This is a genomic window from Desulfobacterales bacterium, from assembly GCA_028704555.1.
Lineage (GTDB): Bacteria > Desulfobacterota > Desulfobacteria > Desulfobacterales > JAQWFD01 > JAQWFD01.
In genome coordinates this window covers 1-57,671 of record JAQWFD010000022.1, presented here as the reverse complement: position 1 = coordinate 57,671, position 57,671 = coordinate 1, and the positions used below count along the sequence as shown (strand labels likewise).

The window sequence follows — 57,671 nt, the reverse complement described above, 5'->3', positions numbered from 1 at the left end:
AAAGCCGCTGCCAAATTCACAGAAAACTTTTTCTGCAATATGGTAGCCCGGGAACAGCGGGGTTGCAGCGGGTCGAGATTGAAGGCTTGCCGGGGTCATGTTCGTTGTCAGGATCAGGGAAAACTTTTTCGGATGAAAAAATGAGATAACCTTACGGCCAATGGATGAATAATCGGTTTCCATAATATTGGTTTCAAAGCTGGCATAAGAACCTTGCGGCTGCGGTGTGACATGAACCGTAAAATAACAGTCGTTGTGAATCGCATTGAGTGAATAGCCGAACGGAGAGAAAAAATAGCTGTCGGTAACCATGTCGGGATAAAGCTGTTTTAGTATCGACGTTTTTTCAGTCTGGCAGCCGGAGGACACGGGTTGAGCTGAAAAAATGTTTTCCAGGCGGGGATCGATATCGCTCATCAGGAGTTGAAACGTCGAATCCCGGCCGTCGAGGTTGCGGGTCCGGCAAGAATGAAACAGGTGGATATGGTCACTGTCGGCCGGTCCGATCCGGTAGCGGCTGCCCGGAGAATAAAACTGTAAAAAGGCGGCATCGTCTTTAAAATCATAGGGCTGCTGATGAGGATACATCATATTTTTCCGTTCATAGAATAGAAAATCGATATTCCGGCGGTCGACGAATCGGAAAATTTCAGGCAGAGAAGCGGTCAGGGTGGTTCTCCCGCACGTAATCATCCGTATCCGGTTTTCCCAGACAAAAAGGCCGGATTCGGACAGCAGCCAGGCATCCATGCATGAATTTGAAATTTTGCTGAGAATATCGGCTCCGCTGGCCCTGACAACCCTGTTCCACCGCTGGTCCAGATTGCAGCGCAATCCCTCTTGAGGCTTGCGAAGAATGATCTCGAGTTTTTTTTCATGCCCTTCGAATAGATGTGTCATTTGGATGCGTCATCAGTGGTTATGATTTTTTCCGGTTTTCGAAAACAATCCGTATACGGCCGGTGCCGACGGCCGCAGGATGCTTAAATTAAAATTTTTTGTTATTCCAAATGCATAACCGATTCCCATCGCTGATACTCCGTGTCGACCGGCAGCCCTCTGGCTTCCAGGATGGAAATAATGCCTTTCTGGTTAAATCTCAGATACGGATTGATGTTTAATTCGTCATGCAGCGTTGAATACACATTCGCTGGATTATATGTGCGCAGAAAATGGTCAATAGCTGAATTGTCCGGTTCGAGTTGCTTTGCAAAGTGCATGGCATTTTTGACATAATCATGCCCGGCATATACCCGGGTGTCTTCCGGCAATGACATCAGTCGCTTGATGGAGTCATAAAATCCTTTCAGGTCGCCGGTAAAGCAGTTACCCACCGTGCCGTTGAACAGCGTGTCTCCGGTAATTAAAAAACTGTCGATATGGAAGCAGATCGAATCGTGCGTGTGCCCGGGGGTCGGATAGATGTGGACTGGATGTCCTTCCCATTCGATGGCCGGCAGTCTGACTATTTCTTCTGCCGGTATGAATCTGGCACCGGATGCCTTGAGAACGGCTGCATTGCCGGACGTGTGGTCCGTGTGGCTGTGCGTATTGGTGACATAGTTCAGTTCAAGGCCATGGTGCTTGATATAAGAAAGGATCGATTGAACAGCGCCGGCATCTATCGCCATAGCAAAACGTTGGTTATGAATGAGATAACCAAAATTGTCTGACGAATATCGAAATTGTCTGATCGCTATCATTTCTGGTTTTCCCCCCCGTGCGCTTGATTGATTGAAACCGCCTTAAAAATATCCTGCATGCCGGATGGATTGGTTGAAATTGAAATTCAGCGGTTTTCAGGCTGCCGATTTTGCATGTCAGGGAGTCGAAAGCGATACATATCCGGCAGTGTCAGGGGCTATTGTTTCTGTGCACCTGGCATAGGCCAGATGAATGCTGGAAAAAACAGTACCAGCTCCCATGGCTTGTTGTCAAGGAATGCTCAAGAGGCTCATCTTTTTGCGGATGGTGCGAGACCGGACCCCACAAGGCACCACAATGCTAACTAGTATAAAATAATAATATTTTTCTTGACAGGTATTTGAAAATATACTCTTATATCAAACTAGGTGGCACATAGTGGGGATTATGGACAATATGTTTCGAGGATGCTCCTTTCACACAATAGATGACAAAAGCCGTATTATCGTTCCGGCAAGATTCCGGGATGTATTGAAAGGTAACGGTTTTTCAAATTCCATCATGGTATCCAAAATGGATTTGTGTCTGGTTGCCTATTCGCTCGAGGAATGGAGCAACATTGAAAAGAGAATACTGTCCATGGCCGAAAAAAGTGATATGATGCGTCGTTTCAGAAGAGTGTTTCTGGGTGGCGCGGTTGAATGTACCTTTGATAAACAGGGTCGGATTCTGATTCCTCCGTTTTTAAAGACATATGCCCAGCTGGGAAAAGACGCCGTGCTTGTCGGCGTTCTGGATCATTTTGAGATCTGGTCCCGGGATAACTGGGATAAGGAAAATGAATTTCTGGAAGAAGATATGAGAAAGGAGGAGGTCAGAAACGAAATAACACAACTGGGACTTTGATTTTATGATATACCGACATGTTTCGGTGATGCCAAATGAGGTGGTCAATTACCTCAACTGCCGTCCGGGTAAAATTTATGTTGACTGCACGTTGGGCGGGGCCGGTCACGCCAGGAAAATATTGGAGCGCATTTCCCCTGACGGTATCCTGATCGGAATCGATCAGGACATGGATGCCATTGAAAATGCCGAAAAAATATTGAAGCCATACTCATCAAACATTCATCTGCTTCATGACAACTTTACAAGTCTTCCCCGTATTTTATCTCAACTTTTCATTGATGCCGTTGACGGTATTGTTCTCGATCTCGGTCTGTCGTTACACCACATAGAAGGAAGTGGAAGAGGATTCAGCTTCCGAAAAGATGAGCCTCTGGATATGCGTATGGATATTCAAACTGATGTGACGGCTGAAGACCTGGTGAACACCCTTGAAGAGGATGAGCTGAGCAACATATTTTTTCGTTACGGTGAAGAACGCTGGGCGAGGAGGATTGCCCGCCGGATTGTAAAAGAACGAATTACGGGACGGATCCGTACCAGCCGTCAGCTGACTCAGATCGTATGCGATTCGATTCCTGTAAAAGCGCAGATGACCCGGCGTATCCATCCGGCCACCCGGGTATTTATGGCGCTCAGAATTGCAGTGAACAGAGAGCTTGAGCGGATCGATGATTTCATGAGTCATGTGGCGGAACTGTTGAATCCTGAAGGCCGTCTCTGTGTGCTGACGTTTCACTCACTTGAAGACCGCATTGTCAAACACCGAATCAGGGACCTTGAAAAAGGCTGTACCTGTCCTCCTGATTTTCCGGTGTGCATGTGTGGCAATCGGCCACAGGTTCGCCGATTGACCCGAAAGCCATTGATACCCTCTGCGGCTGAAATCGCCGATAACCCCATGGCCAGAAGCGCAAAACTCAGAGTGATGGAAAAGCTGTAATCGGGCCATTGGAACTTGATGGGCAGTCTGGGAGCTGAACCTGTGAATCAAAAGAAAAAAATGTATAATCGAAATCCGAAACTGACCGCTGTATGGATGCTGATTATGGTTGTTTTTCTCGGGGAGTTGTTCTGTTACGCCTGGTGCCGGGTTCAGTGTATCCGGATCGGATATGAGATTACAAAAGAATCTCAGCAATGTGAGAAACTGATCAGGCGGCAGAAAAATTTGAAAATTGAGCTGGCGCGTTTAAAATCACCGAACCGGATTGCCCGGATTGCTTCGAAACAGCTCGGGTTGGTTATGCCTACCGCAGAGAATATGATTGTGATTCCATGAAGCCTGTTCAAAAAAAACAGTTGAAATCAAGAATCAATGTGGTGGCGCTGGTCTTTGCCGCTTTGTTTGCCGTTATTGGCGCCAGGGCCGGTTACCTGCAGATTTACAGGGCATCGTGGCTTTTGGGTGAGGCCGAACAGCAATATGAAAAGTCTGTGACGGCTTATGGAAAACGTGGTAGCATTTTTGACGCCAGACACAGAGAAATGGCTGTCACCATTGACGGCACATCGATCGGGGCATATCCCGGTAAAATCGGCCATGCGTCGGAAGCTGCCGCTGTGCTTTCCAAAACGTTACAGATTGGCAGAAAGTCGCTGGAACGGGAACTGTCATCGAAACGGGCGTTTGTATGGGTAAAACGGCAGGCGACGCCCAAGGAAGCCGCAAAGGTCGCGGAACTGAATCTTGAGGGTGTCGAGTTCGTTTCCGAACACAGCCGGTTTTATCCCAATACGATGCTTGCGGCACAGATATTGGGTTTTTCCGGCATCGATGGCCATGGCCTGGAAGGCATTGAATTCAGTTACGACAGTTACCTGAAAGGAGATGCCGGGAAAATTCCGGTGCTGGCCGATGCATTTGGGCATATATTTAATACTGAAAACCGGAATCAGGATGTGGGGGGCAGCAACCTGATTCTGACCATTGACCGCACGGTTCAGTTCATTGTCGAATCGGCTTTGAAGGATGCGGTGGATGAGTTTTCCGCAAAATCCGGAATGGCCATTGTCATGGTTCCGCAGACGGGGGCCGTTCTGGCGCTGGCAAATTATCCGTTTTTCAACCCGAATGCGTTTGGTAAATTCGAAAAGCAAACCTGGAGGAATCGAGCCATAACCGATCCGTTTGAACCCGGCTCCACCATGAAAATATTCAGTGCGGCTGCGGCGCTGGAGGGCGGCCAGTGCGCGTCGGGTACCATCTTTTTTTGTGAAAACGGCGCCTACCGGATTGGGACAAATGTGGTTCATGACACGCATGCTTACGGCTGGCTGTCACTGCAGCAGATCGTTAAATATTCGAGCAATATCGGTGCGATGAAAGTCGCCGAGAAAATTGGTCCTGAGGCGTTGTATGATAATTTGTTGAAATTTGGATTCGGGGCTAAAACCGGTATCGACTGTCCGGGAGAAACCTCCGGAAGCCTGATTCCGTTGAACCGATGGTCCAGAATCGACGCGGGCGCCATCGCTTTTGGCCAGGGGGTTTCGGTTTCGGCCATTCAGCTCATTACCGCCGCCTGTGCGATTGCCAACGACGGGGTACGGATGAAACCGTATATTGTTCAGGCGATAACCGATCCCAATGGCGCCTTGACCAAAAGCTTTAGTCCACAGGAGGCCCGGCGGGTGATCTCACCGGCAACTGCCCGAACGGTCCGGGGGATAATGAAAACTGTGGTTGACACGGAAGGAACCGGCAGGCAGGCGATTCTCGAAGGATATTCGGCGTGCGGTAAGACCGGAACCGCTCAGAAGGTCGATGAAACCGGAACGTATGCGAAAGGAAAATATGTGGCATCCTTTCTGGGGCTTGTGCCAGCCGAAGTTCCCCGGCTGGCCATTCTGGTGGTCATTGATGAACCCCGGGGCCAGCACTATGGGGGCGTTGTCGCCGGGCCGGTATTTAAACGGATTGCCCAGAAAACACTGGGATACATGAATATACCTCCTGAGACCGCAGCTGACAGGTTGACGGCCTTACTGGGAAACGAGGTGAACGGGTGAAACTCTCCAGGCTTGTCAGCGCACTGACGCCCAAAAGGCTGAACGGTACAACTGCTTTACACTTCTGTGATGGATTGAACTTCGGCGGGATTGACCCGGATCCGGATATCGGCTCAATTCATTACCGGGCCCAGGATGTCCAGCCGGGCGGGCTGTTTGTCGCTGTGCCGGGTTTCAAGGCGGACGGGCACGATTTTATTGATGATGCTTTGGCCAGGGGAGCCGTGGCGATTGTAGCAGAAAAGCCGGTTGAAAAAGATACGATCCTGATCGAGGTTGAACACTCCCGGCAGGCGTTGTCGGCGCTTGCGGCCGCGTTTTACGGCAATCCGTCGCAACGGCTGTGTATAATTGGTATAACGGGGACCAACGGAAAGACGACCACATCTTATCTGATTGAAAACATTCTGATGCAGGCCGGATTCAAGGCGGGCGTCATCGGAACGGTCAATTATCGCTATGGGGGCCGGAGCTTTGACAATCCCATGACAACCCCTGAGGCGGTCGATCTTCAACGCATTCTGGCTGAAATGGCAGGGGCCGGGGTGACGCATGTGGTCCTGGAAGTATCCTCGCATGCCATCGATCTGTACCGGATCGACCATTGCTGGATGGATATCGGGGTATTTACCAATCTGACCCATGACCATCATGATTATCACGGAAATATGGACAATTACTGGGCCTGCAAAAAACGGCTGTTTACGGAATATCTGACGGCCGGTCCCAAACGGGACAGCGCCGTGGCAGTCATCAACTGCAATGATGCCAGGGGCAGGGAACTTTCAGACATTCTGACCCTGTCGAAGCTGACCAGCGGACAGTCAGCGCACAATGAGATTTATCCGGAAGGGGTCAGCCACAGTTTGAGCGGGATGGAGGGAACGATCTTAACGCCTGCGGGGCGGTTTCAATTCCGATCGCCGCTGGTCGGGGAACACAATCTTGAAAACATCCTTTGCGCCGCTGCGGTCAGCACGGCGCTGCGCATTCCACCGGCCGTGATTAAAAGGGGCATTGAAACCGTCACCCTCGTTCCGGGACGCCTGGAGCCGGTTTCAAATCATTGCGGGAAATTCGTGTATGTGGACTATGCGCATACGCCCGATGCGCTGGAACATGTACTGACCTCGTTAACCGCCATAACCACCGGCAGGCTGATATGCGTATTTGGGTGCGGCGGGGACCGGGACAGATCCAAGCGGTCTGAGATGGGCGCCATTGCGGGCAGGCTGTGTGATCTTGCCGTGATCACCTCGGATAACCCGAGGACGGAAAATCCCCTGGATATTATAGATGAGGTCCGGGAAGGCGCCCGGAAGACAAGTCCCGGGGAGTATATGCCGTCAGAAATGGGACCCGGCATTCAGAAAAAAGGCTATGTGGTCGAACCCGACCGCAGACGCGCCATTGAAGGGGCGATACGGACGGCGGCCAAAGGCGATACCGTCCTGATTGCGGGTAAGGGGCATGAAACCTATCAGATCATTGGCACCACCCGGACTCACTTTAATGATGTGGAGGAAGCCGGACGGGTGTTGAGGGAAGAGGATGACTCACATTAAACTCATACCATGGACCGCGGAAGAGATCCTGAACGCATCAGGGGGCACGCTGCTGTGCGGAGATATCCGGCAGCGGTTTTCAGGCGTGAGCATTGATTCGCGCCGGATATCAGCCGATGATGTGTTCGTTGCCATCCGGGGAGAGGTTCATGACGGCCACCGGTTTATCCGGGATATTCTGACGCCGGGTGTCAGGAGGGGGATAGTGGTGAGCCGGCATGAGACCCTTGATCCGGGGCTGGACCGGCTGGAACAGGACCGGGTTGTCTGCATAGCAGTGGATGATACCACAAGGGCACTGGGAGATCTGGCGGCATTTAATCTCGAAAGGACAAGGGCTCCGGTCATTGCCATTACCGGTTCATGCGGCAAAACCACCACCAGGGAAATGGCGGTATCGGTGTTTTCCGGGCACGTGAATACCCTGTCAACCCAGGGCAATTATAACAATCTGATCGGACTTCCCCTGACGCTTCTCCGGCTCGCTTGTCAGCATGAGCTGGCGATTCTCGAGCTCGGTATGAACCATCCGGGAGAAATCCGCCGTCTGGCTCAAATTTGTCAGCCTGACATCGGCGTGATTATCAACATCGGGCCGGTGCATCTGGAAGGCCTCGGCTCCATCGAGGGCGTGATGCGGGCCAAGGGTGAGCTGCTGGAACATATCAAACCGGAAGGCACGGCCGTGTTCAATGCGGATGATCCGAACGTCATGCGTCTGGCGGCAGCTTTTAACGGTCAACGCCTCTGCTTTGGCATGTCACCGACGGCCGACATCCGGGCATCTTCGGTGAACCAGGACGCATCCTGCGTTTCGTTTGTCCTTGAGCTGCCAGGTGACCGTGTGCCCGTAACACTCGATACCCCGGGCCTGTTTATGGTGTCCAATGCGCTTGCCGCAGCCGCCGCCGGATATGCCCGGGGTCTGTCGGCCGGGGATATCAAAGCCGGACTTGAAGCGTTCAAACCGGTTCGCCAGAGAATGAACGTGTTTATGGCGAACCGACAGGTTCATGTGATCGATGATACCTATAATGCCAATCCCCGCTCCATGGAAGCGGCAATCCGGACACTCGAATCCCTGAAAGGAAAAGGCAGGGGCATTCTTGTGGCCGGTGACATGCGCGAACTCGGGGCGCAATCAGAAGCCCTTCACCGTAAAATCGGGGGGGTGGCAGCCGCATCCGGTATTTCAAGACTGTACGTGACTGGAGATTTTGCATATGCGGTAGCCGAAGGCGCTCAGCAGGCGCACATGGCTTCCGGCAGCATTTTTATCGGAAGCCGGGAAGCCATTGAGGCCGATCTGCAAAAATGGCTTGAGCCGGGGGACTGGGTGCTGATCAAAGGCTCCCGTTCAATAAAAATGGAAAAAATCGTTGATGGCCTGCGGGGCATGAATTCCAATGCGGGCAGGGCATCCTGAAAAAATAACACATTGATGCTGTGATATAAATAATTATGCTGTACCATTTGCTGTATCCGCTCCATACAACCGTATCTGCTTTAAATGTATTCAAATACATTACTTTTCGGACCATTTATGCCGGTCTGACGTCGTTTTTGGTCTGTGTGCTTCTGGGACCCTGGGTCATTCGGAAACTGACGCAGTTGCAGATTGGACAATATGTCAGAGATGACGGGCCTCAGAGTCATTTGAAAAAAAACGGGACCCCAACCATGGGAGGCGTCCTGATCATCGGTTCCATTTGTATGTCAACGCTGCTGTGGACCAATCTGACGAATCGTTATATCTGGATCGTTCTGCTGATTACGGCCGGATACGGTTTGATCGGCTTTGCCGATGATTATCTGAAGGTGATCCGTAAACAAAGCAAGGGCCTGAGTGCCAGAAGCAAGCTTGTTCTGCAGACGGTTACGGCTCTGGTGGCCGGCGTGTTACTGTTCTCGTTTTTCGATCTCAATACACGGGTGACCGTTCCGTTTTTCAAGGGCCTGTCACCGGATTTGGGATGGGGGTATATTTTTTTTGCCGTGCTGGTGATTGTCGGCACCTCCAATGCCGTCAATTTAACCGACGGGCTCGATGGCCTGGCGATTGGTCCCGTGATCATAACGGCAGTCACGTATATGGTATTTGCCTATGTGGCGGGGCACGTCAGAATTGCGGATTATCTGCAGATCACCTATGTTGCCGGCAGCGGTGAACTGGCTGTATTCTGCGGGGCCATGGCCGGGGCCGGTCTGGGGTTTTTATGGTTTAACACCTACCCGGCGCAGATTTTTATGGGCGATGTCGGCTCCCTTTCGCTGGGAGGCGCGATCGGTACCGTGGCGGTCATCACGAAACAGGAGATTCTGCTGGTTCTGGTGGGGGGGCTGTTTGTTATCGAAGCGTTGTCGGTCATTTTTCAGGTAGGTTTTTTCAAGATGACAAACGGACGCCGGATTTTCAGAATGGCGCCCCTGCATCATCATTTTGAACTCAAAGGATGGCCGGAACCCAAGGTATGTGTGAGGTTCTGGATTATTTCGATCATTCTGGCGCTGATTTCCATCAGCACGTTAAAACTCAGATAGTTGGTGAAACTGGATATGAATATTCAAGGAAAGCATATTGTCATTGTCGGCCTGGGTAAATCCGGCATCTCAGCGGCCCGGTTTTTATCCCGCAGGCATGCCCGGGTCACCGTCACTGACATGGCCGGTGAAAAGGCGTTGAAAGAGAAACTGGAACAGCTCAAGGGCCTGGATATCCGGCAGGAGCTGGGCGGGCATCAGGTTAAAACGTTTGAGACCGCGGATTTGATTGTGCTCAGTCCCGGTGTGCCGCATACCATCGAGCCGGTCAACCGGGCCCGGAAAAAGGGGGTTCCGGTCATTGGCGAGATCGAGCTGGCGTCCCGGTTTATCGGAGAGCCCATTGTTGCTGTCACCGGAACCAACGGTAAAACCACCACAACGACCATGGTGGGCGAGATGCTCAGATGCTCGGGAAAGAAGGTATTTGTTGGGGGCAATATCGGAAACCCCCTGATCGGTTATGTCGACGGTGATGAAAAGGCGGATATCGTCGTTGTCGAACTGAGCAGTTTTCAGCTCGATACCATCGACACTTTCCGGCCCTCGGTGGCCGTTTTGCTCAATATTGCCGAAGACCACATGGACCGGTACCCGGATTTCGGCGGATATATCCGCTCAAAAGCCCGGATTTTTGAAAACCAGCATCCGGATGATCAGGCCGTATTAAACGGCTCAGATGCGTCAGTCCGCGCTATTGCCGGTTCCATCCGAAGCCGCCGTTTGTGGTTTAACGGCTGCCCGGAGTCCGAATATGGCGTTGTCATGGATGGCGGGCATATGCTGTTCCGGATGGGCCCGGAACGTACCTGCCGAATCAGGATCTCCTGTGCGGAACATCTGGGCAGACACAACCTGGAGAATGTGGCCGCCGCATCGCTGGCATCGCTGGCAGCCGGTGCCACACCGGAAGGGATTGAAACGGCGATGAGCCGGTTTGAAAGCCTTCCTCACCGGCTGGAGTCTGTCGCTGTCATCAACGGCGTGGAGTATGTGAACGATTCCAAGGCCACCAATGTGGCTGCCGTGGCAAAGGCGCTTGAATCATTGGAAAAGCCGGTGGTTCTCATTATGGGCGGACGAAACAAGGGTTCAGACTTTTCACTGCTTGAACCGTTGATCAAGGCCCGTGTCAAACAGCTGGTTGTCATGGGAGAAGCCCGGGAAGACATTTTAAACGCTATAGGAAAGGCCGTGCCATCACTGAGCGCCTCGTCCATGTCCGATGCACTGCGCCTCGCATCGGACTGTGCGTCTTCAGGAGATGCCGTGGTGCTGTCTCCAGCCTGTTCAAGCTTTGATATGTTTGACAGCTACGGTCATCGGGGAAACATTTTTCGAAAGGCAGTTGAAGCGCTTCGATGCAAAAGCCAATAGAACAGGATACTCCGGTTAACGCCGATTCGGCCGCCTCCGGCAGTCCATACGATGTGGCGCTGCTGTTTGCCGTGATGTTTCTTGTGGGCATTGGATTGGTGATGGTCTACAGTGCAAGCTCAGCGCTGGCATTGAAAAAATTCGGGACCGATTATTATTTTATTAAAAAGCAGGTTCTGTTTTCGGTTGCAGGTTTCATGATTTTGTTAGCCTGCCGGCATATTCCGTATCCGATGTATCGACTGCTGACCTATCCGATGCTGCTGGTTGCGATTATTGCGCTTCTGGCTGTTGAGCTGACCGGATTCGGATTAAGTGCCGGTGGGGCTGCCCGGTGGCTCCGGCTCGGCAGCTTTACGTTTCAGCCGTCCGAATTTGTTCGTCTGGCCCTGGTCGTTTTCCTGGCCTATTCACTCAGCAGGAAGACCGATGCCATACGGGAGTTTTCCATTGGATTTGTGCCGCATGTTCTGGTTCTGAGCCTGTTGAGCGTTCCGATACTGCTGCAGCCGGATTTTGGTTCAGTGGTCATTCTCGCGGTCATTACCTGGGTGATGATGTTTGTCGCGGGGGTCAGGATCAAATATCTATTGGTCTCTGTTGCGTGTCTGATACCCGTCGGGTATGCCTGTGCGATTCATGCACCGTACCGGCTCAGGCGACTGATGAGCTTTATTGATCCATGGAAGTATTCGACCGATGAGGGCTATCAGATCGTTCATTCCCTGATGGCGTTCGGCTCCGGGGGAGTCTGGGGAAAGGGCATCGGAAACGGGTATCAGAAACTGTTTTATCTTCCGGAGCCGCATACGGATTTCATTTTCTCCGTGATCGGTGAAGAAGTGGGCTTGCTGGGTATTTGCATCATTATGGCACTGTATCTGCTGATCATATTCAAGGGAATCAGCATTGCCAGAAATGCCCGGGATCTGTTCGGCTCGTTTATGGCCATCGGTCTTACCACAGCCATCGGTCTTCAGGTGTGCGTGAACATGGGGGTGGCCCTGGGCCTGTTGCCGACAAAGGGGTTGACGCTCCCGTTTCTCAGCTACGGGGGGACATCCCTGCTGATGAACATGGCATCGGTCGGGATATTGATGAATATCGGAGCAGCGAAAGCCAGATGAACAGACAGACATTGTGCGGCAATCGAGGGGTACGCGGGGATAAAGCCTCTCCGGAAGGTGGTTCGGCTATCGTCATCGCCGGCGGAGGGACCGGGGGGCATCTGTTCCCTGGCATTGCGATCGCTGAAGCGTTCCGTGAAAAAGATCCTGGAAACCGGGTCCTTTTTGTCAGTACCGGCCGGCCCCTTGAGGTATCTGCTCTGGCCGGAAAAAGGTTTGATCTCAGGCGGATTTCCGTCAAAGGACTCAAAGGCAAAGGGCGGCTGGATCAGTTTTTGTCAGCAATAAAAATACCCGGGGCGGTTCTGGAATCGATCCGGATATTGAAACAGTTTAAACCCGCCGTGGTCATCGGCGTCGGCGGGTATTCCTCCGGACCGGTCGCATTGGCGGCGTGGCTGCTTGGCATCCGGGTCGTGATTCATGAACAGAATATCATTGCCGGAATGACCAACCGGATTCTGGCCCGGCTGGCATACCGGATATGTCTCTCGTTTGATTCAATCCCGCGGGGGATAAATCCGGAAAAGGCGGTGATAACCGGAAATCCGGTGAGAAAAGAGTTCCTGGAAACGTCCGGTCGGATCCGGGAGCCGGCGGCTGAAAAACCTTTTACCGTCCTGATTATCGGCGGCAGTCAGGGTGCCCACCGCATCAATATGACGCTTCTGGACGCACTGGAACATATTGAGAAAAAAGACCGGTTTTTTCTGATTCACCAGACCGGGGAACTGGATGAAGACGTTGTCCGGAAGCGGTATTCAGCCCTGGGGATGAAGGGGGATGTGAGAGCTTTTTTCGGTGATATGGCCAGTCAATACCGGAAAGCGGATCTGGTCATATGCCGGGCCGGAGCGACCACTGTGGCCGAAATTACAGCCATTGGAAAGCCGGCGGTATTCATTCCGTTTCCCTATGCGGCCGACAATCATCAGGAACTCAATGCCCGCAGCCTGGCTGACCGGGGTGCGGCAGAACTGATTTTGGAAACGGAGCTAACGGGTGAACTCCTTGCCGGCAGAATCCGGTATTTTGTCTCTGACCCGAAGGCGCTGATACGGATGGCATCCCGCGTCCAGACCTTCGCAAGGCCTGATGCCGCCCGGGACATTCTTGCTCTGAGCTTCAGCCAGAAGAGGCTTCCAGCCGCTTGAAAATGAGCGGGACGCGGTAATCACATGACCAAAACTAACATTTTAAACAATGAACTGACAATCTATGTACCTTAACAACTATCATATACACTTTGTGGGAATCGGCGGCATTGGCATGAGCGGAATTGCCGAACTTCTTCTGACGCTGGGATATACGGTATCCGGATCTGATCTGAAGGCCTCGGACATTACCCGGCGGCTCGAACGTCTGGGCGGAACCCTCTGGACCGGTCATTTGGCAGAACAGATCCGCGGGGCGGATGTGGTGGTCGTCTCGTCCGCCATATCTCCTGATAATTGTGAAGTCGTTGCGGCCAGGGAATCTTCGATCCCGGTGATCCCCAGAGCGGAAATGCTCTCCGAACTGATGCGCCTGATGAAATTCAGCGTGGCTATTGCCGGCGCACATGGTAAAACCACCACAACGTCCATCATTGCCGCTGTATTGGATAAAGGGGGCCTGGAGCCTACCGTGATCAATGGGGGAATGCTCAAAAGTATCGGGACCAATGCGCTGCTCGGCAAGGGGAATTTTGTTGTAGCGGAAGCCGATGAAAGCGACGGATCTTTTTTAAAGATGTCCCCCACGATTGCCGTCGTTACGAACATAGACAGGGAACATCTGGATTATTACAAGGATCTGAACGCTATCAAGGAAACGTTTCTCAATTTTATTCAAAGGGTTCCGTTTTACGGACTGGCGGTTCTGTGTCTGGATAACGAGCCCATTCAGGATTTGATACCCAGAATAAAAAAACGGTTTACCACATACGGATTGAGTCCTCAGGCTGACTTTCAGGCAAAGAAAATTCGGTTTGAAGGGCTGAAAAGCCATTTCAGCGTTTTTCACTCGGGTGAACCGCTCGGGGATATTACCTTGAATCTGCCCGGGATTCATAATGTATCCAATTCCATGGCCAGTATTGCAGTCGGCCGGGAACTGGGCATTTCTTTTGATGTCATCAAGGGGGCGCTGGAAACGCTTCAGGGGGTTGGGCGCCGATTGGAAATAAAAGGCCAGGTCGACGGGATTACCGTAGTCGATGATTATGGCCATCATCCCACGGAGATTAAAACAACCCTTTGCGCAGCCAAGGAATGCTGGCCGGACCGGAGGAAAGTGGTCGTATTTCAGCCTCACCGGTATACGCGGACCCGCGCGTTGTTTGATGAATTTGTCAGGTCCTTTTATCAGACTGACATATTGATTGTACTGCCCATTTATCCGGCCAGCGAACCGCCCTTGCCGGGAGTTGACAGTCATAAGTTAAGCAATGCCATTCGTTTACATGGGCATAAAGATGTCAGGGATTCAGAAAATTTTGATTCCGCCGTGTCCTTGGTCAGGGGAATCGTTGAAGCGGGCGATATTGTGCTGACTCTGGGTGCGGGAGATGTCTGGAAAGTCGGGGAAGCCTTGCTGGCACAGTTACGTGTCGATGAATAGGACAGCAAAGCAGTGGCTTGAAAGCCGGTTTGGCAGTCTCGTTCGGTTTAACGAGCCCATGGCGCGGCATACCTCGCTTCAGATTGGAGGTCCGGCGGAAGCCTTTTTACTGCCGGAACGATTCGAAGATGTCTCCGCGCTGATTGTATGGGCCGGGGATCATCGGATTCCATGTACCATTGTCGGGGGCGGGACCAATATTCTCGTGACCGATGCGGGGATTCCCGGGATTGTCATCGGGATGAAAAGATGCCTCAGCCGGGTGATCCGTACGGAAATCCGCAACGACTCGATTCTGGTTACCGCAGGGGCGGGGATGGATCTGCAGAAATTATGCTGGTATGCCATCCGGCAGGGATGGGGCGGGGTGACGTTTGCAATGGGCATACCCGGGACACTTGGCGGCGCCATCATGATGAATGCCGGTACCCGGGCAGGTGCGGTGGAGGGGATTCTTCAGCGGGTAACGGTGCTGATGCCCGATGGTCGGATCAATCGACTTGACAGAAGCGATCTGATCTTTCAATACCGTCAGCTGGTTTTTGAGCGAGATAAGGAACAGGGGCCTTCTGACCCTGTGATCGTGGAGGCGGATCTGGTTTTTCATCTTTCAGATCCTGTACAGCTCAGGATAACAGCCCGAGAAATGCTGCGCATGCGGCGCAACACACAGCCTTCGGGGGTTGCAAGCGCCGGATGCTTTTTTAAAAATCCGGCGGCGGGCAGATCCGCCGGAGAATGGATTGACCTGGCGGGGTTGAAAGGGACAAGCGTCGGGGGCGCGGAAGTTTCGGCGACGCATGCCAATTTTTTCATTAATCGGGGCAACGCGACCTGCGCGGATATGATGGCGTTGATGAGCCTGGTTCAGGAACGGGTTCTGGCCATGTCCGGAATTTTACTGGAAACTGAGGTAAAGCGTATTGGATTCTAAACGGATACGGAAAAATCAGTACAAACGCAAATCCGCAAACAGGCGATTCTGTACATGGGGCCTAATGAAAACAGGCGTTAAGGGGGCATGCGGCATTTTGCTTGTGGGATTGTTGAGCTGCGGGTTCGTTTTCGGATACGATCTGATCACCCAGTGTGAGTTTTTCAAGGCCCGGCATATTGAAATTACGGGAGTCGAACGGCTGTCCCGGAAAGACGTGATGACACAGGCAAAAATAACTGACGGAGTCAATATTCTTTCCGTTAATCTCAAGATTGCCAGAAAACGTCTCCTGTCGCATCCATGGATAAAAGATGCCCGGGTCAGCCGGGAGCTGCCCTCCGAGCTGACGATTGGGATCACAGAGCATCAGGCGGTTGCCATTGCAGATCTGGGAGAGAAATTTCTGGTCAATACAGGCGGAGAAATTTTTAAGCGATGGGAGGCTTCGGATCCCGATCAGCTGCCAATCATCAGCGGACTTGATTTTTCGGATATCCATGAACCCGGTATCGCCCCGGCCTCAACGTTTCAAGCCGCAATGGCGGTGCTGCAGCTGGGCCGGCAGCCGGGCAGTATTCTTCCAAACCGGATGATAAAAAAAATTCAGGTGGACCGTGAACTGGGAATCACCCTCTATGCATTTGAAGAAACCAAAGCCATACGGCTGGGTTACAGTGATTATCCCGGTAAATACCAGACGCTTGAACAGATTTTTTCTTACGTCAAACAATCGCCGGAGGTTCCGGATTTTATGGAAATTGATCTGGATAACCGGGATCGGGTTATTTTACGTCCGGTAAGCGCTGAACCCAACATCGGAAACCATAAGGAGGTATAATTTGCAGGGGCAGGGAGAAATTGTCGTCGGCCTTGATATCGGTACTACGAAGATATGCGCCGTAGTGGGAGAAGTTACGGGCAGGAATATCAACATTATCGGTATCGGTAGCCATCCTTCTGTTGGCCTTCGAAAAGGGGTCGTCGTCAATATAGAATCGACCGTTGAATCAATAAAAAAAGCCGTCGAAGAAGCCGAATTGATGGCCGGTTGCGAAATTTCATCGGTCTACGCTGGCATCGCCGGTGGGCATATCTCGGGATTCAACAGCCGGGGGATTATTGCGGTAAAAGGGACCGAAATTGTCCAGAACGATGTGGACCGGGTCATCGATGCCGCACGGGCTGTAGCCATTCCGATGGACCGGGAAGTGATTCATGTGCTTCCGCAGGAGTTTATTGTGGATGATCAGGTCGGGATTCAGAATCCGGTCGGCATGTCCGGGGTGAGGCTCGAAGCCAAAATTCATATTGTCACCGGTGCTGTGACCTCTGCGCATAATATCGTCAAATGCGCAAACCGTGCGGGGCTCGATGTCTGTGATATTGTTTTGGAATCACTGGCATCCGGTGAGGCGGTGTTGACGGAGGAAGAAAAGGAGCTGGGGACAGCGCTTCTGGATATCGGTGGCGGCACGACGGATCTGGCAGTATTTTCCGGTAAGAATATCCGGCACACCTTTGTGCTGGCATTGGGAGGGGATAACCTGACCAATGATATTGCAATCGGATTACGGGCGCCGGTGGCCGATGCCGAAAAAATCAAGATAAAGTACGGAATATGCAGCTGCCGGAATATCAGTGCCGAAGAAACCATTGAAGTGCCCGGCTTGGGAGGCCGTAAACCGAGAAAGCTTCCGCGGCAGATTTTATCTGAAATTCTTGAACCCCGAATGGAAGAAATCTTTACGCTCATCAAAAGAGAGGTTTACAGAGCTCAAATGGAAAACATGGTGGCTTCAGGGGTGGTTGTCACCGGGGGCGCTGCGTTGCTGGAAGGCGTAACGGATATAGCCGAATCGGTTCTGCATGTACCGGCCCGGCTTGGAAAGCCCATCGGTATCAGCGGCTTGGTGGATGTCGTTAACAATCCCATGTATGCTACCGGCGTGGGCCTGGTGTTGTATGGCGCTAAAAATCAGGACAAGAAAAATTTCAGGATTCGTGATCGGAATATATTTAACCGGGTAATGGGGCGCATGAAAAAATGGTTTAAAGAAGTCATTTGACACAATGGAATTCCGGTGCAGTTAAATTCGTTTTACAGGCAGCTTTACGCGGTTTGAATAAAACGCAATGAACAGGAGGTGAAGGATAATGTTCACATATGTGGAGAATGAAAAAACGGCGAGAATCAAGGTGGTCGGAGTAGGTGGAGCGGGTGGAAACGCAATCAACAACATGATCGACTCCAACCTTCTGGGGGTTAAATTTATCGTGGCGAATACCGATTGTCAGGCGTTGGACGTTTCCAATGCGTCGGTCAAGATTCAGATCGGAGAAAAGCTGACCGAGGGCCTTGGCGCCGGGGCTAACCCTGAAATCGGACGGCAGGCAGCGATTGAAAATAAGGAGGCGATCAAGGAAGCCCTTCAGGGCAGCCATATGGTATTTATCACGGCCGGATTCGGCGGCGGGACCGGAACCGGGGCGGCATCGGTCATCGCTGAAATCGGTAAGGAAGTCGGTGCGCTGACGGTAGCGGTTGTGACCCGGCCGTTTTCCTTCGAGGGTAAAAAGCGCAACCGCCAGGCCGAAGAAGGTATCAACGCATTGAAAGAAGTGGCGGATACGGTTATTATCATTCCCAATGATCGACTCAGAGGTCTTGCCAGTAAAGATGCGACGCTGATTGAGATGTTCAAAAAGGCCGATGAAATTCTGCTTCAGTCTGTCCGGGGCATTACCGACCTGATCATGATGCCGGGCCTGGTGAATCTTGATTTTGCCGATGTCAAAACTACCATGGCAAAATCCGGAATGGCCATTATGGGTATCGGGATTGCCAGTGGTAAAAACCGTGCCATTGAAGCGGCAGAAAATGCCATTTCCCATCCGCTTCTCGAGGATATCTCCATTTCCGGAGCCAAGGGGGTATTGATGAATATCACCTGTTCCAGTGGCCTGACGATGGAAGAGATGACTCAGGCATCCGAACGCATTTATGATGAGGTCGGAGATGAGGCAGAGATCATCTGGGGTACGGTGATTGATGATTCCCTGGGGGATGAAATGCATGTAACCGTGATTGCCACCGGAATCGGTTCGGGCCCTGAAACGGTTGCGGCAGATAAGATCAGCAGCACATTAGCCAGAGGCAGGGTCAGGGATGTGACCCCGGCGGACATGCAGCGGGCCGTCAATTATGATGAACCCACCTTCATTCGTTACAAGCAGGCGGTTGGAGATCCATCGGGGACCGTTCAAATCAATCACAAGGGGCTTGTTATCGATAACAGTGATTTAGAGATCCCGACATTTCTGCGAAGAAAGGCTGATTAGCCTTCGTGGTAAACGGTTTTAAAATTTTTCATAAAAACACGCTTCGGTTAACAGCGGCCGATTTGTATCCGTCTGAGATGGTCACTGGTGACAATGAAGGGAAAGCTTTGAAACACAGACGATAATGGTTTCTAAAACGCAACATGCAGACCGCAGGTTTCTTGAAAAGGAAACCGGAACAATTCGAAAGAGCTGGCAAAATCGTATCCGGATTGCTGTCGTCTATCCGAATCGATATCATATTGGTATGTCCAATCTCGGATTTCAGACGGTGTACCGTCTGCTGAATGAGTATGATGATGTGGTCTGTGACAGAGCCTTTTTGCCGGAACCTGATGATGAAGGGCGTCCGGTACGAAGCCTTGAACACGGCCGGTTGCTGAGTGAATTTGATGTCGTTGCGTTTTCCGTTTCGTTTGAAAATGATTTTCCCAATATACTGACCATTCTCGAAACGTCAAAATTGCCCTTGGGATCATCCGGTAGAAATTATCCCCACCCGCTGATTATTGCAGGGGGGGTTGCCTGCTGGATAAATCCAGAGCCGGTTTCAGCGTTTATCGACTGTTTTATGATCGGTGAGGCGGAAGAGATTCTTCCCGGATTCATCGATGTGTTTGATCCGGATGCCGATCGGGACCCCATGCTGCGCTTGCTGGCCCGGGAAGTGCCGGGTGTATATGTTCCGGCATTGTATACGGCGATCTATCATAAGGATGGCACGCTTCAATCTTTTGAACCGAGAGCCGATGTGCCTGTGAAAATCAAGCGGGTATGCGTGAAGGATCTGACCCGTCTGTCCACCTGCAGCAGTATTCTGACCCCGGAAACAACGTTTGATCAGACCTATCTGATTGAAGTCAGCAGGGGATGCCCTCACGGCTGCCGATTTTGCAGTGCCGGCTATATTTATCGACCTCCCAGATTCAGGCCGATTTCGCTGCTCCGGCAATGTATCGAACACGGTGCATCGATAACCGATAAAATCGGGCTTGTCGGCGCGGCGGTATCGGATCTTCCGGGTATTGGCGAATTGTGCCGTCAGGTGGCTCAGCAGCATGTCACGCTGTCCTTCAGTTCGCTCCGGGCGGATGCGCTTGATGATGATCTGATATCGGCGCTTTCCTACAGCGGGGTGAAGACGGCAACCATAGCCCCGGATGCCGGATCTCAGCGAATGAGAAATATCATCAACAAGGGGCTGACCGAAGAGCAGATCCTTCATGCTGCCGAAGCACTGGTCGCTGCGGGAATTCCCAATCTTAAACTGTATTTTATGATCGGGCTTCCGGAAGAGACGATGGATGATGTGGAAGCGATTTCAGCGCTGTGCAGAAAAATCAAGCATTGCTTTTTGAAATCCAGCAGGGCAAGAAAACGAATCGGAGAGATCACCGTCAGCGTTAATCCCTTTGTGCCAAAACCGTTTACTCCCTTTCAATGGGTGCCAATGAATGAATTGACGGAGATTAAACAGAAAATAAAAAAAATTCAACGCGATCTGGGTAGCGTCTCGAATGTGCGTGTCTATTCGGGAACGCCAAGATGGTCATATATCCAGGCCTTACTGTCCCGTGGAGACCGCCGGGTTTCAGATGTGTTGGAGCTGTGCGCCGGCAATCGGGGCAATTGGCGCAAAACGTTGAAATCATCCCCCGTGAATCCCGATTTTTTTGTATACAGAGTACGCCCGGAGAATGAATTGTTTCCATGGGATTTCATAGACCACGGTATCCGGAAATCCTTTCTGTTGAAAGAGCTCGGAAACGCAAAATCCGGTTCGGTATCGGTATCATGCGGGGGAAAGTCCTGCCATCTCTGCGGTGTTTGTTGATATGGTAAGCAAATCAACAAAATATCGATAAGCGGTGAGCAAAAAGTTGTCATATAAATGCTGTGCTGATATATAAATTTATAATTTAAGGTTTCCTCAAGCAGCCACATCCCTGAATTATCCTGCCTGATCAACCTGTCAGAATTCAAATAAGAAAAATACATCCGGCTATCTGATTATAAAAAAACGTTTGATATGCATGATATTTTTGATGCGGTGCAAACGAAGGGTTTGAAAACAGGAAAAATCCGGAGAAAATCAGACCTGTAAAAAACATTCGGGCTTGATCATAACTGCGGCCACAATGTCACGGGGTCCGTCCCGCCCATTGCCGGCTTCTCCAGCACGATCCGGGGGATGCCGGGCCCATGAAGCTAAAGCGCAAAAACTCGGCACGCCTCAAACCGTTTGCGCTTCTTAACGCTTCATGGCCCCGACATCTTTTCCCCGGATCGCGCCATGTCGTACGCCGGCAACGGGCGGGACTCCGAGGCTACGCACAGCAAAATATGGCCGCAGTTATGATCAAACCCAAACATTCAGAATATACCGGCCATATTAAACCATATTAAAGATGATTATCAGACAAACAAATATTTATAAAATTATATCACTATTTAAAGTCTTATCTACTTTAATTCTTCCAGTAAGTATGCATATTAATTTCTCACAAAGTTTAGAAAAGCAGAAAAATTATGTATTTTCAGATAAAAAAATCTTGAAATCGTTAAAGCTAAATGGTAGTTCCTTGAATGCGTTAATGTGCTTTATTCTTAATACCAAACTGTGAAAGGATGCTTGTAAAATGACTCCAAAGAAAGAACTGCAGTTGGCTTACGGAATGGCTATTGTGCTGTTGGTTGTAGGCTTAATAAGCTACGCAGCCTTTCCTGCAAAAAGTCCGGAACAACCCATTCGGATGATGTTCAAATGTGCTGCAGGAAAAGTCTTATTTGATCACAAGACACATACTGACAGTTCAGGGTATGGGATTGCATGCAGTGATTGTCACCATCATCCGGCAGATGATCCGAGCTTGAAGGCTTGTGGTGACTGTCACTTGAAAGAGGAAGCTTCCAAGGCGCCTCAATTATGTATGGAATGCCATGAACCTGATGATGGAATGGGTGATCAGGTACCGATGATGAGGGCCGATTCATTTCATAAGCAATGTGTCGGCTGTCATGAAGCGGGAGGGGCTGGCCCTGTCGAGTGCGGCAAATGCCATGTGACTAAGTCGGTTTATTAAAACGGGCTTATGTCATAACCAATTTATGAATCCGGCAAAAAAGAAAAAGGTTGAGCTATGATAAAACGAACGTTTATCGGTTTGGCAAAGCCCCGGCTGGAATACGACGTTATTGATGAAACGTTGCCGGCGCCTGTGAAAGTCCCGAAATCAAAGAAGGTGACATTGCTGTCTTATGGACCATGGGATCCAAATTGTGTTGTTAATGTAAAAAACGGTGATAAAGTCAAAACCGGGCAGAAAATTGCTCTCAACACAGGCAATGATGTTGTCAGCCCGGTCACCGGAACCGTATCCTCCGTTTCCGAATTCACCGACGGAAAAGGACAGAAGCGAGCGGCTGTGTCCATAGACGTGGCTGATGTGGAAGAAATTGATGAAAATTTTGCCTCCTTCACCAAGGGACAGGATTTTAATCAGGTGAAACTCTATCTGGCTTACGCGCCGGGAAAGCCCGAATTTTCCATTTTTTCTGACGCAGATAAGCCGATTAAAACAGTTGTGATCTGCGGAGCGGATTCCGATTTGATGCTGGTGACCCGTCAGTATGTTTTAAAATCCGGTATCGAAGACATCAAACAGGGCATTAAGATGTTGAAAAAGATAACCGGGGTGCAGAATGTTATCATGGCAGTGCCGCAACATCTGTCGCAGACCGCCGCATCAACCGGCGCACAGGTGAAGGTGATAGATGCGCAGTATCCGGCGGCAAATCCATTTATGATCTGCAAGGATATTCTGGGGCAGGTAGTGCCCGCCGGGAAAAGCTGCGAAGATATCGGCGTTCATATGATGAGTGCCGAAGCCGTTGCCTCCATTGGTAAAGCCTTTTCGCTGGGAAAAGTTCCTTCGGAAAAAATCGTAACCGTTATCAGAAAAGACGAAACAAAAGCGCTGGTTTCGGTAACCATCGGAACGCCTGTTAAGGATGTGCTGAAAGCGGTTAATGTCATTGCCAATGAAGGTGACAGAATCGTTTTCGGAGGCCCTTTTACCGGAACTGCAGCCTATTCGGAAGATCAGCCGATCGAAGCCGATGCGGACGCCCTGATCGTGCAGGACAGCGACGACATCCCCCTGGTATCGGATTATCCCTGCATTAATTGCGGTGAATGTGTCCGGGCGTGTCCGGTCAATATTCCGGTAAATATGCTGGTCCGACTTCTGGAAAACGCGATGTATGAAGAAGCTCAGAATCAGTATGACCTGGATTCATGCATCGAATGTGGTCTTTGCAGTTATGTATGTGTGGCAAGAATGCCTATTTTTCAATATATAAGACTGGCAAAACATGAACTTGCCCGGATGAACACAGTGGAGGCAACGAATGACTAATCGGAAAAAATTTATCGTATCCCATGCTCCTTTCTGGCATGATGGGAGCCAAATATCCGCAAGAAGTTATCATATGATGATTGCGGCGCTGCCGGCAGTGCTATTTGGTTTGATCCAATACGGTGTGCCTGCCCTTGCTGTTTTGGCCTTTTCGGTTGCCACCGCAATGCTCTGGGAACTGGTCATGAACTATCTGATGAAACGGCCCGTATCGATCGGTGACGGGAATGCGGCACTCATTGGTTTGCTTCTGGGCATGATGGTTCCGGCGACAACGCCCTGGTGGGCAATCCTCATGGGTACTTTCGTGGCCATTTTACTTGGCAAACATGTCTACGGCGGAATTGGAGGCAATCCTTTCAATCCGGTTCTGATTGCGCTTGCCGTGTTGATGCTTTCGTGGGCGGATCTGTTTGATTTCGCTGAAGCCTATCGGAACTATGAGTTTGATTTTGCCATGGTTTATCCGATCGCCATGCTGAAGTACTATGGCGTATCGGCTATCAGTTCATTTGATACCGGCGCGTTGATGATGGGTAAACAAATCGGCGGAATTGGAGCCACCTTCGGTCTCGGGCTGATCATCGGCGGCATTTATCTGATCATCCGGGGCATCATCCGATGGGAAATCGCCATCTCCTTTCTGGTAGGTGTTTTTGTGACGGCATTGCTTTTCAATATGGCGGATTCTGCAAAATATGCCGGTCCAATGTTTCACCTCTTTGCGGGCTATACGCTGATCGGGGCTTTTTTCCTGGCAACCGAGGATTCCTCCTCACCGGTTAATTTTATTCCCATGCTTATTTATGGCGCAGGCGCCGGAATTATGACGGTGCTGATCAGGAATATCGGCGTTTTCGTGGATGGGGTGGTTTTTGCAATCCTGCTTATGAATCTTGTCAGCCCGCTTCTCGACAAGATCAGGCCAAAAGCGATTGGAAAGGTAGCGTAAAATGCGTGACATGATAAAAATGGTCGTAGTCCTTACGGTTTTATGTATATTTTCAGGAGGTCTGCTTGCGGCATTGAGAACAGGGACCAGCGCGCAGATTGAAAATCAGCAGCTTCAATTTGTTAAAGGCCCTGCCATTATGAAAATCATGGAAGGCGCACTCAACGATCCTATCGCAGACCGGTTTAAACTCAAAGATGGTGATGTGGAAAGAAGTTTTTTCGTTGGAAATTTGGGGGCAAACGGTCAAGCCGTTGCATTTGAAACCTTCGGAGGCGGATTTGGTGGGGATATTGGCGTTATGGTGGGGGTGAACCCGGCCAATGACCAGATTATTGCTGTAGGTGTGACAACCCACAGCGAAACGCCCGGACTTGGGTCAAAAGCCAAGACAGATCCTAAATTCAGCGCACAGTTTAAGGGAATGACCTTAAGCGGAGAGTTTAAAGTCAAAAAAGATGGCGGACAGGTAGATGCGCTCAGCGGCGCAACTGTCAGCTCTCGTGGAGTTGCTCTTGCGTTGACGGCGGCAAGCGAAGCCTATTCAAGACTTAAACCACAGGTTTCTGAAAAAATAAAAGATTTCACTAAGTAGGAGATAAAGATGGCAAAGTCTATTGTTCAGGAGTTTACCAAAGGGTTGTGGGATGAAATACCACCGTTCAGGCTTGTTCTGGGCCTTTGTCCCACATTGGCCGTTACCAAATCTGCAGAAAACGGGATCGGTATGGGGCTGGCAACCACATTCGTTATTTTGTGCTCCAATATTCTGGTTTCCGCTTTAAGAAACATTATACCGCCTAAAGTCAGGATCGCCTGTTTTATTGTCGTCATAGCCACATTCGTTACGGTTGTCGAATTGTTGATGCAGGCCTATACATATTCATTGTTTTTGACGCTTGGAATTTTTATTCCATTGATCGTCGTGAACTGTATCGTTTTGGGTCGAGCTGAAGCCTTTGCGTATAAAAATGGAATAGCGGCCTCTGCTGCTGACGGACTGGGAATCGGGATCGGATTCACCCTCGCGCTCGGCGTTCTGGGAGGCCTTCGAGAATTGATCGGCGCAGGAACGTTATTTGGCACAACCGTTATGGGCGCTTCATATCAGCCGTTCGGGTTTATGCTTGAGGCTCCTGGTGCGTTTGTGGCCTTGGGACTTATGCTCTGTCTCATGAATCTTGCCGGGAAAAAATAGGAGACGATAAATGGATTATTTAGTCCTCGCAATAAGCTGTATTTTTGTTAATAATATCCTGCTGGCACAGTTTCTGGGAAACTGCCCGTTTCTGGGTACATCCAAGAAAATGGAGACAGCAGTCGGTATGGCAATGGCAGTTGTATTCGTTCTGGTTATGGCAGGTTGCATTACATGGGTTATTAACACCTATGTGTTAACCCGGTTCGGCCTTGAATTTCTAAGAACCATCGCGTTTATTCTGGTGATTGCTGCTCTGGTCCAGTTTGTCGAAATGTTTTTGAAAAAAAGCATTCCGGCGCTTTACGCAGGACTGGGTATTTTTCTGCCCCTGATTACCACCAACTGCGCGGTCATGGGCGCCTGTCTGATCAATATCAAGGAAGAATACACGTTTATGCAGACGCTGGTTTCGTCATTTTCATATGCAGTGGGTTTTGGCCTTGCGTTGGTTCTTTTTGCCGGAGTTCGTGAACGGATCCTGTTGGCGCGGGTTCCAAAACCGTTACAGGATACTTCCATTGGCCTGGTGACTGCAGGCATGCTGGCGCTGGTGTTTTTTTCTTTCAAGGGAATGGTATGACAGAGCAAAAATTATTTAAACAAACAAACAAATAATGTTATAGATGGTTTTATTGGAATGATTAGTGATTCCAATAAATAAATCATGGAAACATTATTCTTATGGTTCACAAGCATTAATGTGCCGAGGAGGTAAATGTGACAACAGCCATTATTTTTATGCTGGCATTAGGGGCTCTATGCGGGATCGTTCTCAGCGTAGCTTCTAAAGTCTTTTACGTCTACGAAGATCCTCGAATTGCAGAGGTGGAAAACTGCCTGGCAGGAGCCAACTGCGGTGGATGCGGATTTGCGGGGTGTTCTGCGGCAGCCGTTGCGGTTGTTGCAGGTCAAGCCCCACCCAGTGTCTGTATCGTTGCAGGCGCAGAAGGAACTGCAAAGGTTGCCGCAGTGATGGGCATGGAAGCCGGGGGTGCAGAAGCTGTCCGTTCCTATAATTACTGCGCCGGTGGAAACAGAGCCGATGATATTTTCAAGTATGCGGGAGTCAACAGTTGTCAGGCTCTGTCCGTCTTATACGGCGGAAAACGGGAGTGCAACGTTGGATGTCTTGGATTGGGAGATTGTGTTAAAGCCTGTGCCTTTGATGCAATCCATTTAGGTGAAGAGGGGTTCCCGGTTATTGATGAAGCCAAATGCGTGGGATGCGGTGCCTGTGAAAGGGCATGTCCGAAGAATATCCTGAAAGTGAAAACCATGTCCGAACGGCTTCTTGAGTTTAATTCGGTTGATGGTCGTCATGCGCCGTGTGCCCAGACCTGTCCGGCTCAAATTGATATTCCAAAATATATTGAACAGATTCGAAAAGGTGATTATGAAGGCGCCGTCAACACAATCCGTCTGCGTAATCCCCTTCTGCTTTCCTGCGGACGCGTATGCCCGCATCCTTGTGAGGATTACTGCCGCAGGGGTATTGAAGATGAAGCCGTATCCATCAACCAGCTGAAACGGTTTGTCGCGGATTACGAAATGAATTCCGGAAAACGGATTCCGATTTCCAAAGCACCGGATACCGGTAAAAAGATCGCCGTGATCGGGGCTGGACCTGCCGGATTAAGCTGTGCGTTCTTTCTGCGCCGGCTGGGTCATTCGGTGACGATTTATGAAATGATGCCGAAACTCGGTGGGATGATCCGCTATGGTATCCCCGAATACCGCTTACCCAAAGAAGTCCTTCAGTGGGAAATTGACGGTATTCTGAAACTGGGTATCGAGGCGAAACCCAATGTCAGGCTGGGCAGGGATTTTACCGTGGAGTCTCTGGTAGCCGCCGGTTATGATGCGATTTTCCTCGGCATTGGCGCCTGGAAAGATTATAACCTGGGCGTCGAGGGTGAGGACATGGGCGGATGCTATACCGGTATCAGCTTTCTGACCCGTTTTGCCGAGACACAGCAGGGTGATGCCAACCATGTGATCCCCATCGGGAAAAACTGCGTGGTGGTGGGTGGTGGAAATACGGCCATAGACTGTGTGCGGACTTTGAAACGGTTGGGCGCGAATGTGTCCATTCTGTATCGGCGTACCCGAAACGAGATGCCGGCCAACATGGTGGAAATCGAAGCCGCTGAACATGAAGGCATTAATTTCCATTTCCTGGCAGCGCCGACAAAAATTATTCCGGATGAAAACGGTTTTGTCAAGCAGATTGAGTTCTTGAAGATGGCGCTGGGTGAACCCGATGCCAGCGGCAGACGCCGTCCCGTTCCCATTGAAGGCTCAGAAACACTGCTGGATTGCGATATGCTCATTTCAGCCATTGGTCAGGGGCCGGATATCGACTTTACCAATGAAGGAAAACGGATTGATGAGCTGAAAATCACTCGTTGGAGTACGATCGATGCCCTGGATCCCGAAACTCTCCAGACCAATATCCCCTATATTTTTGCTGCCGGTGATGCTCAGACCGGTGCATCTCTGGTTGTAGAGGCGATTGGCGGTGGACGCCGAGCGGCCAGATCCATTCATCTGTATCTGACCGGTCAGAAAATTGTTGCACCACCGAATTCGCTTTTCAAGGCACATATCGATGGGACCATCTTTGATCATGTGGATGGTATTATTCCGTCGAAGCGGACGCCTATGCCGGAGCTGCCGGTTGAAGAGAGAATTCAAAGTTTTGTGGAATCCGATCTGGTTATCACTGAAGCAGATGCGATTCGTGAAAGTCATCGATGCCTGAATTGCTGCCGACTCTGTTACAATAAAGACCGCAGTGATAAAGCTGCGTAAGACCGTTGTAGCGGGATACAGGCAATTGATAAAAAAATAGTCCGGAAATTCAGCAATGAATTTCCGGACTTTTTTTCAAAAGGCATCAAGTTTCGGATCAGATTCACAGTTATTTTTCCATCCAAACTGACCCTGCGGTGACAAGAAAGCAAGGATAAAAAGGCACCGCGCGAAAAGGCTGGATGATATTGTCCGCTATAAAACCGGTTATACGCCTCAGAGCGAGGCCCGAAGCGCTGAAAGTACCTGCTGTATATCTTCGGGGATTGGCGCCTCAAATGACATTGATTGGTTCGTTACGGGGTGATTTAAAACAAGGGTTCTGGCGTGCAGCATCTGGCGATGGATGATCTGCCTGATGTCTGTTTTCGTCCCGTTAATTTTCACATATCTGCCCGTCTTTTGTCTGCCATATACCGGATCTCCAAGAACGGGATGATTTATGGCTGCGCAGTGCACACGAATTTGATGAGTGCGGCCGGTTTTAATGGTTAATTCAAGCAGCGTCGCATCCCTGAATCGCTCCTTTACCTTCCAGAATGTCAGCGCCTCACGGGCGCTACGACTGACCGTCGACATCTTTTTCCGGTCTGTCGGGTGTCTTCCGATCGGCAGCCGAATTTCTCCGGCGTCATCCTTGACCACGTCCTGAACGATTGCCAGATAACGTTTGTCGATTTTCCGTGTTTTAAACTGATCGGATAGGTTCTGGTGGGATTCAGATGTTTTGGCTATCAGAAGCACTCCGGAGGTATTTTTATCCAGTCGATGGACGATTCCCGGTCTAAGTTTACCCCCGATCCCTTCAAGGTCCGGGCAATGGTATAAAATGGCATTGACAATGGTGCCGGAGTCATGGCCGGGAGATGGATGAACAACAATCCCGGGTTGTTTGTTCAATACAATGATATGAGGGTCTTCATAGATGATATCAAGGGATATGGGCTCCGGATTTAATGGTAAAGGCTCGGGATCGGGGAGAATCCCGGTAATCAATTCACCGATTTTAAGGTGGTATCCGGGCTTTCGGGTAACGCCATCGACCTCGAATCTGCCTTCCGAAATCAGTTTCGAAGCATAGGAGCGGGTGCACGAGAGAATTTTTGAGGATATGACGATATCAATTCGTTGCCCCGCTTCTGATTCGGTGATGGGAATAGGAATGACTACGGGCTTTGTGGTCTTATAATTCATTCGGGGGATACGGAGTCACTTATCTCGGATTCGAACAGGGATTCAATTTCTGAGATTACCGTTGCTTCATCTGTGTTTTTAGCGGTGGACAGTTCTTTAACCAATAAACCGTGGGCGGTGTCGAATAATTTTCTTTCTCCAAATGACAGGTCTTTCGTCGATTTTAACAAATATAGATCACGAAATACCTCAGCGACATCAAATAAAGAACCGGTTTTAATTTTTTCCATGTATTCACGGTATCTTCGATTCCATGTCTGATTATCGGGATAGGGGTCATGCTTGGTTTTCATCAGATCGTATATTTTTGGGATTTCGCATTCTCTAATCAGGTCCCGCAGGCCGACCGATACAACATTCAATGTGGGTATCATGATGACCATGTTGTTTTCAAGTACATTCATGATGTAGAAATCCTGTTTTTCACCATTGATTTCCCGGCTTTCAATACCGACGATTCGACCGACGCCGTGTGCAGGATATACGGCAAGATCTCCGGCTTTAAATTTGTAATTTTTAGACGTATAAATATCTGCGCTGTCGCCGAGTGTTTGATCCGTCATAATGCACCAATTTGTTAAGTTAAATATGGGCTGAAAGAATAGATAAGCTTTAAAATTAGCATTTTAGCATTTAAATTTTAAACAATCAATATAAAAAGGGGATCGGCGATGATCACTCATCGCCGATCCCCTTTATTCAGTTTTGGTGCAGTGTGCTAAAGCAGAAAAGGAACCATGAGAAGCGCTACGACATTGAGAATTTTGATCATTGGGTTAATAGCCGGGCCAGCGGTGTCTTTGTACGGATCGCCTACTGTGTCGCCGGTAACTGCCGCTTTATGGGCATCGCTGCCTTTGCCGCCAAGATGGCCATCCTCAATGTATTTTTTTGCATTATCCCACGCGGCTCCGCCGGTAGTCATTGATAACGCAACAAAAATTCCGGTTACAATGCTGCCGATCAGAACGCCACCCAGTGCGACTTTGCCCAGGATAAGTCCGACCAGAATCGGGGCGATAACCGGCAGCAGGGCCGGAATGATCATTTCCTTAAGCGCGACTTTGGTAACGATATCAACGCAGGTACCGTAATCCGGTTTTGCCGTGCCAGCCATAATTCCGGGAATTTCTTTGAATTGTCGTCTGACTTCGTCGACCACGGCCCCACCGGCTTTTCCAACCGCCTTCAGTGAGATGGAGGCAAACAGATACGGAAGGAGCCCACCGATGAACAATCCGATGATAACGTTTACATCCGCCAGATCGAATTTGATCTGGGCGGTTGCGCCTTTCAGGGCAAATTCCTGAACATAACATGAAAAAAGGACCAGGGCTGCCAGACCGGCAGAACAGATCGCATACCCTTTGGTGACGGCTTTGGTTGTATTGCCGACGGCATCCAGCGGATCGGTAACGGCTCTGACGCTTTCGTCCATTTCTGCCATTTCAGCGATTCCCCCGGCATTATCCGTGATGGGGCCGTAAGCATCGATGGCGATGACCATTCCGGTCATTGAGAGCATGGACATCGCAGCCATGGCGATACCATAGAGACCGGCAAAATGATGGGCAGCCAGGATGCCGAAGCATAAGGCTAATACCGGAGCGGCGGTTGCCTGCATGCCGACCGACAGCCCGGCGATGATATTGGTTGCATGGCCGGTCGTTGACGCTTCTGCCACAGATTTGACCGGTGAATAAATTCCCGTATAATATTCGGTGATAATCACGATCAGAACGGTCAGGACAAGTCCGACCAGAGTTGAAAGATAAATGGACATATACGATAAGTCACCGAGGTCATTCATCATGCTTTTTGTAAAAAAGAAAAAGGCAATGGCCGCAATAATCGCTGAACCAAACATCCCTTTATAGAGAGCACCCATGATATATTCTTTTTTGCCCAGTTTGACAAAGAACATTGATATCATGGAAGCGATGATGGAAATTGCACCCAGAACGAGCGGAAATTCGGTTGCAATCGGGTTGCTCGGGAAGATCAGGTGGCCGAGGAGCATCGCTGCAACTGCCGTAACCGCATAGGTCTCGAACAGATCCGCGGCCATTCCGGCGCAGTCACCCACGTTATCGCCCACGTTATCGGCGATAACCGCCGGATTCCGTGGGTCATCTTCGGGAATTCCCGCTTCTACTTTGCCGACAAGGTCAGCGCCGACATCAGCGCCTTTCGTAAAAATGCCTCCGCCTAACCGTGCAAAGATTGAAATCAGACTGCCACCGAAGCCCAGTGCGACCAGCGATATGACATCCCGGGTAATACAGTAATATCCGGCAACGGATGTCAGTGCCAGTCCGGCAACAAGCATTCCGGTCACCGAGCCTCCTTTGAAAGCCATATTTAATCCGGAAGCGAGTCCTTTTTTTGCCGCCTCGGCGGTTCGAACGTTTGCGATAACCGAAACCCGCATCCCGATGTAGCCTGCAATAAATGATGCAACGGCTCCAACCAGAAAGCCAATGGCAGTGGTTACATCCAATAGCACCAGCATGAGGATGAAGATTACAGCGCCTGCAATGGACATGCTTTTCAGCTGTCGGTTAAGATAGGCAATGGCCCCTTCCTTGATTGCATTGGCGATGTCCTGCATTCTTTCATTTCCGGCTGACGCTGATTTTACAATCCTGGCAATCGTAATTGAAAAAAATACACCGAGGATACCGACCAGCGTACAAATTAACGCTATGTTCGTTGAAGCTGATTCCATTATTTCCTCCATATCCAATTCATTTCCATTAAATACAACATTTCTGATTAAATTTGTTCATCGCTTCATTTATGCCTTTGTTAAGGATCATCCGTATCGCATTGCATGCGGTTGGTATTATTTGATCCATGACAGTCATCTCTTCACTGTCGAAGTTTCCAAGTACGTGGTCGGTAACGTTTCTTCCGGGGGCGCCTCTTCCAATACCGATACGGACACGAACGAATCGATCGCATTGAAGCGCCTCAGCGATCGATTTTAAACCGTTATGGCCGCCGTGTCCGCCTTTTACTTTAATTTTTATTGTGCCGATCGGAAGGTCGATATCATCATGGATAATAATGATATCAGGGCATGGTATCTTGTAACGTCGGGCAATGCAAAGAATTGGCTGTCCGCTGTTATTCATGAATGACATGGGTTTGACAAAAACAACCTTGCGGTCTGCTGCAAACCCATGTCCATATAATGACTCGTATCGGTGCCGGTTCATTGAAATAGAAAAGATTCCGGAAAGGTGTTCCAGAATCATAAATCCGGCATTATGTCGGGTATTGATATATTGTTCGCCCGGATTTCCCAAGCCGGCAATCAATAACACCTGATCCTGGGCACCAAACCCGTATGTTGAACATTCACGCAACAGCCAATACTCGTAATGTCTGTCAAGTTTATAGACAATTTATAAAAATGATACGCCGGGGCTGGCGATGGAACTGGCCAGCCATGACGTGTTATTCAGCGGATGATTCGGCTCCGGATTTTTCAGTTTCAGTTTCAGCTTCAGCTTCAGTCACTTCGCTCGTCTCTTCGGGAGTCTCTTTTATGCCTGTAACCGTTGCTAAAGTAAAATTAACATGCGGGGGCAGTTCCACATTCTCCCCGAGAGGAATATCCTTGACGTGGATCGAGTCTCCGATATTCAAATTGGTGATATCGAGTTCTATTGCGTTTGGAATTTGAAAGGGCAGACATAATACTTCTACCTCACGGCGGATTATTTGAAACATTCCGCCCTGTTCAACCCCTACGCATTTGCCTCGGGTGGTAACCGGTATTTTAACTTTGATCTTCCGGTTCATGTCGATTTGGTAAAAATCTATATGAAGAATCGAATGTGAAAGCGGATCGGTCTGTATTTCTTTGATCATGGCAGGTACCGCAGAGGAAGATCCGTCGTCCAGTTTCAGATTGAAGACCATCTGGCTGATATTTTGATTTTTGATTGCCAGTTCAAAATCATGCAAGAAAAGTGATACTGAAACGGAATCATTTTCAGGGCCGTAAAGAACAGCCGGAATCTGACCGTTACGACGCAAGACTCTTGCCGGTCCATTCCCCTTGCTTTTTCTGATGCTGGTTTTCAGTTCATGTAACTCCAAAAAAGCCTCCTTATATTTATTCCTGTTATAAAAACATTATTATACGAACAATGAAGTAACTGAATCCCCGGTGTGACTTCGTAAAATGGCTTCTCCTATCAGTTGATCAATCGAAAGGGACTTGATCTTGCTACAGGCTTTAGCGTTGGGTTTGAGCGGTATGGTGTCAGTGACGACTACACTGGACAAGTCTGAAGCACTGATTCGATCAATTGCGGGGCCTGATAACACGGCATGCGTGCAGCATGCATGGACTTCTATCGCACCGCTGTTGAGGAGTGCCGTGCTGGCCTCGGTCAGCGTTCCGGCAGTGTCGACCATATCATCGAGTATTACCGTGATTTTCCCCTTGACATCACCGATGACGGCCATCGCCTTTGCCTGGTTTGGTGCATCTCTTCGTTTGTCGATAATCGCCAGATCAACTTTGAGCCGTTTTGCGAATGCCCGGGCCCTTTCCACTCCACCGGCATCCGGTGAAACGATGATAAGATTTTCGCTGAATTTATTTTTGATATATTCGAGAAGTACAGGTGTAGCGAATAAGTTGTCAACGGGTATATTAAAAAAACCCTGTATCTGGCCTGCGTGCAAATCCATTGTAATGATTCGGTTTGCACCGGCAGTTGTGAGCAGATCTGCTGTCAGCTTTGCACTGATGGGTACCCGCGGCGCAACTTTTTTGTCCTGGCGTGAGTATCCGTAATACGGAATGACTGCGGTAATCCGGCTGGCGGATGAGCGTTTGCAGGCATCAATCATCATCAGCAGCTCTACAAGATTATTGTTCACGGGATCGCATGTGGATTGGATAATGAAAACATCTTTCAATCTGATGTTTTCATGGATTTCGATCTGAATTTCGCCGTCGCTGAATGTTTTGACTTTGGCCCCGCCCAGCGGCCGTTTAATATGCTGACATATTTCTTGAGCGAGATCAGGATTGGAATTTCCGGAAAAAACAATTAAATTATTCATTAAATTAACCATTTGTTTGCTGATGATTGATAAAAAGTATTCGGTGCCGTTACAAATCTGTCCGTCTTTCCGGGCGCATCAAAGACTGATTCTACCTCACAACATACCGAAGGTGTTGTGAGACCCAAAAACAGCCCGATTTGAATCTGAAAAAATATCGAGTTTTATCCGGGCACAATTTAATTTGAAATATGGCTGGGGCGGGAGGATTCGAACCTCCGGATGCAGGAACCAAAATCCTGTGTCTTACCGCTTGACGACGCCCCAGTAACTGTCTTTTTGTCTTGAAATCCTTAAGAAAAAACCTGACAAAACAGGCAGGATTGATGGTTCGTTTATAGAATCATATCTGTGAGAAATACGCGCCACTTTTCCCGTTGCGAAAGAGTAAGATAAGCATGTCTGGCCTTGTCAGGATCGGCAAAAAGTCCGAACACCGAAGCGCCGCTCCCGGACATCAATGCCCCTTCAGCCCCTTGGCTCAGAAGCGCATCTTTCATCAAGGCGATTTCAGGGTGCATTGATTTAGTTACCGATTCTAAATCATTACATAAATGCTTATAAACATCAAACCCTTGCGTCTTATTAAATCCTGTGTATTTAATTTCTTTTATACCTTTTGTCAATCCTAAATTTAGTTTTTTATAGACAGCGGCGGTTGAAACACCGAATCCCGGATAAATCAGCACGACATGGAACGGATCAATACGGTAGAACGGTTCCAGTTTTTCACCGATACCGGTAGCCAGGGCAGGTCTGCAATTAATAAAAAAAGGAATATCCGCTCCTAATGATTGACCCATTTTCATGAGCTGCCCGGGTGAGTACCGGCCGCCGTAATGCCGGTTCAACGCCCGCAGCACGGCCGCAGCATTGCTGCTGCCGCCTCCGAGACCGGCTGCCACTGGTATTTGTTTTTCAATGTGGATGTCAAATCCCTGATGTCTCAGATTTGCCTCTTTGAGAAACAAACGCGCAGCCTTTGCAGCCAGATTGGATTCGTCTTCGGGGACTGCTTGATGAGCACAGGAAACCGACTGTTGATTGCCTCCGACACGCAACGATATCGTATCGTAAAGGCGAATCGGGCACATTAACGATACCAGGGTATGATACCCATCCGGTCGTTTGCCTGTGATGTGCAAAAATAAATTAATTTTAGCAGGTGAAAGAATTTGCATAACGGTAGCCGGCATGGATTATTTTGTCATTTTGATGACCAAAAATCCAATGTTCATCCGGCGGATAAACATGTTCACCGGATTACCTTCCGGAATGTTTTCAATGATTTCAGTATACTGGTCAACGGTTTTGATGAAGGTATGATTCACTTCCCGGATAATATCCCCCGGCTGGGCCCCGGCTTCCTGCCCCTTGCTTCCGGGCTCTATCCCGATGATGATGATGCCTTCGGATTCGGAAATGTTGAAGCGATTGGCAATTTCCGGAGTAATTTCCGACACCCGGATGCCGAGTTCATTTTCCTGGCTTTGTTTTAACGATTTTAACGTCAGTTTTGAATCTTCACGTTTGGCAACTTTCACATCAAAGGTTTTTTCCGTGGAATTTCGTAATACCTTTATTCTGACAGTGTCCCCGACACCCGCATCGGCAATGACCCGGGTCAGTTCCCTGCTGGTGGTAATCGGCTTTGCGTTTATTTCGATAATAATATCTTCGGGTCGGATTCCGGCTTTTGCTGCCGGGTCTCCGGGAAACACCTCGGTTACCAGAATGCCCTGATTCTGTTCAATGCCATAGTACTCTGATAATTCTTTTGACAGGTCCTGAATGGCAACACCCAGCCATCCTCTAATGACTTCCCCACTTTGTTTAAGTTGTTCAATGATGCCTTTGGCCAGATCGATCGGAATCGCAAACCCTATTCCCTGCCCCCCGGCAATAATTGCGGTATTGATGCCAATAACCCTGCCGTTGAGATTGAGAAGCGGGCCACCGCTGTTGCCGGGATTGATGGAGGCATCTGTCTGGATAAAATCGTCGTAAGGCCCGGAGCCGATGACCCGGCCCTTGGCGCTGACGATGCCTGCCGTAACGGTATGCTCCAGCCCAAATGGACTGCCGATGGCAACGACCCATTGACCGACTTCAAGGTCTTCGGAATTGCCGAGTTCAACAACCGGCAGTTCATGTTCCGGATTTATTTTGATCAGTGCGATGTCGGTGTTTGAATCCCGGCCAACGATTTCAGCGTCATACTGCTTTCCGTCTTTTAACCGGACCTGTATTTCATCGGCATTTTCAACCACATGGTTATTTGTGACGATATATCCTTTTTTGTCGATAATAAAGCCGGACCCGAGGCTTCGCTGCTTGAATTCTTTTTGCTCATCACCAAAGAATTTGTCAAAAAAATCTTTAAACGGATCGTCTTGTCCAAAAGGGCTCTGGTAAAAATGACGAAAGACCCTGCCTCCGCCCTTGGTGGTTTTTACCGTTCGGATATTTACTACCGAAGGGCTGGCCGTTTTAGCCAGTTCGCTGAAATTTTCCGGTACCAGGTTTACCGTTTTCCTCGCTTCCGCGTATGGTATCAAACTCGTGCCTGGTATGAAACACGCCGCATAAAATATGAATGCACAGATCAGAAAGCAGCTTTTTTTTATAATCTTTGTGCAGGCTGTTCTTTGTTTCATTGGACACTCCTTCTGGAATATGTTCCTGGTAAGTTGGGCCTGTAGGAGAAGGCTTATTTTATTTCCTTCACGTACATCATTCTTAAATCATATAAAATATGGACGAGCAGTTGGGATTCATCCTCTGACAGGTTGCCCTGTGTCTTTTCCTGGAGCATTCCGATAAGATCGATTGTCTGTTTGGCGATGGGCAGATTTTTTTCTTTTTTGCCGGTCGCAGGATCTTCGATCATGCCCAGTTGAACCAGTGCCGAAGAATTTAATGAAAAAACAAAGGTTGAAAAATTGATTTGAGGTAGTTGGACAGTCAGCCCGGATATTTTTGCCGAAGCATCTGTTTTTGTTTTGGTGCCTTTTTCCTCTGTCATGACTTGTCTCCTGTATGATGACTGTATATCAGAGAATGCAAGAAGCGAATTTGCAAAATATTGTGCCTGAATGGAAACTGACAAATTGTCCGGATGCGTTTTGCGCCCGGTTCAGTGGCCGTGACAGGGTACGTGCTTTTTCGGGGCATGGCGGCATCACTCTTCAACCGGAAAAATGCATTGAGTTTTCATCTGGGCATTGAGCTACGGGTTATTGCCATGCCCGGCTCAGTATGAAGATCAGAAAGATTAAAAAATGATTTCGAAAGAAAATATTTCTGTCATAAAGTTCGCAATCAAAATGATTGCAGGCGCCGGCAGGAAGTACGCGGCGCCTGCCGTATCATCAGGCTGAAGGCCGTTTCGATCGAATTGGAGGATTTTTTATGATCCTGCTTTTCTTAAATATAAATGATATCCTTCTTAAAGTTCAAGAGCTATTACGCTTTTAACCAGCTTCAGTTCCCGGAGCCGCTCAATCACGTCTTCAGGGATCGGGCTGTCGGTTCTGAGAAATATGATGTTCCGGTTTCCTTCGGTTTCCTGGCCGACATGCATTCGGGCAATATTAATCCCATGCTCGCCAAGCGTTGAGCCGATGCTTCCGATTGCTCCCGGGGCATCGATATTGTGGATAAGCGCCAGGTGACCATGAGGACTGATTTCAATTCTGAAATTGTTGATTTTGATGACTCGCGGATCGTTTTTCCCAAAAATGGTTCCTGATACGCTGGAAACCATTTCGGGAGTGATGACCTTGATTGTTATCAGATTCACGTAATCTTCGGGTTCCGCCGTTGTGGTTTCGGTAATATTAATGCCTCTTTCCTTGGCCAGCACATGGGCGTTAACAAAATTGACATCGTCTTTTACGGCCGGTGTCAGAAGCCCTTTGACGGCGGCAATTGAAACAGGTGTCATATCAAGGCCTTTAAAGTCACCGGCATACTGGATAACGACTTCCTTGACAGGCCCTTTGGCAAGCTGTGCCTGAAGGCATCCCAGGCGGTCTGCAAGCGTTAAATACGGGGTGAGCTTTTTGAGAAGTTCTCCGGTTACTGAAGGAACATTTACGGCATTTATAATGGTGCCGGTTTTCAGGTAGTCGATGATTTGCTGGGCGACAGCGACGGCGACATTTGTCTGGGCTTCCCGGGTTGAAGCGCCGAGATGCGGGGTACATATCACCTGATCCAGTTCCAGAAGAGGAAGCTGCCCCGGGGGTTCGTTTTCGAAAACATCAAGGGCCGCACCGGCTACCTTTCCTGATTTAATGGCATCATACAGATCCTGCTCATTTACTATGCCGCCTCTGGCACAGTTGATGATCATGACCCCGTCTTTCATCTGTGCAAAAGACTCCCGGTTGATCATGCTGTTGGTATCTTTCAACTTGGGAACATGGACCGTGATATAATCGGATCGTTTTAATAATTGTTCCAGCGTTACACTTTCAAAGCCAGCCTTTTCAATTCGTTCCGGCGTGACATAAGGGTCATAAACGATTACTTGCATTTTAAGGCCCCGGCCACGATCTGCAACGATGGCTCCGACTTTGCCTAAGCCAATTACCCCGAGTACTTTATTGCAGATTTCCCTGCCTTCGAGCTTCTTTTTTTCCCAGACACCTGCTTTTAATGTGGCCGTTCCCTTCGGAATATTCCGGGACAGAGACAGCATCATGGCAATCGCATGCTCTGCTGTCGTAACCACATTGCCGCCCGGGGTGTTCATGACGACGATACCGCGTTTGGTAGCGGCGGGGATATCCACATTGTCCAGGCCGATTCCGGCCCGGCCCACAACCTTTAATCGGGGTGCATGCTTCAGCAGCTCCTCGGTCACTTTCGTGGCGCTTCGGATCGCCAGACCATCGTATTCTCCAATGATGCGGTTGAGTTCTTCCGCTGAAAGACCCGTCTTGATGTCCACATCAATTCCTTCTTCCTGCTGGAATAACCGGATGCCGGCTTCCCCGAGGTTATCGCTTATTAATACTTTCATGACTTCCCCCTGTAAAAAATTATCGGGTTTATAATAAAGTTAAGAGATATTGCTTCTGTAACCAATGCAATTACTGCCTGGACGAAAACTGCCGACAGGTAAACCGGAGCTGCGGTTTGCTCGCAAGGATGAACCCAGGTTCTGTGACTGACAGTTTTGTCCGCTTTGAATTCGGGAAACACATCGGGTGTCCATTGAGGCGCCAGATGCGTCAATTCAGATACGTCAATTTCCTCCCTGTGCAAATGATTATGTCGGATATCGGGCTGTTGACAGGTGGTAATCAGCTGACAACTGGCCCTATAGCATATAAAGTTATTGCTGTTTGTCAAGAATAACCCGAATATCGGATGAACTTTTTTTAATCCCGTCAGCTGTCTGTGAGCGTAGAAAATATGACTCGTTAAATTCTGGGTGGCCTTTGCTGTCCGTCTCGATTCTGTTTTCAAGGTGGAATTCGGTGAGATCGCAGTTTCTGGTGCGCACTGAAGGCAAAAGGGTAAAATAACCGATAGCTGAAGCGTTTATTGGCGATGGCGTTGATTTCAGATGTAGTTTCGGAACGTTTTTGCGATAGCTGAATATTCGGGATTGATCATAACTGCGGCCATATTTTGCAGTGCGTTGCCTCGGAGTCCCGTCCGTTGCCGGCATCCCCCGGATTGTGCTGGAAAGGCCGGCAATGGGCGGGACGGACTCCGTGACATGCTCGCCGCAGTTATGATCAAGCTCGTTTCATGCTTCGGGTTGAATCCTTTTGTTTTTTTCAGGAAACTTCCGGATTACGTGAGGGGGGGCTCCGGGCGGATGATATCAGGATACGGGCCGTCCGCCCGTATGACATAATCGAAGGGGATGGGTTCTAATTTCGGCTAAATTTATTTTTACAGGGTTGCATCCCGTTTTCGTCATTCTCGCGAAAGCGGGAATTTAAAGACCGACCGAACTGGATCCCCGCGGGGATGATACAATGGCCGATGATAAAACCAACCCTAATGGGAGGCATGAGGGTAAACAGGAAGCGGAGTTGCATGGCTCCGCTTCCTGTTGTTTTAAAGAAGTCACAACTGGGAGGTATACTAATCTATGCGATCTCGAGGTTTGGGAAATCAGGAAAACGCCTTATTTTGCAACTTTTCGTTTCAGGAAATAGCCATCCGGGTCACATTTTTCCCGTAACAGCACGAGATCTTCTTCCGTAGGCTCACTCATTTCCTTCAGATCCGGAGAAATCAACAGCTCAAAGCCGACTTTCTCCTGAATATAGGCTGCGGTTTTACCCGGAATGATTTCAAGAAGCATCATTCGTCTGGTTTCTTCATCAAATCCAAAAAGTGCCTCGTTGGTGATGACTCTGTAGGGGCCGGCACCATAGACGCCTGCCTTGATTCTGTAATCTTCAGAACCGTCGCCAAATCCGATACTGGTCACAAACTGCACTTTTTCAACAAATCTTCTTTTTTCAAGTGCCATGATGGCAATGGTTTTTTCACAGTTCGCTGACATTGCACCGGCGCCGCCGCTTCCCGGAAATCTTACCTGGGGCGAATCGTAAGTACCGCCCTGAAATGTTGAATTGAGATTTCCATACATGTCTATTTCCGCGCCACCGATGAAGGCATAGTCTGCATATCCTCTCTGGGTCAGTTCAAAAGCGCCGCAAAGGCCTTTAGCATAAAGGGCTTTGCGAAATGCTTTCGTGTCACCAACCGACAGAGGCAGCCCCTGTTCCAGAATAGCACCCAGTGATCCGGCTTCAAATATCATCTGAAGGCTGGGGGCGTGGGTGAGCTGGGCATGGATGGACGCAATGATAGGTAACCCGGTGCCGACGAATACGACGGTTTCATCTTTCAATATTTTTGATCCGGCATAAGCGATCATTTCAAATGGTCCATAATCAGGCATTATTCCCTCCTATTAGCTGTTAATTGGTTTCTTGTGCGATACCATCAATCAGGCTCGCTAAATAATTACCGGCTGAATACCATCCCCTTGCCTGAGTTTCTTCATTGTATCATATGGCCGCGTGCCAAGATAATCATCAAAGGTTTCGCAACCAAATACATATTTATCGTAGTAAGCTTTCAGAGCGTCCTTGCTGCCTGTTTTCCTGAATTCATCACATGTCTTTCTGAAGGCAAGGATCTCCGGCATGTCGAACCAGTAGGATCCGTAACATGCACCGGGGTAGGCGCCGAATGGCTGCTCAACGACCGCATCGACCGTCACATACGGGATTTCTGTCAGGTTGGGATATCGTCGGATATATTCGTTGGGGATGATCTGCTCAACAGACATGATCGTGTGATTGGCGGCTTGAGAGATTTCGGGGCATGTGCAAAGCGCACCGAATATTTTTGCGTTGCCGTGCATATCGGCTGCAGGTACGTGAATAATGCCGACATCCGGATTGCAGGAAGGAACCAGATAGATGTTCTCATCGGTGAACGGGCATTTGATCATCTTGCCCCTGTTGACCAGTTCCATATCGCATCCGCCATGATCACGGGTCGGTATGAAGGGAATTCCCATTGCGCCGGCTTTGAAGCGTGCGGACATTCCGTAATTGGTGTAATCATCCACCTGAATCTCGCCCCTGCCGAGCAGGTATCTGAAAATCGGGGCGATTCCAATGACTTCATATCCCCACCACGCCAGTTCCACCCGTTTGATTGATACATGGTCAGGATCTAGAATCATGGCGCCGGCGAGCAGTTCGCAGCAGATGGAGTTCGATTGCATGGACAGCGTAAGATCCCTGGCGCCGTGTCGAATGATTTCATGAATAATGGCAACCGGTACCCGGGTGTTTACAAAACCGCCGATGCCGAGTTGGATTCCGTCTTTAATGTATTTTGCTACGGCCTCTTTCATGGTTGTCCGCTTGTCGTGCAGACCTTTTTTTTTGGCAACAGCGGCTTTTCTTGCTTCTCGTGGCGTTGGCCCCCAATACTCAAAAGGGATGTCCCGTTTTTTGATGGTACCCTTATCTAAATTGGTTATGCGTGTGATCGAAGAACTTGCTTGTTCAGTCATAAACAACCTCCTTCAAAGATGTTTGGGTCGAGTTCGTTTCCATCAATAAATGGCCTTTTCGAAGTCTGCGTCAATCTGTGGAATTGCTTGTGTGGCTTGCTTCAGCAAGCCTTCCTGCATTCCCTTGATTTCCTTGACCTTGGGTGAAAAATTTTATTTCCGGATTGGAAACATACTTTGGTGTCAATCCGGTGAAAGCCGAATTTCCGGATGAACACGAGTGAATAATTTTGTAGATAATCGCTCAAAGGCGGAAAGGTGACGATGCCGCAAGCCGATTTTGATAAATTTGTATCATTGCACGGATCCCAATGAGCAAATTGATACGTTTAATCGAACAGCCGTAAGGAAAATGTGTTGATATGATAGGTGCAGATGAACCGTGATGGCAGCATGAACTTGTTGATAACCCTTTATACTGCTGTCGCTTTTGAGGGTGCAGTAACAACGTCCACGCGTTTTGCGCTTCATTCTGTTTTCACTGAGGCGTACATAAGTACGCCTCAGTCCCAGAACTTGGCGATGCCTTGAACTTTTTGCTCTGCCGTCTCAAATTTGATTTTTTACGAGGCCATCATCATTTTGTTGATGAAAGAAATGCGTTGGTTCGTTTGTCAGCTGATCCAGGCTTTGCCTACGGGTACGTTGACTCCAAAATCGGCAAGAATTACGTGGGCCATGACATACCATGCCAGAGAGGCGCATACGATCAGGTCCCATGCGGCAACTTTGGTCATTGCCGGAAAACCAAAATGCGCTAGAACCAGTAAGATAAAGCCAACCAGTAAGGTGGCAAATGTCCATGCCAGAGCGCTGTTGGTTCTCATGGAAGCGACAAACATGATAGCCGTGTAAAATGTCCACACGAGCATAAAACAGCCCACGTCAGTTGTGCTGGCCTTGTAAATGTTAAAATGGTTTAAAAGAAAAATAACACCCAGAGCGATCCAGAACGCGCCATATGAGGTAAAAGCGCTGAAACCGAAAGTGTTGCCAGTCTTTTGTTCCAGAAATCCGGCGATCATCTGGGCCAGTCCCCCATAAATCAATCCACAGGCTACAATTGGGCCTACGCCGCACCATCCCAGGTTGTGAAACTGCAGAATCATGGTGGTTAACGCGAATCCTGCCAAGCCTATTGCCGCTGGATTTGCTAATTTTTGTTCAGCCATACATCCTCCTTGGTTAAAATATGGTTAATGCGTTGAAGTTACTATAGCCGGTCAATGCATAATCAAATTCGTTCTATTGTATGGGAGTAGGAAAATGGTATTGAATGAATGACCAGTATACAGCTCTTTTATAAATGAAAAAAAAATATTTAAAAAAATAAGATCAAAAACTGAACATGATTCATGAGTATAGAAAGACTACCTGCTTGTCAAGAATAAAATGACCATCTTTACTCAAAATTATTCTGTTTAGGACAAAATATGGTACGATAAGGTGATTACCTGAAATATGATAATAAAAAATTTTTAAAGCAGCCTTACCGGTTAGAAGGATTGGTTATTTGTGACGTGTGTTTTATCCGGATGAGCCCTATTGATCATAATGTATTCGATGGATATTTATTTGCTATTTGACTTGTCTATAAGCTGTTTCGGGTCGAAAACGGATAAAAAAGAGGAGCCGTATGATTGCTTTGTTACGATGTGATTTGATCTTAAGCCATATGTGAATGCTTATGAGTGTTGATTTTTGTGCCTGTTGAGCAGGGGTAATTAATAAAAACTGTCTTTTCAGACAGAGGCTCTGGCTGAAAAGATATTTGAAGTAAACATGGATATGTATATTCCAAGAGCTTCCTATTAATTTTATACGTTGGTCAGTTTTTGATTGTCAATATTAAAATGTAATCGATTCTGACAGAATCTGTGTACACAGGGATAAAAAAAGGGGGGCTAAGAAAACCCCCCTGTAAAATATTTTGTTGGTGGAGCTGAGGGGGCTCGAACCCCTGACCTCATGGCTGCCAGCCATGCGCTCTCCCAGCTGAGCTACAGCCCCACGTAATTTTTATTTATCTACCAAACACTTTTTTTTATGTCAATATAAAAATATGTCAACAGGCAAATTGTGCCAATATGGGAAAGGATACTTTTTGGCATTTCGTTATGCTGACAGATTTCATGATTGATGTTGCCGAACCATCGTTTAAGCAGTTACGGCGTTGTCGTATAAAGCTGGGGACAGGATTTTACAGATCCGAAAATGGTAAATGGTTGACAAATTTCAATATCAAAAATAGAATATTTATTTATACAAAAAAACAGGGATAATTAAAACACAGTTAATCACCGGGGGCAGAGGGCAGGGCGGTTTTATGCTTTTTTCAAGGCACATCAGACAGTTGGCGATGGCGTGATGAAATAGTCCGGCGTCTGACTTGAGCGGGCTGCCCGGATGTGTTTGTTCCTGAATTCGTCTGAATTATGATATATGCTGATATCAATACGGATACGGTTAGTATGATTTAAGAAAGAGATTATAAACAGAGAGGAACTGTATGCTCAATTTAATGAGAAGCAAAGCCAATACATGGGTTATAAAATTTCTTTTGGGTGCCATCGTTATCGTCTTTGTTTTTTGGGGGGTCGGAAGTTTTCGTTCAAAACGGGGCGCACGGGTTGCAACCGTCAATGGAGAGACGATTACCATAGAAGAATACCGAGAGTCATATGATTCGTTGATTGAACAATTGCGGCAGAGATTCGGAAGCTCTCTGAATGATGATATGATTAATCTGCTTCAGGTTAAGCACCAGGCGCTGGATCGCCTGATTGATCAGAGGCTGTTGCTTCAGGAGGCAGATGAACTGAGCTTTAAAGTTTCAGACAGCGAACTTGCTGAAACAATTAGAAGTATGAGCGCCTTTCATGCCAACGGTGTGTTTGATCAGGGCCTGTATAAAAATATATTGAGTCGGTACCAGATGACTCCGGAACAGTTCGAGAATTTTCAGCGCAAGTCCATGCTGATCGAAAAAGTGAGGACATTGATTGTCGACAGTGTCAAGGTGTCAGATCAGGAGGCGATGGCCTGGTACAACTGGGAAAACGCCTCTGCCAACATTGATTTTGTCATGTTTGATCCCAGCCGTTATCAGGACATTGCGCATAGCGATGAGGCGATCCGCCTCTATTACGATCAACACAAGGAAACCTACAAGACCGATCCCATGGTTAAGGTTCAATACCTGCGGTTTGAGCCTGAAGCCTATAAAAGCGAAATTCAGTTGACCAGTGAGGAAATTGAGGAATACTATAATTCAAATCTGTCTGAATTTGAAACCCCTGCAACCGTCGAGGCCCGTCATATTCTTCTGAAGGTCAATGAAAATGACAGCGACGAGGCCGTTGCCAAAGCAAAACAAAAGGCCATGGATATTTTCAAAATGTCCCGGGAAGGTAAAGATTTTGCAGCGCTGGCCAAACAATATTCAGAAGGACCTGCCAAAAAGGACGGCGGCTATCTGGGTATCTTTAAACGTCAGGATATGGTCAAGCCTTTTTCCGACAAAGCCTTTTCAATGAAGCCGGGGGAAATCAGCGAACCGGTCCGTACCCGTTTCGGGTGGCACCTGATCAAGGTGGAGAAGGTCAATGAGGCCTCCACGATGTCATTGAAAGAGGCGGAAGAAAAAATTCGTGGAATTCTGACGGAAGACAAAACGCGGACGCTCGCATATGACTCGGCCGAAGCCGTTTACGATGCGTTTATCGAAGGGGATAACCTGGCAGATATCGCAAAGTCCAGACAGCTGGAGATTCATACTACGGATTTTTTTTCCGGAAAGGATTCGGTCAATGGGATCAGTAAGTCCTCTGAATTCGTAGCGGTCGCGTTTAACCTTTCAGCTATGGAGATAAGTGACATTCAGGACCTGGGTGATGGATATTACCTGATTCAGGTGATCGAAAAAGAATCGGAAAAAATACCCGGTTTGGATACCGTCAAAGACAGGGTCATGAGTGATTTTATCAGTGATAAACAGGGCGAAAAAGCGGCTGAAGATTCAAACCGGTTCTTTTCCGCTCTTAAATCCGGCAAGTCGATGGAGGAAGAAGTCAAATCATACGGCGTGACGGTGTCCTATACCGGATGGTTTAAACGAAACGCATCAATTCCGGAAATTGGCTATGAATCAGAGATTGCCGAAGCGTCGTTTAAACTGTCTGCTGACAATCCCCTTCCTGAGCGTGTCTTTAAAGGTGCAAAGGGCTATTACGTGATCAGATTCGGTGAAAGAAAAACCCCTGATGCCCAAGCGTTTGAAAAGGCCAGATCTGAGGTGACCGATCGACTCCTGAAGCAGAAGCAATTTAAAACATTCGATACATGGCTGGCCGGGATCAAAGAAAAAAGCGATATCGCTCTTCTGAACGAAGACTTGATAAAATAGCTGCTGTAACAGCGTGGGGTTATGGATATTTGGGCCTTGATCATCGTTTCGGCCGCGTTGTCGAGAAACTCCGTAGTTACTTATTCGGAAATATGGCCGAAGCTATGATCAAGCCCGGTATTTGATACGAAATGCGATCGCATGTCACGCTGTTTCTGTTGTGAAAGGATGATACGATTTGAAATTTTTCACGTCTGGTGGATCTGGGGCTTAATGGTTCCATAGCGTCTTAAATTTATAACTGTTGTTTGAATATTCAGTAAAGGCCTGTTCAGCTTGCCACTCGAATTGATGTCGGTGTCTTTCAGGGATACAGAACAGCCCTTAAATTTGAGGAACGTCTGGTAAAAAAGCGATTAATGGCAGTCGGGGATATGAGTGCAGTCGGCTTAAAGGAAAAATCCGGTAAAGGCAGAAGTCAGACCAAGAAATGTCCGGATTGCTTTACACATCTTTCCCTGGATGCAACGGTTTGTCCATATTGCAAAAAGAAAGTGGGTAAGGTTGATCATCAAGGGATGGCGAAAAAGCCGGTGGATTGGAAGGCCTATTTAATTTGTCTGTTGTGCTGGGCAGGATTTGGGCTATATATGTGGTGGGCTTTTTTTAGAGACTGAATTGCCGGCGAATGTGTGAGAATGTTTTGTGCCGGGGGATCTGCTTTTCAGGATAGAATGAATTCCTTCCCGTCTGAAGTTGATCCTTTTTTTTCGGCATACGTATCATTCTGTGGATTGCGCTGGCATGGGGAAATTGGTTTTCATTATCAGAGGGGGTTGCCATGGCTGTATCTGAGCTGACACCGGAAGATAAAAAAGTATTGTTGAAAGTCGCGCGGCGCGCGATAGAATCCAGGCTGACAGGCGGGGCCCTGTTTCAACAGGCGGGGCAGGTTTCCTCCAGACTACGCCAAAAGCGCGGCTGCTTTGTCACGCTTCATAAAAAGGGAGATCTCAGGGGCTGTATCGGCATTATCGAACCGGTAAGGGAATTGATTACAGGTGTTGAAGAAAATGCCGTTCATGCTGCTTTCAGCGATACCCGTTTTGCCCCCCTTCAAGTGGATGAACTCGATGATATTGTATTGGAAATCAGCGTGTTGTCTGTTCCTGAAGTTCTTCATTATTCAGATTCGGAAGATCTTAAAAAAAAACTCAAGCCCGGAATACACGGTGTGATATTATCGAAAGGTTACCGTACGGCTACATTCCTGCCGCAGGTGTGGGAGCAGCTTTCCGGAAAGGACGTGTTTTTAACCCAGCTGTGTTTAAAGGCGGGTCTGTCCGGTGACTGTTGGAAAAAAAATGACATTGGGGTCAAAGTCTATACGGCTGAGTATTTTTCAGAATGAAAGCAATCAGTTATTTTGATACCATCGCTCGTATCATGTCAGCGGCATTTTCAGCATGATCGGCTATGGACCCGATGATTTCAGCCATCCGGATAATGTGAAATACAGTTAAAGGGTCCGTGTTCATCTTAAACGCCCTCCGCTTTATCCGCCCTTCCACTTTATCGGTTTCCTGTTCCTGTTTATGAAGGGTCCGGATCACCGCCATAACGATTTCCCGCTGTTTAGCCGAACATCGGTTGAAATATTTTCTCGCTTCGGCTACCAGATTGCTCAATTCTTCAATCGGATCGATCACCGTATCGACCAGCAAAAGAAAATCTTCACGAAGTTCTTCAGGAATTCCGGAATCACTTTTCATGGAAATCCAGTCGATGGCATCTTCGACGGCATCAAGAACATCGTCCTGCTCTCTCAGGTAGCGGAAAAATTCCAGCTTTTCCAGAGGCAGGAATGTGCCTTTCGGGAGACGCCCGTGAATTTTCCGTTTGATCGAATCTGCCTCCCTTTCTATTTCTATGATCTTCTGTCTGAGGTCTTCAAACCGTTCATGTTTGCCCGTGACATAACATTCAATCGCCTGCTGGAAAAACCATGTGCATTCCTTTACTTTTTCCGCATGTTCCTGAAGACTGTCAAACGGTGAACCGATAAGGTTTGACAGAAATGGAATTCGCATTGCTATCTCCTTGTTAAGCCATATATCAGGATATTACCTCAGTCGTCAGATAAAAGAGTCCAGACCGCGGTTTCTTTTTTCAGGCGAACGGATTTTTTCGGGCAACTGCTGGTATCCGGCTATAAGCTGTAAGCATTTTTTTTATAAGGTATGACCCTGCCCTTTTGAACCGTATGGGTGAAAATCAGTTACACTGATGGGGCAAACGTAAACGCGGAAATAATAAGTCGATCCGAAAATGAGTATGCCATCCCGGGTAATTATATTCTGTTTATCTGTATTTTCCGTCAACCGACTCTGTTCTGGCAGTTGCTGCTTGATTTATCGTTTCGTGGATGCCGCGCAAGTGTTTTCAGTGCCTATATAACGACGGTCATTGAAAATCAATGTTAAATCGGGTCCGATGACAGGTAAAAACAGTTAAACGGCATCGGCTTATTGAAAAAAGTTGTGAAATCGTCATAATAATGAAACGATATGATCGTCAGCTCTGATTTGCCGGATAAAAAGCGTGCGCTGTGAGTAAAAACAGGCTGCACCGCTTGCCCCTCAATGGGGGCGCCATACGGATCGACACATTATTTTTACATTGGAACGGCCATGAAGCTTTTTTTTGCGCTGCTGCTGATTATTTTCCTTGCTTTCAGCGGATACCACCTGAGTTTCAGGGAGTTGAAGCTTCCTGTGGTTGCCCGGAAATTTTATTTGACCGGTACCGAATTTCTTTTCTTGGGGCTGTTGCTCGGGCCTGAATTTGTCAATATGTTTGATGCCGGTATCCTCAAGGGCCTGGAGCCACTGTCCGGTCTGATACTGGGGTGGATCGGTCTGCTGTTTGGGCTTCAGTTCGAAATAAACAAAATGCGACGGTTTCCGGTGGAATATTTCCGGGCGGCGACAGTGGAGGGGTTGGTCACAGGGGGTGTCGTGCTGACGGGGACCTTTCTGGTACTGTACTTTTTCTTCAGAATGGACCTGCTCATGATCGGCATCGTTTCTATGGCGCTGTCCGCTTCTGCTGCCTGTACCGCTCAAACGGGGCTGGCCCTGGTAGCACCGGGTTTGATTGCAAAACGCCAGGAAACGGCCAGCATCCTGAGATATATATCGAGTTTTGACGGCTTGATTGCGTTATGCTTTCTCGGCCTGAGCTATCTGCTCCGACCGCTGGCGGTGGCGGGGTATTCCTGGGGGGGGGTGATCGGTTACAGAACCGTGATTGCGGTTGGAACATTTGTTGTAATTCTTTTCCTTTATACCTTGTTCATGGGGGGGCGTCGCAATGAGAAAGAATTGCTGCTGGTGATGATCGGCATGGCCGTGCTGACCAGTGGCACGGCATCCGTACTCAATTTTTCACCTCTGATTATGAATTTTCTCATGGGAGTATGCCTTGTCAATCTGTCCAGACAGAAAGAATTGATTTTTCAAATTTTGATCAGTGTTGAAAAACCTGTGTATATTATGCTGATGGTTTTTCTTGGAATCAGCTGGCATCTGACCACCGTCTGGCCGTTTATTCTGGGTGCGGGATTTTGCGTCTTGCGGATTACGGGTAAATTTTCCGGGGGGTATATGGTCAGTCGCTTTATTCCCGGTATGCAACACGTGACCCGTCAGCTGGGGTTCGGCCTTATAGAACAGGGCGGCCTTTCGCTGGCCGTGTTATACGATTTCCAGTACGGGGTTGTCGGTGACCTCTCTGCGCATGTGCTCAGTGTAGTGATTGTTTCCGTGATGATCAGTGATGTGGTGAGTATGCATTATCTTCTTCGTCTTTTCAAAAAGGAATCCGGATGAATCCGTTTTATCCAAAACAGGTCGGTCGGATTATTCTGATACTGGGTATTCTGTTTTTTTTCGCGTTCTGGTTCAGCCGCTGCCACCCGGACTCCAGCTGGCAGCGGGCAGGATTGATCAATTTTTTTATAGGTTTTGTCCTGTTGAGCGCGTTCGTGATCGCCCGGCTGTTGCAATCGTTCCGGCTTCCATTGATCAGCGGTTATATTTTCGCTGGAATACTGGCCGGACCTTATGTGACGGGGTTCCTTTCTGTTGAAATGGTTCAAGGCCTGAAACTGGTGGATGATCTGGCGCTGAGTTTTATCGCCCTGACTGCGGGCGGCGCTCTGAAAATCAGTTTTATCAGAAGGCGAACAAAGGCAATTGGGCTCAATATACTCCTGCAATCCATTATCGTGTTTGTTGTCGTATTTGTGTTTGTAAGGATGACGGGGGGATATTTTACCCTGATCCGGCAGCTGATGGGACCCGAATTGATGGTTCTGGCCATATTGCTGGCGGTTGTGTCCGTGGCCCGTTCCCCATCTTCGGCCATCGCCGTTATCAGCGAATGCCGTGCAACCGGGCCGTTTACCGATATGGTTCTCGGGGTCACCGTCGCCATAGATGTGCTCATCATCATACAGTTTACTCTGGCGCTGACGGTTTCAAAGATGATGTTGTCGGGTACCGGCATCGGCCAGTACCAGTTGATTATGGCATTATGCGGCGAAATTGCCGTTTCGGTGATCATCGGCATTGCGCTGGGCAAAGCCACCGCGGAATATATCCGGTGGGCCGGACATGACCTTCCGCTGTTTCTTCTGTTCATGGCGTTCGGGGTGACCAAGACCTCGGTCTGGATCGGTACATTCATGAGCGCAGCATTTGATATCCATTTGAACCTGGAACCGCTGCTCATTTGTATGAGTGCCGGTTTTACCGTACAAAATTTCAGCCCGTCCGGCAGCACTTTCATGGCCAGTCTGGAAAAGGTCGCGTTGCCGATTTATGTGATGTTTTTTTCCCTTGCCGGTGCTTCGCTCAATCTCGAAGCGCTGCTGATATGCTGGCCTTTTGCGGTCAGTCTTGCGTTGGTCCGGATGGTCGGAATTTTCTGGGGCACATGGTTTGCCGGTATGATCAACAACGATCCCCGCGTTCATAATCGTAATGCGTGGATGGCGTTTATGACACAGGCAGGGGTTGCCATTGGGTTGGCGCAACTGGCGCAACGCCAGTTTCCTGAAATCGGCGGATATTTATCGACGGTCGTTCTGGCTGTGATTGCCATTAACCAGATTATAGGCCCCATTACGTTAAAACTGGCGCTGAACCGGGTAGGGGAAGCTGCGGATTCGTAACCGGTACGCCAACGCGGTATAAGCATAAGAGGTGGCGGATTATTCGGATTTTGTATCGGGTACTTGTTTCAAAAGCCGCCCGATTTTTTTTTCCATATGTTTTTTTTGCTGCATGTGAGTGACTCCATGGCCCAGCCGGCCGAATCGGGTTACGGGTGAGACAAAATAGATGCCCTGGTGAGGTTTTTCTGTTTCGAGGCACAGGGTTTCCAGAAAGGCGATGGCCTGATCAAGGGTGTCAGGCGCTTCTATAATTGTGAAAACGGTTTTGTTATGGGGCATTCCTCCGCTGGTCAGTGCCCGGAATCCTGCAAAAATAGGGATATGGTGGCTGATCAGCTGAAGAGAGTCGGTCGATTCGATCACGGTGGCGCCGGTTATGCCAATATCCAGCCATCCGGTGATCAGGTCGTCCAGAAGCTGTTCATTGTTGATGACTGCGACTAAAACGTACACCTGTTTCACTTTAACATAAATCCATTATCGAACGGGGTTAATGAAAGGTCATTTTTTCTTCCAGTTGTCGAACCGATTCCATAAGGATATCGGGATGTTCGGCTTGCCGGATCAGGTTTAAAAAGTTACTCTGCCTGCAGAGTCTGGAAATTCCTGCAAGCAGTTGGATATGAAGTGGGATTGCGTTTTCAGGTATGATCAGGGATAAAATGATGTCGACGGGGCGTCCGTCAATCGAATCAAACTCAATCGGGCAGGTCAGGCGAATCAGCAGAACCGATGCGGTATTGACCTCGGCGCAGGTCGTATGCGGAAGACCAATGCCGTCGCCGATGCCGGTAGTCATGGTGTTTTCCCTTTGTTTCATTCCTTCATAAAGAGAATTTGGATCATTGACAATGCCCATCGCCCGGCACTTGTCGGCGATAAAATGAAGCAGGGTTTCCTTGTCTGGAAGAGAAACGTCCAGAAGGATACCTTCCGATTGAAGATGATGCCAGATTTTCATAAGTATATATAGGCGTGTAATAAGTTAACGTTTATTTGGCTTTTTTTTCTTAACCTAATCTATTCGGTATCAGGTGTCAATAACCGTTTCAGTTCAGGCAGACAGCTGACAGTGGAGATACCGCAGGCCAACTCAGTTGAATCAAACGGTTTGCAGTGCGCGGTATCAGGTGATATGGTCAATGCCGGGAGTGAGGATAACCGGCCCATGGCGGGGACTGATTCCTGTACTGAGGCCGTGATAACGTGGCCGAAATTATGATCAAGCCCGAAGAAATCATAAAGTCATTTTCATGAGGTATAAAACGGGATTAAAAGGAGTTTTACTGGTCGGCACCGCATTTCTCATCATGTCCTGCGGGGCATTGAATACCTCTTACCGTGCGACAAAGGCAACCTTAAAGGCAACATACCGGGTGTCAAAAGGCGTAGCGGTCGTTGGCATGGGGGCGGGGAAAATGGTGTACAGGGTGGGCCAGTTTACTTTTCAGGTGGCAATGGCGCCATTAAGCTGGCCGCTGACTCACGACTCCATAGAATCCATAGGGAATCTGCCTCCGAAGGAAGCAATCCGAAAGGGGAAGGTCAAAAGTTCGCCTTATGTCGTCAATGGGAATCGTTATGTTCCCATGTCGGTCGATCAGGCGCAACATTTCAGGCAAACGGGTACGGCCTCGTGGTATGGATATGAGACATTTCGCCAAAAGGGCGGTCACATGACTGCGAACGGGGAATCTTTCGATCCGGATGGGTTTAATGCCGCCCATAAATATCTGCCGCTGCCGACTTATGTGAGAGTGAAAAACCTGGAAAACAACCGGGAAATTATTGTCCGGGTCAATGACCGGGGCCCGTTTGTCGATGGCCGGATTATCGATCTGAGTGGCGGCGCTGCCCGGAAACTCGGGTTTTACAGAAAAGGAACCGCCAGGGTGCTGGTTGAAACGGTAATGGTAAATGATGCCTGAGTCAGAAGTCAGAGGTCGGAAGACAGAAGACTCACGACTGAAGAAGCCTGAGGACTATGGATGATATGGATTAAATGGGCAGTGCTTCCTGCTGCCGCCTACCTGCTGGGCTCCATCCCCTTCGGGGTGGTGTTGACCCGCCGGTTTGCCGGGATCGATATCCGGCGGGAAGGCAGCCGGAATATCGGTGCGACCAATGTCAGACGCCTCGCCGGTTCAAAACTGGCGGCACTGACGCTGGCAGGGGATGTGCTAAAGGGCGCGGTGCCGGTATATGCCGCCATTTTTCTGTCCGTTTTTGATCAAGTGGCTGCCCGGGATGCGTATGTGTCTGTTGTGGCCCTGTCGGCATTGCTGGGCCATCTGTATCCGGTGTATATGAAATTTAAAGGCGGTGGTAAAGGCGTTGCCACGGCTGCCGGGTGCTTTTTGATTATTTCCCCCGTGTCCGTCGTGATTTGCGTTCTGGTGTTCATGCTGATGGTCCGATGGTCAAACCGGGTTTCTGCCGGATCTCTGTCGGCGGCGGCTGTATTGCCGGCTGCGGTCTGGGCAGTGACCGGTTCTGTCATATATGCCGGGTGCGCTGTGATGACGGCAGCCTGGATTGGTTATCGGCACAGGGACAATGTCCGGCGACTGATCAATGGTACGGAACCGCTGTTTCGGGATAAAAAAAGCCGGTGACAAGTTTGGTTGGAAAATATTCTCATCCGCAGATTATGCAGATTTCAGCAGAGGTAAAAAATAATCTGTGTAATTTGCGGATAAATTTTTTGGTCCCAGGGCTCGGGAGTGAAGGGACGGCAAAAAAGCTTCGGTTGTCATTGATGCCTATTCGGCTTTCTTCGGTTGGTCCGGAAACCGTTTTAAAAGGGTCTGATGGACTTTTGAGATGATCCAGGTCGGTGTTGAAGCGCCTGCTGTGATGCCAACGACCTGTGCCGTGGACAGTGCGTTCAGGTCCAGATCGGCTTCGGTTTCCACGTGATAGGCGGGCTTTCCGGCCTGAATGGCAATTTGAACCAGCCGGCGGGTGTTTCCGCTGTTAAGGCCCCCGACGACCACGATGGCATCCACCGATCTGGCCAGTTGTCTGACTTTGGCCTGGCGTTTTTCGGTTGAATCGCAGATGGTATCAAAAAACGTGTAGTGAGTCAGGCGATTGCTGCTGAAATTTTTGATTTCATTGACAAGCTGTGCGTTTTGAGTGGTCTGGGCCACGATGATGGCCTTTTCGAAGACCGGCAGGGTCTTGAGCTGCTCGATGCTGTTGATTACGTAGCCGTTGTTCCGGGTATATCCCATGAGGCCGACGACTTCAGGATGGTCCTTGTCTCCAATGATAATGGAAGAAAAATTATGCAACGAGTGCCTGTCAATGATGGACTGCACCCGTATGACCCTGGGGCAGGTGGCATTGAGTATTTTAAATCCGGCGTGCTCGAGTTTTTTCCTGGCCCCGGGCGGAATGCCGTGGGCTCGGATGATGACGGTGCCGTTGCCCTGTTCCGGTATTTCGTCAAGCACTGTTATCCCCTTGTCCTCCAGGGACTTCAACACTTGGGGGTTGTGGATCAGCGGCCCGAATGTATAAATCGGTCCCTGATATTTTTTGGATGCGTCTATGGCCATCTCGACGGCTCTGCGAACGCCCATGCAGAAGCCGGCGTTGGTTGCAATTACTATTTTCATAGGCGGAACGTGGTCTGGTTTTGTGGTAATCTGTTTTCAGTCGGTTTACAGTTTCTGAATTTTGATTCGGCTCTGCCGCTGTCGCCGGGGAAGACGTTTGGTCGGGCCCTTTTTTTTTGTCGTCGGAACCCAGCCACTCTCTCCGTCGGCTTCCAAATCGAATCCCTTTAAGTCCATAAACAGGGCCATATCGATTTTTTCTTCAAACTCGGGTGAGCTGATGGTCGAGGCTCCCTGCGTGGTCGAATAATGAACGATATCCAGATCCGAACTGACCACAAGGGCTTTTTGCCTTTCCCTGCCGGCCATTTTTTTAATTAGCGTGTCGGCGGATTCGTTTATCCCGGAAAATTCGATATGAATTCCCTTGATTCGATCCCGTCGATTTGAAAAAACGGGGGCATTGGCACCGTCAAATACGATAGTGATTTTATGATGCTTGATTTGTCTGTAGTGAACAAGCCGTTCGATCAGTGCCTCCCGGCCAAGCTGGATATCCTGTTGATCCAGAGGGCTGAGCGCAGTTGACTGACGAATAAGGTTGTAACCATCTATAATGATATGAATCGTCATGGCGTTTACACGGTTGCTGAAACGGTCGGGATGAAAACCGCTTCGCTGGTTAGGGCGCAGGCGTACGGGACAGTTTCAAGAGGCCGATAACGCGATCCAGATCTTCATTGCTGTAAAACTCGATTTCAACCCTCCCTTTGTCCCCGCGTCGTTTTATCTGGACCCGGGTTCCAAAACCCCTGGAAAGGTCGTCTGACATGTTTGAAAAGTATATTTCTTCAGAACTGGGCCGCGGAGGTTCAACCGGCTCCTTTGACTCAGTTTTCATGCGTTTGATCAGCCGTTCGGTTTCCCTGACCGAGAGTTCTTTTGCCAGTACGGTTTTCCAGGCCGCAATCTGCTGAGAGAGGGTTTCGGCGCCCAGAAGGGCTCGCGCATGTCCCATGCTCAGGTTGCTGTCAATGATGCTGGCTTTAATCTGATCCGGTAGCTGTCGGAGTCTTAGCATGTTTGCTACAGAAGATCGGCTCTTGCCAACGCGGCCGGCGGCCTGTTCCTGTGTCAGATCGAATTCGGTTATCAGCCGGTGATAGGCATCGGCTTCTTCGAGGGGATTTAAATTCTCCCGCTGAATATTTTCGATAATCGACAGCTCAAGCAGCTCTTTGTCTGAAATATGTTTGATAATCACCGGTACCCGGGCAAGTCCTGCCATTTTAGCCGCACGCAGACGCCGTTCCCCCGCGATGAGTTCATATCTGTCTTGGTCTTTTCTGACCAGAAGCGGCTGCAGAATTCCGCGTTCTTTGATGGAATCACACAGCTGGGCCAGGTCTTCTCCGGAAAAAGTCATTCGGGGTTGATACCGGTTTGCATGAATTCGGTTGATATCACACTGGAAATACTCAGTGTCGTTGTCAATCGAGCCAATATCCGGAATAAGCGCATCCAGACCTCGCCCCAGGGCCATTTTTTTTCGGGGTTTGGCAGGGGGGGGGAGATTTTTTTTCAGGGGGGGGGAATCCTGCATGATTCTTTTCCCTCTAATGGATGGTTATTCATGATTTCCTCTGCCAGATCCAGATAACTTTTAGCGCCAACGGACGCCGGGTCATAGAGCAATATGGGTTTTCCGAAGCTGGGCGCTTCACCGAGACGGACGTTTCTGGG

General features: G+C 48.9%; 50 protein-coding genes and 2 tRNA genes (1 of these 52 running past the window's edge). 29 read left to right on the top strand and 23 right to left on the bottom strand.

The window, feature by feature from the left end; all coding sequences use genetic code 11:
• Both PHQ97_09760 and PHQ97_09755 read right to left on the bottom strand, forming a co-directional pair.
• On the bottom strand, nucleotides 1–900 hold the 5' portion of the coding sequence (locus PHQ97_09760; GenBank protein ID MDD4393015.1) for a hypothetical protein. Its footprint begins 45 nt before the window's first position; 900 of the gene's 945 nt are visible here — the first part of the coding sequence; it begins with the start codon at nucleotides 898–900; its stop codon lies off the left edge, out of view.
• A gap of 101 nt (nucleotides 901–1,001) precedes the next feature.
• Nucleotides 1,002–1,703 carry an MBL fold metallo-hydrolase gene (locus tag PHQ97_09755; protein MDD4393014.1) on the bottom strand — a complete coding sequence of 234 codons (702 nt, stop codon included), beginning with the start codon at nucleotides 1,701–1,703 and terminating at the stop codon, nucleotides 1,002–1,004.
• Nucleotides 1,704–2,100: 397 nt separating this feature from the next.
• On the opposite strand from PHQ97_09755, the gene mraZ reads away from it, so the two are divergent.
• The 23 genes from mraZ to PHQ97_09640 all read left to right on the top strand — a co-directional run bounded on the left by mraZ (nucleotide 2,101) and on the right by PHQ97_09640 (nucleotide 28,431).
• Complete coding sequence (mraZ, locus tag PHQ97_09750; protein ID MDD4393013.1) at nucleotides 2,101–2,550, top strand: division/cell wall cluster transcriptional repressor MraZ; 450 nt, start codon at nucleotides 2,101–2,103, stop codon at nucleotides 2,548–2,550.
• Nucleotides 2,551–2,554: 4 nt separating this feature from the next.
• A complete protein-coding gene (gene rsmH, locus PHQ97_09745) occupies nucleotides 2,555–3,493 on the top strand; it encodes a 16S rRNA (cytosine(1402)-N(4))-methyltransferase RsmH (protein ID MDD4393012.1) in 939 nt (312 codons plus the stop codon).
• Nucleotides 3,494–3,535: 42 nt separating this feature from the next.
• Complete coding sequence (locus tag PHQ97_09740) at nucleotides 3,536–3,832, top strand: cell division protein FtsL (GenBank protein ID MDD4393011.1); 297 nt, start codon at nucleotides 3,536–3,538, stop codon at nucleotides 3,830–3,832.
• Nucleotides 3,829–5,562: a penicillin-binding protein 2 gene (locus PHQ97_09735; GenBank protein ID MDD4393010.1), complete on the top strand. Its 1,734-nt coding sequence runs from the start codon at nucleotides 3,829–3,831 to the stop codon at nucleotides 5,560–5,562. Before PHQ97_09740 ends, PHQ97_09735 begins: the two co-directional genes overlap by 4 nt.
• Nucleotides 5,559–7,127, top strand: coding sequence for a UDP-N-acetylmuramoyl-L-alanyl-D-glutamate--2,6-diaminopimelate ligase (locus PHQ97_09730; protein MDD4393009.1), 1,569 nt, complete (start codon nucleotides 5,559–5,561; stop codon nucleotides 7,125–7,127). Before PHQ97_09735 ends, PHQ97_09730 begins: the two co-directional genes overlap by 4 nt.
• The gene (locus PHQ97_09725; GenBank protein MDD4393008.1) at nucleotides 7,114–8,553 is read left to right on the top strand and encodes a UDP-N-acetylmuramoyl-tripeptide--D-alanyl-D-alanine ligase; all 1,440 of its coding nucleotides are present in this window, start codon (nucleotides 7,114–7,116) and stop codon (nucleotides 8,551–8,553) included. The genes PHQ97_09730 and PHQ97_09725 overlap by 14 nt, the downstream gene beginning before the upstream one ends.
• 35 nt (nucleotides 8,554–8,588) lie before the next feature.
• Nucleotides 8,589–9,668: a phospho-N-acetylmuramoyl-pentapeptide-transferase gene (gene mraY / locus PHQ97_09720; protein MDD4393007.1), complete on the top strand. Its 1,080-nt coding sequence runs from the start codon at nucleotides 8,589–8,591 to the stop codon at nucleotides 9,666–9,668.
• Nucleotides 9,669–9,683: 15 nt separating this feature from the next.
• Nucleotides 9,684–11,045 (top strand): UDP-N-acetylmuramoyl-L-alanine--D-glutamate ligase, encoded by a 1,362-nt coding sequence (gene murD, locus PHQ97_09715; GenBank protein MDD4393006.1) that lies wholly within the window; start codon nucleotides 9,684–9,686, stop codon nucleotides 11,043–11,045.
• Nucleotides 11,030–12,172, top strand: a complete 1,143-nt coding sequence (gene ftsW / locus PHQ97_09710) for a putative lipid II flippase FtsW (GenBank protein ID MDD4393005.1) — start codon at nucleotides 11,030–11,032, stop codon at nucleotides 12,170–12,172. The genes murD and ftsW overlap by 16 nt, the downstream gene beginning before the upstream one ends.
• Entirely contained in the window at nucleotides 12,169–13,326 is a 1,158-nt protein-coding gene (murG, locus tag PHQ97_09705; GenBank protein MDD4393004.1) for an undecaprenyldiphospho-muramoylpentapeptide beta-N-acetylglucosaminyltransferase, read from the top strand. The genes ftsW and murG overlap by 4 nt, the downstream gene beginning before the upstream one ends.
• A 64-nt stretch (nucleotides 13,327–13,390) precedes the next feature.
• Nucleotides 13,391–14,773, top strand: coding sequence for a UDP-N-acetylmuramate--L-alanine ligase (murC, locus tag PHQ97_09700; protein ID MDD4393003.1), 1,383 nt, complete (start codon nucleotides 13,391–13,393; stop codon nucleotides 14,771–14,773).
• The gene (murB, locus tag PHQ97_09695; GenBank protein ID MDD4393002.1) at nucleotides 14,766–15,707 is read left to right on the top strand and encodes a UDP-N-acetylmuramate dehydrogenase; all 942 of its coding nucleotides are present in this window, start codon (nucleotides 14,766–14,768) and stop codon (nucleotides 15,705–15,707) included. Before murC ends, murB begins: the two co-directional genes overlap by 8 nt.
• Nucleotides 15,708–15,771: 64 nt before the next feature.
• Nucleotides 15,772–16,548, top strand: coding sequence for an FtsQ-type POTRA domain-containing protein (locus PHQ97_09690; GenBank protein MDD4393001.1), 777 nt, complete (start codon nucleotides 15,772–15,774; stop codon nucleotides 16,546–16,548).
• 1 nt (nucleotide 16,549) lies between these two features.
• Entirely contained in the window at nucleotides 16,550–17,776 is a 1,227-nt protein-coding gene (ftsA, locus tag PHQ97_09685) for a cell division protein FtsA (GenBank protein ID MDD4393000.1), read from the top strand.
• Between the two features lie 85 nt (nucleotides 17,777–17,861).
• Nucleotides 17,862–19,049, top strand: a complete 1,188-nt coding sequence (ftsZ, locus tag PHQ97_09680; protein ID MDD4392999.1) for a cell division protein FtsZ — start codon at nucleotides 17,862–17,864, stop codon at nucleotides 19,047–19,049.
• Nucleotides 19,050–19,173: 124 nt separating this feature from the next.
• Nucleotides 19,174–20,883, top strand: a complete 1,710-nt coding sequence (locus PHQ97_09675) for a radical SAM protein (GenBank protein MDD4392998.1) — start codon at nucleotides 19,174–19,176, stop codon at nucleotides 20,881–20,883.
• An 805-nt stretch (nucleotides 20,884–21,688) separates the two neighbouring features.
• Entirely contained in the window at nucleotides 21,689–22,132 is a 444-nt protein-coding gene (locus tag PHQ97_09670) for a cytochrome c3 family protein (protein ID MDD4392997.1), read from the top strand.
• 57 nt (nucleotides 22,133–22,189) lie between these two features.
• A complete protein-coding gene (locus tag PHQ97_09665; GenBank protein MDD4392996.1) occupies nucleotides 22,190–23,467 on the top strand; it encodes a 4Fe-4S dicluster domain-containing protein in 1,278 nt (425 codons plus the stop codon).
• Nucleotides 23,460–24,419 (top strand): RnfABCDGE type electron transport complex subunit D, encoded by a 960-nt coding sequence (locus tag PHQ97_09660; GenBank protein MDD4392995.1) that lies wholly within the window; start codon nucleotides 23,460–23,462, stop codon nucleotides 24,417–24,419. The genes PHQ97_09665 and PHQ97_09660 overlap by 8 nt, the downstream gene beginning before the upstream one ends.
• A 1-nt stretch (nucleotide 24,420) precedes the next feature.
• Nucleotides 24,421–25,014, top strand: coding sequence for an RnfABCDGE type electron transport complex subunit G (locus PHQ97_09655; protein MDD4392994.1), 594 nt, complete (start codon nucleotides 24,421–24,423; stop codon nucleotides 25,012–25,014).
• Between the two features lie 9 nt (nucleotides 25,015–25,023).
• Complete coding sequence (locus PHQ97_09650) at nucleotides 25,024–25,617, top strand: electron transport complex subunit E (protein MDD4392993.1); 594 nt, start codon at nucleotides 25,024–25,026, stop codon at nucleotides 25,615–25,617.
• A 10-nt stretch (nucleotides 25,618–25,627) separates the two neighbouring features.
• On the top strand, nucleotides 25,628–26,200 hold the full coding sequence (locus tag PHQ97_09645) for an RnfABCDGE type electron transport complex subunit A (GenBank protein MDD4392992.1): 573 nt from the start codon (nucleotides 25,628–25,630) through the stop codon (nucleotides 26,198–26,200).
• Between the two features lie 137 nt (nucleotides 26,201–26,337).
• A complete protein-coding gene (locus PHQ97_09640) occupies nucleotides 26,338–28,431 on the top strand; it encodes an FAD-dependent oxidoreductase (GenBank protein MDD4392991.1) in 2,094 nt (697 codons plus the stop codon).
• A gap of 216 nt (nucleotides 28,432–28,647) precedes the next feature.
• Here PHQ97_09640 and PHQ97_09635 read toward each other — a convergent pair whose 3' ends face one another.
• The 15 genes from PHQ97_09635 to PHQ97_09565 all read right to left on the bottom strand — a co-directional run bounded on the left by PHQ97_09635 (nucleotide 28,648) and on the right by PHQ97_09565 (nucleotide 44,791).
• Nucleotides 28,648–29,625 carry an RluA family pseudouridine synthase gene (locus PHQ97_09635; protein MDD4392990.1) on the bottom strand — a complete coding sequence of 326 codons (978 nt, stop codon included), beginning with the start codon at nucleotides 29,623–29,625 and terminating at the stop codon, nucleotides 28,648–28,650.
• Entirely contained in the window at nucleotides 29,622–30,188 is a 567-nt protein-coding gene (locus PHQ97_09630; GenBank protein ID MDD4392989.1) for a CarD family transcriptional regulator, read from the bottom strand. The genes PHQ97_09635 and PHQ97_09630 overlap by 4 nt, the downstream gene beginning before the upstream one ends.
• Nucleotides 30,189–30,343: 155 nt before the next feature.
• Complete coding sequence (locus PHQ97_09625; protein MDD4392988.1) at nucleotides 30,344–32,353, bottom strand: sodium-translocating pyrophosphatase; 2,010 nt, start codon at nucleotides 32,351–32,353, stop codon at nucleotides 30,344–30,346.
• A gap of 28 nt (nucleotides 32,354–32,381) precedes the next feature.
• The gene (gene pth / locus PHQ97_09620; GenBank protein MDD4392987.1) at nucleotides 32,382–32,996 is read right to left on the bottom strand and encodes an aminoacyl-tRNA hydrolase; all 615 of its coding nucleotides are present in this window, start codon (nucleotides 32,994–32,996) and stop codon (nucleotides 32,382–32,384) included.
• A 91-nt stretch (nucleotides 32,997–33,087) separates the two neighbouring features.
• Nucleotides 33,088–33,735: a 50S ribosomal protein L25/general stress protein Ctc gene (locus PHQ97_09615; GenBank protein ID MDD4392986.1), complete on the bottom strand. Its 648-nt coding sequence runs from the start codon at nucleotides 33,733–33,735 to the stop codon at nucleotides 33,088–33,090.
• Between the two features lie 39 nt (nucleotides 33,736–33,774).
• The gene (locus PHQ97_09610) at nucleotides 33,775–34,713 is read right to left on the bottom strand and encodes a ribose-phosphate pyrophosphokinase (GenBank protein ID MDD4392985.1); all 939 of its coding nucleotides are present in this window, start codon (nucleotides 34,711–34,713) and stop codon (nucleotides 33,775–33,777) included.
• A gap of 192 nt (nucleotides 34,714–34,905) precedes the next feature.
• Nucleotides 34,906–34,980, bottom strand: a tRNA-Gln gene (locus tag PHQ97_09605).
• Between the two features lie 68 nt (nucleotides 34,981–35,048).
• A complete protein-coding gene (ispE, locus tag PHQ97_09600) occupies nucleotides 35,049–35,894 on the bottom strand; it encodes a 4-(cytidine 5'-diphospho)-2-C-methyl-D-erythritol kinase (GenBank protein MDD4392984.1) in 846 nt (281 codons plus the stop codon).
• Nucleotides 35,895–35,912: 18 nt separating this feature from the next.
• Nucleotides 35,913–37,370, bottom strand: a complete 1,458-nt coding sequence (locus PHQ97_09595; GenBank protein MDD4392983.1) for a Do family serine endopeptidase — start codon at nucleotides 37,368–37,370, stop codon at nucleotides 35,913–35,915.
• Between the two features lie 53 nt (nucleotides 37,371–37,423).
• Nucleotides 37,424–37,738 (bottom strand): DUF1844 domain-containing protein, encoded by a 315-nt coding sequence (locus tag PHQ97_09590; protein MDD4392982.1) that lies wholly within the window; start codon nucleotides 37,736–37,738, stop codon nucleotides 37,424–37,426.
• Between the two features lie 423 nt (nucleotides 37,739–38,161).
• A complete protein-coding gene (gene serA / locus PHQ97_09585) occupies nucleotides 38,162–39,742 on the bottom strand; it encodes a phosphoglycerate dehydrogenase (protein ID MDD4392981.1) in 1,581 nt (526 codons plus the stop codon).
• Between the two features lie 1,122 nt (nucleotides 39,743–40,864).
• On the bottom strand, nucleotides 40,865–41,650 hold the full coding sequence (locus PHQ97_09580) for a glutaconate CoA-transferase (GenBank protein ID MDD4392980.1): 786 nt from the start codon (nucleotides 41,648–41,650) through the stop codon (nucleotides 40,865–40,867).
• 57 nt (nucleotides 41,651–41,707) lie between these two features.
• On the bottom strand, nucleotides 41,708–42,781 hold the full coding sequence (locus tag PHQ97_09575; GenBank protein ID MDD4392979.1) for a CoA transferase subunit A: 1,074 nt from the start codon (nucleotides 42,779–42,781) through the stop codon (nucleotides 41,708–41,710).
• A 614-nt stretch (nucleotides 42,782–43,395) separates the two neighbouring features.
• Nucleotides 43,396–43,953, bottom strand: a complete 558-nt coding sequence (locus PHQ97_09570; protein MDD4392978.1) for an acetate uptake transporter — start codon at nucleotides 43,951–43,953, stop codon at nucleotides 43,396–43,398.
• 762 nt (nucleotides 43,954–44,715) lie between these two features.
• A tRNA-Ala gene (locus PHQ97_09565) sits at nucleotides 44,716–44,791 on the bottom strand.
• A gap of 499 nt (nucleotides 44,792–45,290) precedes the next feature.
• Between PHQ97_09565 and PHQ97_09560 the strand changes: the two genes are divergently transcribed.
• Together PHQ97_09560 and amrA are read left to right on the top strand one after the other, a co-directional pair.
• Nucleotides 45,291–47,186 (top strand): SurA N-terminal domain-containing protein, encoded by a 1,896-nt coding sequence (locus PHQ97_09560; GenBank protein MDD4392977.1) that lies wholly within the window; start codon nucleotides 45,291–45,293, stop codon nucleotides 47,184–47,186.
• A 781-nt stretch (nucleotides 47,187–47,967) separates the two neighbouring features.
• Entirely contained in the window at nucleotides 47,968–48,537 is a 570-nt protein-coding gene (amrA, locus tag PHQ97_09555; protein ID MDD4392976.1) for an AmmeMemoRadiSam system protein A, read from the top strand.
• Nucleotides 48,538–48,547: 10 nt separating this feature from the next.
• On the opposite strand, the gene PHQ97_09550 is transcribed toward amrA, so the two are convergent.
• Nucleotides 48,548–49,216, bottom strand: a complete 669-nt coding sequence (locus PHQ97_09550) for a TIGR00153 family protein (GenBank protein ID MDD4392975.1) — start codon at nucleotides 49,214–49,216, stop codon at nucleotides 48,548–48,550.
• Nucleotides 49,217–49,816: 600 nt separating this feature from the next.
• On the opposite strand from PHQ97_09550, the gene PHQ97_09545 reads away from it, so the two are divergent.
• Complete coding sequence (locus PHQ97_09545; GenBank protein ID MDD4392974.1) at nucleotides 49,817–51,016, top strand: hypothetical protein; 1,200 nt, start codon at nucleotides 49,817–49,819, stop codon at nucleotides 51,014–51,016.
• Complete coding sequence (locus PHQ97_09540; GenBank protein ID MDD4392973.1) at nucleotides 51,013–52,362, top strand: cation:proton antiporter; 1,350 nt, start codon at nucleotides 51,013–51,015, stop codon at nucleotides 52,360–52,362. The genes PHQ97_09545 and PHQ97_09540 overlap by 4 nt, the downstream gene beginning before the upstream one ends.
• A gap of 39 nt (nucleotides 52,363–52,401) precedes the next feature.
• Here the strand turns inward: PHQ97_09540 and PHQ97_09535 are convergent, their stop codons facing one another.
• Entirely contained in the window at nucleotides 52,402–52,827 is a 426-nt protein-coding gene (locus PHQ97_09535) for a hypothetical protein (protein ID MDD4392972.1), read from the bottom strand.
• A 28-nt stretch (nucleotides 52,828–52,855) separates the two neighbouring features.
• The gene (locus PHQ97_09530) at nucleotides 52,856–53,326 is read right to left on the bottom strand and encodes a PTS sugar transporter subunit IIA (GenBank protein MDD4392971.1); all 471 of its coding nucleotides are present in this window, start codon (nucleotides 53,324–53,326) and stop codon (nucleotides 52,856–52,858) included.
• 292 nt (nucleotides 53,327–53,618) lie between these two features.
• Between PHQ97_09530 and PHQ97_09525 the strand changes: the two genes are divergently transcribed.
• Both PHQ97_09525 and plsY read left to right on the top strand, forming a co-directional pair.
• Nucleotides 53,619–54,293 (top strand): septal ring lytic transglycosylase RlpA family protein, encoded by a 675-nt coding sequence (locus PHQ97_09525; GenBank protein ID MDD4392970.1) that lies wholly within the window; start codon nucleotides 53,619–53,621, stop codon nucleotides 54,291–54,293.
• 60 nt (nucleotides 54,294–54,353) lie between these two features.
• Complete coding sequence (plsY, locus tag PHQ97_09520; protein ID MDD4392969.1) at nucleotides 54,354–54,980, top strand: glycerol-3-phosphate 1-O-acyltransferase PlsY; 627 nt, start codon at nucleotides 54,354–54,356, stop codon at nucleotides 54,978–54,980.
• 147 nt (nucleotides 54,981–55,127) lie between these two features.
• On the opposite strand, the gene ispH is transcribed toward plsY, so the two are convergent.
• Genes ispH through PHQ97_09505 form a run of 3 tightly spaced genes read right to left on the bottom strand, consistent with a single transcriptional unit; the run spans nucleotide 55,128 to nucleotide 57,531 of the window.
• Nucleotides 55,128–55,988: a 4-hydroxy-3-methylbut-2-enyl diphosphate reductase gene (gene ispH, locus PHQ97_09515; GenBank protein ID MDD4392968.1), complete on the bottom strand. Its 861-nt coding sequence runs from the start codon at nucleotides 55,986–55,988 to the stop codon at nucleotides 55,128–55,130.
• A 45-nt stretch (nucleotides 55,989–56,033) separates the two neighbouring features.
• The gene (locus PHQ97_09510) at nucleotides 56,034–56,561 is read right to left on the bottom strand and encodes an NYN domain-containing protein (protein MDD4392967.1); all 528 of its coding nucleotides are present in this window, start codon (nucleotides 56,559–56,561) and stop codon (nucleotides 56,034–56,036) included.
• A 49-nt stretch (nucleotides 56,562–56,610) separates the two neighbouring features.
• Complete coding sequence (locus PHQ97_09505; protein ID MDD4392966.1) at nucleotides 56,611–57,531, bottom strand: ParB/RepB/Spo0J family partition protein; 921 nt, start codon at nucleotides 57,529–57,531, stop codon at nucleotides 56,611–56,613.
• Between the last annotated feature and the right edge of the window lie 140 nt (nucleotides 57,532–57,671).

Bases quoted from the DNA above. Each gene is read 5' to 3' on its own strand.
- PHQ97_09755 (MDD4393014.1), bottom strand. From the start codon at position 1,703: ATGATAGCGATCAGACAATTTCGATATTCGTCAGACAATTTTGGTTAT.
- PHQ97_09525 (MDD4392970.1), top strand. From the start codon at position 53,619: ATGAGGTATAAAACGGGATTAAAAGGAGTTTTACTGGTCGGCACCGCA.
- PHQ97_09530 (MDD4392971.1), bottom strand. From the start codon at position 53,326: ATGAAAATCTGGCATCATCTTCAATCGGAAGGTATCCTTCTGGACGTT.
- PHQ97_09645 (MDD4392992.1), top strand. From the start codon at position 25,628: ATGGATTATTTAGTCCTCGCAATAAGCTGTATTTTTGTTAATAATATC.
- PHQ97_09655 (MDD4392994.1), top strand. From the start codon at position 24,421: ATGCGTGACATGATAAAAATGGTCGTAGTCCTTACGGTTTTATGTATA.
- PHQ97_09595 (MDD4392983.1), bottom strand. From the start codon at position 37,370: ATGAAACAAAGAACAGCCTGCACAAAGATTATAAAAAAAAGCTGCTTT.
- mraY (MDD4393007.1), top strand. From the start codon at position 8,589: ATGCTGTACCATTTGCTGTATCCGCTCCATACAACCGTATCTGCTTTA.
- PHQ97_09610 (MDD4392985.1), bottom strand. From the start codon at position 34,713: ATGAATAATTTAATTGTTTTTTCCGGAAATTCCAATCCTGATCTCGCT.
- plsY (MDD4392969.1), top strand. From the start codon at position 54,354: ATGATATGGATTAAATGGGCAGTGCTTCCTGCTGCCGCCTACCTGCTG.
- amrA (MDD4392976.1), top strand. From the start codon at position 47,968: ATGGCTGTATCTGAGCTGACACCGGAAGATAAAAAAGTATTGTTGAAA.
- PHQ97_09635 (MDD4392990.1), bottom strand. From the start codon at position 29,625: ATGAATTATAAGACCACAAAGCCCGTAGTCATTCCTATTCCCATCACC.
- PHQ97_09510 (MDD4392967.1), bottom strand. From the start codon at position 56,561: ATGACGATTCATATCATTATAGATGGTTACAACCTTATTCGTCAGTCA.
- ispE (MDD4392984.1), bottom strand. From the start codon at position 35,894: ATGCAAATTCTTTCACCTGCTAAAATTAATTTATTTTTGCACATCACA.
- PHQ97_09540 (MDD4392973.1), top strand. From the start codon at position 51,013: ATGAATCCGTTTTATCCAAAACAGGTCGGTCGGATTATTCTGATACTG.
- PHQ97_09570 (MDD4392978.1), bottom strand. From the start codon at position 43,953: ATGGCTGAACAAAAATTAGCAAATCCAGCGGCAATAGGCTTGGCAGGA.
- murC (MDD4393003.1), top strand. From the start codon at position 13,391: ATGTACCTTAACAACTATCATATACACTTTGTGGGAATCGGCGGCATT.
- PHQ97_09725 (MDD4393008.1), top strand. From the start codon at position 7,114: ATGACTCACATTAAACTCATACCATGGACCGCGGAAGAGATCCTGAAC.
- PHQ97_09735 (MDD4393010.1), top strand. From the start codon at position 3,829: ATGAAGCCTGTTCAAAAAAAACAGTTGAAATCAAGAATCAATGTGGTG.
- PHQ97_09660 (MDD4392995.1), top strand. From the start codon at position 23,460: ATGACTAATCGGAAAAAATTTATCGTATCCCATGCTCCTTTCTGGCAT.
- PHQ97_09670 (MDD4392997.1), top strand. From the start codon at position 21,689: ATGACTCCAAAGAAAGAACTGCAGTTGGCTTACGGAATGGCTATTGTG.
- PHQ97_09505 (MDD4392966.1), bottom strand. From the start codon at position 57,531: ATGCAGGATTCCCCCCCCCTGAAAAAAAATCTCCCCCCCCCTGCCAAA.
- PHQ97_09560 (MDD4392977.1), top strand. From the start codon at position 45,291: ATGCTCAATTTAATGAGAAGCAAAGCCAATACATGGGTTATAAAATTT.
- PHQ97_09590 (MDD4392982.1), bottom strand. From the start codon at position 37,738: ATGACAGAGGAAAAAGGCACCAAAACAAAAACAGATGCTTCGGCAAAA.
- PHQ97_09665 (MDD4392996.1), top strand. From the start codon at position 22,190: ATGATAAAACGAACGTTTATCGGTTTGGCAAAGCCCCGGCTGGAATAC.
- PHQ97_09630 (MDD4392989.1), bottom strand. From the start codon at position 30,188: ATGACGGATCAAACACTCGGCGACAGCGCAGATATTTATACGTCTAAA.
- murD (MDD4393006.1), top strand. From the start codon at position 9,684: ATGAATATTCAAGGAAAGCATATTGTCATTGTCGGCCTGGGTAAATCC.
- murG (MDD4393004.1), top strand. From the start codon at position 12,169: ATGAACAGACAGACATTGTGCGGCAATCGAGGGGTACGCGGGGATAAA.
- PHQ97_09580 (MDD4392980.1), bottom strand. From the start codon at position 41,650: ATGCCTGATTATGGACCATTTGAAATGATCGCTTATGCCGGATCAAAA.
- serA (MDD4392981.1), bottom strand. From the start codon at position 39,742: ATGAAAGTATTAATAAGCGATAACCTCGGGGAAGCCGGCATCCGGTTA.
- PHQ97_09575 (MDD4392979.1), bottom strand. From the start codon at position 42,781: ATGACTGAACAAGCAAGTTCTTCGATCACACGCATAACCAATTTAGAT.
- PHQ97_09545 (MDD4392974.1), top strand. From the start codon at position 49,817: ATGAAGCTTTTTTTTGCGCTGCTGCTGATTATTTTCCTTGCTTTCAGC.
- ispH (MDD4392968.1), bottom strand. From the start codon at position 55,988: ATGAAAATAGTAATTGCAACCAACGCCGGCTTCTGCATGGGCGTTCGC.
- mraZ (MDD4393013.1), top strand. From the start codon at position 2,101: ATGTTTCGAGGATGCTCCTTTCACACAATAGATGACAAAAGCCGTATT.
- murB (MDD4393002.1), top strand. From the start codon at position 14,766: ATGAATAGGACAGCAAAGCAGTGGCTTGAAAGCCGGTTTGGCAGTCTC.
- PHQ97_09690 (MDD4393001.1), top strand. From the start codon at position 15,772: ATGAAAACAGGCGTTAAGGGGGCATGCGGCATTTTGCTTGTGGGATTG.
- rsmH (MDD4393012.1), top strand. From the start codon at position 2,555: ATGATATACCGACATGTTTCGGTGATGCCAAATGAGGTGGTCAATTAC.
- PHQ97_09675 (MDD4392998.1), top strand. From the start codon at position 19,174: ATGGTTTCTAAAACGCAACATGCAGACCGCAGGTTTCTTGAAAAGGAA.
- PHQ97_09650 (MDD4392993.1), top strand. From the start codon at position 25,024: ATGGCAAAGTCTATTGTTCAGGAGTTTACCAAAGGGTTGTGGGATGAA.
- ftsW (MDD4393005.1), top strand. From the start codon at position 11,030: ATGCAAAAGCCAATAGAACAGGATACTCCGGTTAACGCCGATTCGGCC.
- PHQ97_09625 (MDD4392988.1), bottom strand. From the start codon at position 32,353: ATGGAATCAGCTTCAACGAACATAGCGTTAATTTGTACGCTGGTCGGT.
- PHQ97_09550 (MDD4392975.1), bottom strand. From the start codon at position 49,216: ATGCGAATTCCATTTCTGTCAAACCTTATCGGTTCACCGTTTGACAGT.